This is a genomic window from Anaerosporobacter sp. (assembly GCF_031551385.1).
Classification (GTDB): domain Bacteria; phylum Bacillota; class Clostridia; order Lachnospirales; family Lachnospiraceae; genus Anaerosporobacter.
In genome coordinates this window covers 1-57,671 of the sequence record NZ_JAVBNS010000016.1, presented here as the reverse complement: position 1 = coordinate 57,671, position 57,671 = coordinate 1, and the positions used below count along the sequence as shown (strand labels likewise).

Genomic DNA, 57,671 nt, shown 5'->3' with positions numbered 1-57,671 from the left:
TGGTATGCAATGGATTCCAAAGTTGCACGTACAATGTGCTTATCATTAACACCCCTTGTAAGACCAATAATTGCACCTCTAGCATACTGATCCCAGTATGGTGCACCAAGCCCAGTAAATGCAGGCACAACATACGCTCCGTTTGTGTCTGCTACTTCCATTGCCAGTTTTTCAGACATCGCTGCATTCTCAATTAGACCTAGCTCGTCACGTAACCACTGTATCGCCGCACCAGCAACAAATACACTACCTTCTAGGGCATACTCAATACTTCCCTTTCTGCTTGCTGCTATCGTTGTTAATAACCCATTTGTCGATTTTACTGCCTTATTACCTGTATTCATAAGTAGGAAGCAACCTGTTCCATACGTATTCTTTACTTCCCCTTCCGAAAAGCAACACTGTCCAAACAATGCTGCTTGTTGGTCACCAGCCGCTCCTGCGATTGGTATGTTTCCTCCTAGAATTTTAATTCTTGTTTCTCCATATACTTCGCTTGAAGATTTCACTTCCGGCAACATGCATCTTGGTATATCCAATAATGCAAGAATCTCATCATCCCACTTGCACTCCTTAATATTATAAAGCATTGTACGTGATGCATTCGTATAATCCGTTACATATACATCCCCTTTTGTCAGATTCCAGATAAGCCATGTATCAACTGTTCCAAAAAGTAAGTCTCCATTTTCTGCACGTTCTCTAGCTCCTTCAACATGGTCAAGAATCCATTTGATTTTCGTTCCTGAGAAATATGCATCTGGAATTAAACCTGTTTTTTCTCTAATTGTCGAATCCATCTCCATTTCAATTAGCTGGTCGATAATATATGAAGTTCTCCTGCATTGCCACACAATTGCATTGTATACTGGTTTTCCTGTGTGCTTGTCCCATACAATTGTTGTTTCTCGTTGATTTGTAATTCCTATTGCTGCAATATCTTCTGCACTTGCATTTATCTTAGCCATAGCTTCTGTCATAACGCTAACTTGTGACGACCAGATATCTATGGGATTATGTTCCACCCAACCTGCTTTCGGATATATCTGCGTAAACTCCTTCTGTGCCATACTTCTGATATTACCTTGCTTATCAAACAAGATACATCTTGAACTTGTCGTTCCTTGATCTAATGCCATTATATATTGTTTCATTGTAATAACCCTACCTTTCTTGCCTAATATCTCTACATAAATCATAAACAACAATATGTGTAAAATCAAGGTTAAGTCTATTGTCAAATACAGAAATTTCTTTGCATCTTTCTGATTGACATTTTATGCCCTTGACTTCTCTTAACTTCCTGTTATACAGTATATAGTATGTCTAAATTATATCGAAAGGAAGTATCAATACACACCATTATGGCAAATTCACTTACTAAAAATAAACCTTTAATGCGGCATTACATATTTCGAATTCTAATGCTTGCAATACCAATTGCACTTCAGAATCTAATTAACGTAGGTGTCAGCGTAACAGACACTTTAATGATTGGAACAATCAGCGAGGAGCAATTATCCGGCATCTCTTATGCCAACCAACCTTATTTTGTATTCACAACGGTACTATTTGGTCTATCATCTGGCTCTATTGTTTTAACTGCTCAATATTGGGGCAAACGTGAGTTAGAACCCATTCGTGCAATTCTTGGTCTTATGCTTAGAATCGGCGTTGTTGTCGGTTTCCTAGTATCCACATTTGTACTTATCGCTCCCGAAACAGCAATGTCCATCTTCACTAATGAACCTGAAATCATTGCCTACGGTGCAAAATATTTACGTATTGTTGGCTTTTCCTATATGTTCTCTGGCTTTACAGGCATATACCTAATGAGTATGCGAAGCACTGGAAATGTATATATATCCGCCTGTATCTATGGTATTTCATTTATACTAAACGTTTTTCTAAACTGGGTACTTATCTTCGGACACTTAGGTATGCCTAGAATGGAAATTCAAGGTGCAGCAACTGCCACATTGATTAGTCGTATATTTGAAAGTCTTTTAACGATTGTCTATATGCATTGCCACGAGAAACAATTACACTTTACTTTAAAAGATCTCTTTCATAAGACCCGCAAATACTGGTCTACCCTTGTTCGTTTTAGTATCCCCGTCCTACTGAGCGAAGTTTGTTGGGGAGTTGGAATCTCTGTTCAAGCCGCAATTATTGGTCGCCTTGGCAAAAGTGCCATTACTGCTTCTAGCTATATTAATCAGGTGCAACAATTAGCTGGTATCGTACTTATTGGCTTCGGCATTGGTGCTGGTATCGTTATGGGAAATGTTATTGGAGAGGGAAAAGAAAAGGAAGCGTTACAGATATCAAAAGAATTATTAAAGGTTAGTATGGTACTTGGCGCTATTGTTTCCGCGGCAGTTCTTGCCTTTCGTCCCATTGCACCAAACTTTATTAACTGCTCAGACGAAACAGCTACCATGATACAAAGTATGCTCTTTGGCTCCGCATATCTCCTATTCTTTCAATCATTTACGCTCCTTACTATGGCTGGTATATTGCGCGGTTCTGGAGATACCATTTACTGCACAACGCTTGATATCGCAACGTTGTTTGTTCTAAAATTAGGAATTGGAATATTCGTTGCTAGTATACTGAAAGCGAGCCCTGTTATTGTATATTTTATCTTATGTAGCGACGAAATGATTAAAACAATACTTACCGTTCCACGAATTCTTAAAGGAAAATGGATTCACCATACAACTTTAGATTAGTATTATCCAAAAAAGAAGAAAAGCCTTGTGATAGATATTCTACCACAAGGCTTTTCTTTAACATAAACTCTTTATCTGTACTTCTTATTCTTCATCATCAGATGCAAATTCAAAGTCTTCATCATCATCTGCTAATAAAACTGGTTCTGAATCTTGATCCATATCCAAATCAATATTAGCTGCCATGATATCATCCTCTTCACCCAAATCATCTGATAACATTAATTCTTCTGTCATATCACTATCAAGTTTTACGGAACGATATCTCTTCATACCTGTACCTGCTGGTATTAGTTTACCGATGATAACATTCTCTTTCAGACCGATTAATGGGTCAATCTTACCTTTAATAGCTGCTTCAGTAAGAACTTTTGTTGTCTCTTGGAATGATGCTGCTGATAAGAATGAGTTTGTAGCAAGAGATGCTTTCGTAATACCAAGCATTACTTGTTTACCTTCTGCTGGTTCTTTACCTTCTGCAAGAAGTCTTTCATTTGTCTCATCGTAATCAAGAATATCAACTAATGTTCCTGGTAAGTATTCTGTATCTCCGTTTTCCTCGATACGAATCTTCTTAAGCATCTGACGCACGATAACCTCAACGTGCTTATCATTGATTTCTACACCTTGTAAACGGTATACACGTTGAACTTCTTGTAGCATGTAATCTTGAACTGCACGAACACCCTTAATTTTAAGGATATCATGAGGATTTACACTACCTTCTGTTAACTCATCACCAGCTTCAAGGATTTGACCTTCTGAAACTTTTATTCTTGAACCATAAGGAATTAAATATGCCTTAGATTCTGCTGTTTCGCTGTTTGTTACGATAACTTCACGTTTCTTCTTCGTATCACTGATTGTAACAGTTCCACCAAATTCTGCAATAATTGCAAGACCTTTTGGCTTTCTTGCTTCAAAAAGTTCCTCGACACGAGGAAGACCTTGTGTGATATCATCACCGGCAACACCACCAGTATGGAATGTACGCATTGTAAGCTGTGTACCCGGTTCACCGATTGATTGAGCTGCAATGATACCAACTGCTTCACCAACTTGTACTGGTTCACCAGTTGCCATGTTCGCTCCATAACATTTCGCACAAACTCCGACATGAGAACGACAAGTTAACATGGTACGGATTTTTAATTTTGCTTCGAATCCTGCATCAACGATTTCTTGTTTCTTTACAATTCTTGCTGCACGTTTTGGTGTAATCATATGATTTGCTTTAACGATTACTACACCACTATCATCACAAATTGTTTCACAAGAGAATCTTCCTGTGATTCTTTCTTCTAAGCCTTCGATTACTTCTCTACCATCTGTAAAGGCTGTAATCCACATACCTGGAATTTCTTTTCCTTCTTGACAGTCAATTTCACGAATAATCAAATCTTGAGATACGTCTACAAGACGACGAGTTAAGTAACCTGAATCGGCTGTACGTAACGCTGTATCCGAAAGACCTTTACGAGCACCATGTGCTGAGATAAAGTATTCCAGTACATCAAGACCTTCACGGAAGTTTGACTTGATAGGAAGTTCGATTGTTCTACCTGATGTATCCGCCATCAAACCACGCATACCTGCAAGCTGTTTAATCTGTTTATCAGAACCACGGGCACCAGAGTCAGCCATCATAAAGATGTTGTTGTATTTATCAAGTCCGGTAAGAAGCGCTTCTGTGATTTCATCATCGGCTTCCTTCCAAGTTTCAATAACTGCTTTATATCTTTCTTCTTCTGTCATAAGACCACGACGGAAGTTTTTAGCGATTACTTCTACTGTTTCTTCTGCTTCTTTTAGAATTGTTTTCTTCGCTTCTGGTACTGTCATATCCGAGATAGAAACTGTCATAGCAGCACGAGTTGAATATTTATAACCAAGAGATTTAATTGCATCAAGTGTTTCAGCAGTGTTTGTTGCACCGTGTGTATTGATACATTTCTCAAGAATTTGTTTTAATTGTTTCTTTCCAACATGGAAATTAACTTCTGGTACTAAGAAGTTTTCATCTTTTGTTCTATCTACGAAACCAAGATCTTGGCTTAATATTTCATTAAAGATGAAACGTCCTAATGTAGATTCAATCATTCTTGATTCCTCTACACCATCTTTATTGATACCTGTTCTTCTAACTTTGATTTGAGCATGAAGAGTGATTGCACCATTTTCATAGGCAAGAATTGCTTCATTAATACTCTTAAAGCAATGTCCTTCTCCCATATCACCAGGTCTTCCCTGTGTTAAGTAGTAGATACCAAGAACCATATCCTGTGAAGGAACGGCTACAGGACCACCATCAGAAGGTTTCAATAAGTTGTTAGGTGAAAGTAATAAGAAACGACACTCTGCTTGCGCTTCCACTGATAATGGTAAATGCACCGCCATCTGGTCACCATCAAAATCGGCGTTGAATGCTGTACATACAAGTGGATGAAGTTTGATTGCTTTACCTTCTACAAGAATTGGTTCAAATGCTTGGATACCAAGTCTATGAAGAGTAGGAGCACGGTTAAGCATTACTGGATGTTCTCTGATAACTTCCTCTAATACATCCCATACTTCTGTTTGAAGTCTCTCAACCATCTTCTTAGCAGATTTAATATTATGAGCAGTTCCTCTTGCAACTAACTCTTTCATTACAAATGGTTTGAATAATTCGATTGCCATCTCTTTTGGAAGACCACATTGGTAGATCTTTAACTCTGGTCCTACTACGATAACGGAACGTCCTGAGTAGTCAACACGTTTACCAAGTAAGTTTTGACGGAAACGTCCTTGCTTACCTTTTAACATGTCAGAAAGAGATTTCAGTGCACGGTTACCTGGACCTGTAACTGGACGTCCTCTTCTACCATTGTCGATAAGAGCATCAACAGCTTCTTGTAACATTCTCTTCTCATTACGAACGATAATGTCTGGTGCTCCAAGCTCTAATAATCTCTTAAGACGATTATTTCTATTGATAATTCTTCTATATAAATCATTCATATCAGAAGTCGCAAATCTACCACCATCAAGTTGAACCATTGGTCTGATATCTGGAGGGATTACTGGTACTGCATCAAGAATCATCCATTCTGGTTTGTTGCTTGATTCTCTGAAAGCTTCAACAACCTCTAATCTCTTTATAATTCTAGCTCTCTTTTGACCAGTTGAATCTTTCAAACCTTTTTTAAGTTCTTTTGATTCTTTCTCTAGATCAATTGCGCTAAGAAGCTCTTTGACTGATTCTGCACCCATACCTACGCGGAAACGGCTACCATATTTATCATAAGCTTCTTTGTATTCTTTTTCATTCAATACTTGTTTGTATTGTAAATCAGTATCACCTTTATCAAGTACGATATATGATGCAAAATATAATACTTTTTCAAGGATTCTTGGTGATAGGTCAAGAACAAGACCCATTCTACTTGGTATTCCTTTGAAGTACCAAATATGTGATACTGGCGCAGCAAGTTCAATATGTCCCATTCTTTCACGACGTACACTTGCCTTTGTTACTTCAACACCACAACGATCACATACTACACCTTTGTAACGAATCTTCTTATATTTACCACAATGACATTCCCAGTCTTTGTTTGGTCCAAATATTTTCTCGCAAAACAAACCATCTTTTTCTGGTTTTAATGTTCTATAGTTAATTGTTTCAGGTTTTTTTACTTCGCCTCGTGACCATTCAAGAATCTTTTCTGGAGAAGCTAATCCGATTTTTATCGCATCATACGTCATTTCTGAAACATTTTCATTCATTAAATCTGACATTTGTCTGGCACTCCCTTCGTTTGTCTGTGTAAGGACTCTACTTTAAACAGTAAAATTCCGTCCAATGTCGATTGACTTCATTATACATACAGCTTTATTGACACCAAAACAAGCATTCCTGCTTGTTCTGATGTTTCTATTATTTTATTTCTTAATCTTCAAACTCTTCGTCACTACCAAGGTCGATATCTTCCTCTGTATCAAAACCATCGAATATGCTTTCTTCTTCGTCTTCTGCTGAAGTCTCTGAGAATCCTGCTGCACTAAATGGTTCATCTCCAAAGCCGAAGTTTTCTTCTCCCTCAATCAGTGGAGTTAAATCTTCTTCACCATAATCGATTGTTTCTGTCATCTGAATCTCATTTCCATTTTCATCAAGAACAGTAACATCAAGAGCAAGTGATTGTAATTCTTTAAGAAGTACCTTGAACGATTCAGGAATACCAGGTTCTGATATATTCTCACCTTTAATAATTGCTTCGTAAGTTTTAACACGACCAACAACATCATCGGATTTAACAGTTAAGATTTCTTGCAATGTGTAAGCAGCACCATATGCTTCAAGTGCCCAAACTTCCATCTCTCCAAATCTCTGTCCACCGAACTGCGCTTTACCACCAAGTGGCTGTTGTGTTACTAATGAGTAAGGACCAGTTGAACGAGCATGAATCTTATCATCTACCAAGTGGTGAAGTTTCAAGTAGTGCATGAAACCAACTGTTACAGCACTATCAAAATATTCTCCTGTTCGACCGTCACGAAGTCTTACCTTACCATCTCTATTGATCGGAACACCTTCCCATTCTTTACGGTAATCCATGTTGTTTTCAAGGAAATCCATTGTATCTGGGTGAAGGGTATCTTTATATTTTTCATAGAATTCTTCCCATGAAGTATTAACATAGTCATTAGCCAATTCTAATGTATCCATGATATCAAACTCGTTTGCGCCATCGAATACTGGTGTTGAAACTTTAAATCCAAGTGCTGTAGCAGCAAGACTTAAATGGATTTCAAGTACCTGACCGATATTCATACGTGAAGGTACGCCTAGAGGGTTAAGTACGATATCAAGTGGACGACCATTTGGTAGGAATGGCATATCTTCTGCTGGTAATACGCGGGAAACAACACCCTTGTTACCATGACGACCCGCCATCTTATCTCCTACTTGAATCTTTCTCTTTTGAGCGATGTATACACGAACGGTTTCGTTTACACCTGGAGATAATTCATCTCCATTCTCTCTAGTGAATACTTTTGCATCAACGATAATACCAAATTCTCCATGAGGTACACGAAGGGAAGTATCACGAACTTCTCTTGCTTTCTCTCCGAAGATTGCACGAAGAAGTCTTTCTTCTGCTGTTAATTCTGTTTCACCCTTAGGTGTAACTTTACCAACAAGGATATCTCCTGCACGTACTTCTGCACCGATTCGGATAATACCTCTTTCATCAAGATCTTTTAATGCATCATCACCAACACCAGGAACATCTCTAGTGATTTCTTCTGGTCCTAGTTTTGTATCTCTTGATTCTGCTTCATATTCTTCAATATGGATTGATGTATAAACATCTTCTTGTACTAATCTTTCACTTAAAAGTACAGCATCTTCGTAGTTGTAACCTTCCCAAGTCATGAAACCAATAAGAGGGTTTTTACCAAGTGCTAACTCGCCTTTTGAAATAGATGGACCATCTGCAATAACTTGACCAGCATGTACTCTGTCACCTTTGAACACTACTGTTCTTTGGTTCAAACAGTTACTTTGGTTACTTCTAAGGAACTTAGAAACTTTGTATACATCTTTTGTTCCATCATCGTTCTTAACAAGAATTTCTGTTGCTGTTGCTCTTTCAACAACACCATCTTTCTTAGAAACAACACAGTTACCAGAGTCAACTGCAGCTTTACTTTCCATACCAGTACCTACAACAGGTGATTCTGTAATTAATAGTGGTACTGCCTGACGTTGCATGTTCGATCCCATTAGGGCACGGTTCGCATCATCGTTTTGAAGGAAAGGAATCATAGCTGTTGCAACAGAGAATACCATCTTAGGAGATACGTCCATTAAGTCGATTTTAGCCTTTTCAAACTCAGATGTTTCTTCTCTAAAACGACCAGAGATATTACTACGTACAAAATATCCATTGTCATCTAATTCTTCATTCGCTTGCGCTACTACATATTTATCTTCTTCATCCGCTGTTAAATAAACAACTTCATCAATTACTCTTGGATTCTTCGGATCTGTTTTATCAACTTTTCTATATGGAGCTTCTACAAAACCATACTCATTAATTCTTGCATATGATGCAAGCGAGTTGATAAGACCGATGTTTGGACCTTCGGGAGTTTCGATTGGACACATTCTACCATAATGTGTATAGTGAACGTCACGAACCTCGAATCCGGCTCTATCTCTTGATAAACCACCTGGTCCAAGTGCTGATAAACGTCTCTTATGTGTTAATTCACTAAGAGGGTTATTCTGATCCATGAACTGTGACAACTGAGAACTACCAAAGAATTCCTTGACAGCAGCTGTAACAGGTTTAATATTAATTAAGGATTGTGGAGATACTACTTCTAAGTCTTGCGTTGTCATTCTTTCACGAACAACACGCTCCATTCTTGAAAGACCAATTCTATATTGGTTTTGAAGCAACTCACCAACCGCTCTGATTCTTCTGTTTCCTAAGTGGTCAATATCATCACTTGTACCAAGTCCATGCTCTAAATGCATGTTATAGTTAATAGAAGCAAGGATATCGTCCTTTGTAATATGTTTAGGAACTAATTCATTGATATTCTTTTTAACCGCAATGATAATATCTTCATCATTAGAATTTTCTTCTAATATCGCTTTTAATACTGGATAGTAAACATCTTCTGTGATTCCTAATTCTTCTTTGTTTACATTAACATACTCTGCTAAGTCTACCATTAAGTTTGATAATACTTTTACATTTCTCTCTTCTGTTTGAACAAAGACATATGGCACACCAGTATTTTGAATTTCTACTGCAAGTTCTTCTGATACGAATGTTCCTGCCTCTGCAACTACTTCACCAGTTTCCATGTTGATAACATCTTCTGATAATGTAAATCCAGTAATTCTATTTTTAAGTGCTAATTTCTTATTGAATTTGTAACGACCAACTTTAGCAAGGTCATATCTTCTAGCATCAAAGAACATGCTATTGATTAAACTCTCCGCACTTTCTACTGATAATGGTTCACCTGGACGAAGCTTTTTATAAAGTTCTAATAAACCATCTTGGTAGTTGTCTGAAGTATCTTTTGTGATACTTGCAAGGATTTTTGGTTCTTCACCAAACAAATCTAAGATTTCTTGATTTGTACCAAATCCAAGTGCACGAATAAGTACTGTAATAGGTACTTTTCTGTTTCTATCTACACGAACATAGAAAATATCATTCGAGTCTGTTTCGTACTCTAGCCAAGCACCTCTGTTTGGAATAACTGTAGATGAGTATAACTCTTTTCCAATCTTATCGTGTCCAACTGAGTAGTAGATTCCAGGGGAACGTACTAACTGGCTAACGATAACACGTTCTGCTCCATTAATAACAAATGTACCTGTCTCTGTCATTATTGGCAAATCACCCATGAAAATATCATGTTCATTAATCTCGTCATTTTCCTTGTTATGAAGTCTGACTTTTACTTTAAGTGGCGCGGCATAAGTAGCATCTCTAACCTTACACTCCTCAATTGAATACTTAACATCATCTTCGCATAATGTAAAATCAACGAACTCTAAGCTTAAGTGTCCGCTATAATCTGCGATAGGAGAGATGTCATCAAAGACCTCATTTAGTCCTTCTTCTAAGAACCATCTATAAGAGTCTTTCTGTACTTCAATGAGATTAGGCATATCAAGTACTTCTTTTTCTTTGGAATAACTCATTCTCATGCCATTACCAACTTTAATTGGACGTATTTTGTTTTTATCCATTGACGTTTTCACCCCTTGAAATTTTTATATGAATGTGCTATAATCAACACATATCCGATTTAAAGCACAAGACACCACAATAGTGCATTTTTCATGTTAGCATAAATATCCAGACTTGTCAACACCCTTTTGGGGGTGTTTTTTTATTGTTTTTTATACTATGCAATACATATTATCTTTACTATCCGAAAGTAGTATGAATTTTATCACTACTATCTTGTATTCTTTTTTCTAATATGTTATTCTTCTTATTATATAGAAGAAACACATTCGTTACTTAATTCCTATTTTTTTATTTTGTACATACCCATATTATAGAAAAATGCATTCCATATTTAAGTATGTCCTATTTTTTACCTTTTTATAAGTAAGTTGGAAGATAAATATATTGCTAAGGCATATTTGAAAGTTCATTACCCTCTGTGCACCCTCCACTCAGCGATCTGAAAACTCAAAATTCGCAACTGCGAGGTGCTCTCTATCAATCAACATACGCAGAAACTCAATGAATTGTACCAACTTAAAGGATTCTTGTGCATTATATGCACTAGCGCAACTGCGAGACACACACGCCTAAATAACTAAGTCTCCTCAGACATCCACTACCAATAACCCGTACTTGTGTATCCATAAACGTAGATTTGCAAAACTCGATTCCCTTGACTGGCTTCTTCGCTACGGAACTATAACTAAAAAAACGATAGTGTAACGCCTAAAGCACTTCTTAGTGTGTACATCTATACCCCAGGAAGGCGAGACAAGGAGGTCGAGCCAGCCTGAGCTGAGGCAGGATGCCGAATCGAGGGCGTTTCCGTAATTTTTCAATATTTACCGTACACACTTAGAAGTTCTTAGGTGTGCAGCGTGTTTTTGTGTTATAGTCCAGCAACGAAGAAGCCCCAAAAACCTGAAGTTTTGCATCACTATCTCCCACACAAGTACGCCCTATTTCATAACAAGAAAGGAAGATTTTATGCATACAGAATTGATTGGACATTGTCCTATATGTAAGGAAAAATTAATAGCAACACGTCTTAGTTGTAAGCATTGTGGTCTTGAATTAACAAACGATTTCTCTTTAAGCAAGTTTAACTACCTTGCGTATGAAGACTTACAGTTTATTGAATATTATTTAAAATGTCGTGGAAACTTAAAAGAATTAATGCAGCAATCAGGTTTATCCTATCCTGCTGCAAAGAAACGATTAGATCAAGTGTTAGAACGTTTGGGATATTCCACTGCCTATTCTGACACATATAATATAGAAGTAATTGTCGAAACTCTTCCTATCTATAAAGATGAAAGTCTCGCAACCAAACAAATCAAAACAAAACTCAATGAGTTCAAAGGTGTAGCTGATATCAGCTTAACTAATAACAAAACCTTCACAATCTATTACGAAGAATTCGGCAATGGCATCTATGCCTCCAATCTTCCCAACGGAAATCTATTAACTTGGAAAGCCTTTGATTGTGCTATTGAATTGCTTAACAACTTAGGCGGAAAAGCAACAAAAGGAAATGCAATGAAATCAAAACTTGGCGAAGGGCAACTCGCGCTAGATACCATAGAAGGTTATGTCGCACACAAAGCATACGGCATAGCACTTGGTGATTCTGTACTACGCCGCATCTCTGCACTTTCTTCTATATTGGAATGGTGTGGTTTATGCAAAAATGGATACGGATACTTAGAACTCAAATAACTATGGTCTATGGATTAAGCATTTTATAAACACATTGTTTAATTACTTCAATACCTTCTCTCTCTGCACATTCAGGGAAGAAGGTATTCTCACGAATGTCCTTTTCAAAAAGAAAAGAATAGATTACTGCGGATAATAGATATCGTCCATAAATCATATCCATATGAAATCCATCTCTACATAAAGATTTCTCTCCCAATTCGTAACGAAATGGTTTTTTCTTTCTTACAGACTGTATTACATCTCCACTTGGTATTAAACGTAATCCCATTCGTTTTGCTGCTTCTTCATAACATTCACTTAATTGGTTATACATCTGTTGTTGATTGCAATGATATCTAGGGAACTCCTCATGATTACTATCTTGCTCATATGCCCATGTTTTTTGCAATAAACATTCTGCATTAGGAACATTAGATTTAAAATGTTCTACTAATTGTTCTAAGTAAGGAAAATAGGTTTCCTTTATTCCACTATCATGGCTTGCTTGTTGCGTTATAATATAGTCCCAATCATCTTCCACTAGCATCTCATTAATGGATACATATCGCTCTGTTGACTCACCATTCTCTTCATACATATATTCTTTTGCATCTGATTCAACGTTGTTCCAGTGACGTTCTAACGAACAACCACCAATATATAGATTAACTGCCTTTAATTCAATATCTCCCGCCTTTGCCAAGTCATGAAGATAATACAAACTATCTTGTGTGAAACTGTTTCCAACCGCAAGCATCTTCCATTCTTTCATCACTTTATCATTCCATTCTTGTTATTGATATTTTAATCTCAACTGATATATGGATTGCTACGCATTTCATGCAAGCATGAAACATATAACCTTTTGCCACTTATATCATCATCTCAATTCAAAAGCCGCATATTCCTCCGTACTACTATCTGCCCCAATATAAACATAGAATTCGCCAGGTTCACTACCAAAGCTCATATCCGCTCTACAGAACGTTAACATCTCCTCATTAATGCTAAAGGAAATCACCTGTTCTTCTCCTACTTGTAATGTAACCTTTTGATAATCCTTTAATTCTTTTCTTGGACGAACTACGCTACCAAAACAGTCTCTGACATATAATTGAACCGTTTCTGTACCAATACAATCACCTGTATTCTTCAGCGTTACACTAGCCGTGATTTGTTCATCAGCAGTCATCTCTTCCTTGCTTAGTGTAAGATTAGAGTAAGCAAATGTTGTATAGCTAAGCCCATATCCAAAAGGATATAGAGGATCATTTGGAACATCTCTATAGTTAGAACGATACATCACTTCACCTGACTTTTTATCGAAAGGTCTTCCAGTAAAATATTCATTATAATGAACAGGAACTTGTCCCACACAGTAAGGGAAACTCATAGGAAGTTTTCCACTTGGATTGAAATCACCAGTAAGTACATTTGCAATCGCGTTACCACCTTCTGTTCCAGGCATCCATACGGTTAAGATTGCTTTTGATTTTTCTGAAACTTCACGTAAATCCAAAGGTCTTCCCGTGAATAAAACAACAGCAATATTAGGATTCACTTCATAAACAGCTCGAAGCAATCTTTGTTGAACTTCAGGAAGTAATAAATCCGTTCTACTAGCTGCTTCACCTGACATCAATCTATGTTCACCAATAGCAAGAATAACTTTATCTGCGCCTTTTGCAGCTTCAATAGCTTCTGCAAGCATTTGGTCTTCTTCTGCCTTTGAAACTTCCTTAACACAATTCTTAGGAATCAGCTTATACTCTTCCGCTCCAAGAATCGGAGCACCTTGCACAAACGTCATAGTATAGCAATCTTTATATTTTGCAAATGCATCAACGATAGAAACCGAATCTTCCTCTCTACCCATCATTGACCATGCACCATAAATTTCCTTCTCAGACACAAAAGGCCCTATGAATGCTATCTTCTCACCCTCTTTTAGTGGCAAGATACCGTCGTTCTCAAGCAATACAAAGGATTTTACTGCAGCTTCTAACGCTACTTTTCTATGTTCTTCACATAAGATAACTTCTTTTTCTTTAATAGGATCTGCATCCTTATATGGATTTTCAAACAAACCCAATTTATTCTTAAGTGTTAAAATACGAAGCACTGATTCATCTACCAAGCTTTCATCCACTTTACCACTCTCAATCAGAGCAAGAAGCTCTTTACTATAGATACCCGTCATCATATCAATATCTACACCAGCTTTGATTGCAAGTTCTCCAGCCTGCTCACGATTCTTTGCATAACCATGGTAGATCAACTCTTCAATAGCTGCCCAGTCAGAAATTAATACGCCATCAAATCCCATCTCATCGCGCAATACATCTCCCATTAGCCATTCATTTCCTGTTGACGGAACTCCATTCAATGTATTGAAAGAGGTCATAACCATCTCTACACCTGCATCGATTGCTGCTTTATACGCTGGAAGATAGTAGCAACGTAATGTATTCTCTGACAACTCAACCGTATTGTATTCTCTACCTGCCGTAGGTGCTCCATATGCTGCAAAATGCTTCACACAAGCTCCAATACTATACTGTTTTCCTACATCATCACCTTGAAAACCTTCCACCATAGCTTTTGCAAAATCACTATTAAGTTTTCCATCTTCTCCAGTAGACTCCATAACACGTCCCCATCTTGCATCTCTTACAAGATCCACCATCGGGGCAAATGTTACATGAATACCAGAAACTGCTGATTCCTTTGCTGCGATTTGAGCTAGACGTTTTGAAAGTTCTGGCTCAAATGTTGCTCCTTGTCCTAATGGAATAGGAAAAATTGTACGGAATCCATTGATCACGTCTAGCATAAACAATAATGGTATCTTATGTGGGTGTTTCTCTATATAGGCATCTTGGACTTCCCTATATTTCTCCGCACCTAAAAGACCAATTACCGTTCCAGCCGTCGCAACACTTTCCTCTGTAATACCGTTCTCTCTAATCGGCCCCGTAAGTATTGCTTCCTCTGTATAAAAACCGCTTGTCACTTGTAACAATTGGTTGACTTTTTCTGACAGACTCATCTCTTTTACTAAATTAATTAGTTCTTGTTGCTTCATTTTGTTGCCCTTTCTATGTTGTCACATAACATAAACAGGCGATTTACGTATCTTGTATCTTCTTAACGGACCCTCTCTTCATGATAACCGATTCGTATACCTTGTGTTGGCTCTTTTCTCCATTCATCATACCATGTAGTAATGAAACTGCAGATAATGCCATCTCCGTAGCTGGTTGATATACCGTATCCAATGCAGGATTATAAAATTCCGTCATTTCAATACCATCAAAACCTATAACGGATATATCATCTGGTATTTTCTTGCCCATTGCAATTGCTGCTTTGGCCGCTCCAATTGCTAATACATCAGAAAACGCAAATACTGCCGTCATCTCTGGGTTTTTTAGCATAAGTTGCTTCATAGTTTGAAATCCAACTCGGAATCCAGCTCCACTTACCGGTACACTTAGCGAAACCAAATTCTCATCAAGAGGAATTCCATTATCCTCTAGCGCTTTTTTATAGCCTCGAAATCTCAATATATTAGGAGTAATCACATTTCCAACATCTTTGTATAAGAATCCGATTTTTCTATGACCCATATCAATTAGATATTGCGTTGCTTTATAGGCTTCCTTCTCATCATCAACGGTTACACTTGAATACAACGAAGGTTCAACATCACCTTCTGTACTTACTGTAAGAAGAACACACGGAATCCCTAATTGTTTAAATTTCGCCTCTGTATACGACGAATAGGAACCACCCATAATCATAACACCGCATAGATTTCTTTGCATAGATTCACTAATGGCTACATCAAGCTCATCTGTCATGTCATCAACGTTTTGTATTAAAAGAGGAAATCCTCTTGAAGCCATCTCGATCTCTATCACATCAATCATCTTAGAAAAGAACGGATTGGAAATATATTTTACAAAAAGCGCAATATTATCCGATTGTGTCATCTTAAGATTTCGTGCATTATTGTTAGGAATGTAATTATATTCATTAATTGCATCCATCACTTTCTTACGTGTTTTTTCGCTTACCGATCCTGTTTGATTGATAACACGCGAAACCGTAGCAATACCCACGCCCGATAATCTTGCTATGTCTGTAATTGTAATATTTGCCATTTTGCATCTCCTAATCTTTTGATTTATAAGTAACTATGAAGGGCTTACGCCCAAACAGTTATATTTATAATTATAAATAACAGACACCCACTATGTGGTGTCCGTTTTTCAGAAAAAGGCTGCCACAAAAACAAACAGCAGCCTTTATATTAATCTTTATTACCTATTTCCCAGCTGATGTAAAGGATTGTAACTGAGATTTCAATTCATCTATAACAACGTCAACTCCTGCTTTCTTTAATTGACTTCTATATTCTTCAATTGCAGAAGCAACATCATTTGTCTTACCTAGCATTAATTGAATACCAAGTGTAGAGTTTACATTCGAGATTGCAGATAATTCACCTGCTACCGCTGAAGAAGAGAAGATGAATCCATTGTATGGATTGCTAATAAAATTCTTACTCCACTCTGCTAACTTCTCATAACGACTAGGATGTTCTGATTTAGAAGGGATTTGGAATGCACTATTACTAAATGCCCAACCAGCAAATCCGCCACCGTCTACTGTATCATCAAAGGAAGCTGGTTTTTCAAGATAACCATCAACGATATCATATTGTCTTCCCTCAATACCATATTGGAATAATCTGTAGTACGATTCATCTGTCATTAATTTTTCAATTACTAATAAACATCTCTCTGGATATTTTGAATTCGTATTAATAACTGTCATATCTTGAGCTGGTGAACTTTGCATAACTTTGTTGTTATCTTCAGCAAAATACCATGCATCAATATCCTGATTTTCTAATTGACCATGAACAGCTGTATAATTGCCTGTCCAGTCTGCCATATGTGTAATATATGCGCTACTTTGAAGGTTCTTGTACATCTCTTTATCATCTGTTTGAGCTGATAAAATATCTGTTGACCAGTATCCTTTTGCTTCCCATTCATCAAGCATAGTTACAAAGTTTGCAAACTCGTCTGTAAATGCTGGATGGATAATATCTTGCACATTGTTGTAATCTTTTGCTACAAGGTACATTTCTGTTTCTGCAACACCAGGTGCTGGTACCCAGTTACCAGTTGAATCAACTAACATTTTGTAAAAGTCCATTGCTACTTCTGCGTTACCATTGAAAGGATAGATATCATGCGCTACAGATGCGTCACAATATGCAATTAAAGATTTCAAATCTGTAACAGGCTCAATTCCCCATGCAGTACAGTTTGCTTTGTTGTACACAAAACCATTCACTGTATATCCTGCGCCCAATGTTGGAACTCCATAGATTCCTTCTCCTGATTCCGCTGCCGCCCAACTTGTCTCAGGAATTGCAGCTTTTAATGTAGGTGCTTTATCTAATATTTTAGAAATGTCATATAAAGAACCTTGTTTTGCTAATGTGTAATATGGAACAGGTGCTGTTACAGAAGAATATGCCATATCAAAACTTTCTCCTGCTGCCCATAATAGAGGGTATTTTGTAGCAATATCGCCCCAATCAATATACTTTATTTCAATTGAAGTATTGATATCCTCTTTAAGCTTACGGTTAATCTCAGCTAGAATATCAGCATTTGCCACTCCTGGTGAACCATATAGATACAATGAAAGAGTTACATGTTTTGATAAATCTACTCCTTCATCTACAACTTCACTAGAATTCGTTTTTTCTTCTGAAACATTTTCAGAAGCATTCCCAATAGCATTTTCAGAACCATTTGATGATGTGCTATTCTTTCCCCCGTTTGCACATCCTGCTAGTAATACAGTTGCCATAGCAACACATAATGCACTACTAATTACCTTTTTTAATTTCATAACTTTACCTCCTTTTATTTTATAGGCCTTATCATCAAATGTAAAGCCTATAATGTCACTTGTAATAAATAAAACTACCCTTTTACCGAACCTACCGTTAGTCCACTTACAAAATACTTCTGAACAAATGGATATAGCATAATAATAGGCCCTGTTGCAAGTACTGCCGTTGCCATCTTAACCGATTGTGTTGGCGCTGCTGCTGCATCAATTACATGCCCCGAACTTGTTAGTGCAGCAATACTTGTTTGATTAATCATCTTCTGCAGATAATACTGCAATGGATATTTTGTCGCTGTATCAATATATAAACTTGCATTATACCACTCATTCCAGTAACCCAATGCAAGAAACAGCCCTATTGTTGCAAGGGAAGGGAGTGCCAAAGGCATAAACACCCTTAAATAAATCTTAAATGGTCCTGCTCCATCCATCGTTGCAGATTCGTACAGTTCATCTGGGATAGACTTCATGAAATTTCTCATAAGAAAGATAGACCATGCACTGACAAGCCCTGGAAGAATAAGTGCCCAGATGTTGTCTTTTAAGTTTAGGTGTCTAACATAAAGGATATAAGTAGGCACCAATCCGCCACTAAAAAGCGTAGTGAAGTATATAAAAAACGAGAAGAAATTGCGGTATTTAAAATCTTTACGATTCAATACATAACCTGCCATAGACATAATAAACAATCCAATAACCGTACCAACAACAGTAATTGTTATAGTTACTCGGTAAGCATTCAGCAGATTAGTAGGGTTCTTTAGCAGATAGGTATAAGCCGATAAACTCCAAGTTTTCGGAAAGAGTTTATATCCTTCTGTCACAATTTCTTTTTCCGTCATAAATGACGATGTTATCATTAATGCGAAAGGAAACAAGCAAATGATTGCAAAAAATGCTACTAGCAAATAGCAAACCAACATTAACGTTTTATTACTCTTTCCCATTTTGATATTTGAATTATTATCTTCTTTTTGTTTACTTTTCATTTTTACACCCATGCATATCACAAGCTTGCTTGTGATACTGCTCAAATAAATATGGTTGAAAGAATCTATGAGCCCCATGATTCCTTTACTTTTATTTTCTTTCAACCTTTACCACCTTTACTAGAATAACGCACTATCCGGTTCAATCTTACGAACAATCCAGTTAATGGCAAGCACAAGTATCAGACCAAACACCGACTGGTAAAGACCAACAGCAGCACTCGACGAGAAATTAAACGATCCAACTAAGCTTCGGTAGACATAAGTATCAATTACATCAGTAGAATGATACAAAACAGAATTGGTACCGATCAGATTGTAGAACAAATCGAAGGAACCTCTCAAAATTCCACCTAGACCAAATAACATCAGCAAGATAAATGTTGGCTTCATAAGCGGCAATGTTATAAACTTAATTCTTTGAAAACGACTAGCTCCATCGATATATGACGCTTCATATATTTCACTGCTAATACCAGTAATCGTTGCCGCATAAACAATCATTCCATAACCTGTAGTTTTCCATATGTAGAAAAATACAATTATGAACTTCCAAACTCCAGGTGTAGAATAAAATGCAAATCTCTCCGCTCCAAGGTTAACAAGAATAGAATTAATAAATCCATTATCATAGTTAAAGAAGTTATATGCGAATACACCAATTACTACATAAGAAATAAAATGTGGTAACAATATAACCGATTGCGAAACTTTCTTAAATATTTTTCTTGTTATCTCAGAAATCATAATCGCAAGCACAATTTGAATCGTGTGACTTAAGACTAAAAATACTACATTATATAGTAGTGTGTTTTTAGTGATTCTTAGCAAGTCACCATTCTTAACTAAAAACTCAAAATTTTTAAAACCTACAAAATCACTACCAAAGATACCTTTGTTCGGATTATAGTTTACAAATGCTACATATGCACCTGGCATCGTAACATAGGAAAAAATAATGAAATAAACAATTGCGGGTAAAAGCATTAAGAACAATACCCAATTTTTACGTACTTCTTTTCCCAAAGCACAAAAACCTTGTTTTATCTTCAATATATCCCTCCGTTCCTTTCTTTGTAAAAATCGTTTTTTCGAAATTGGAAACGTTTTTATTCGTTTTGATACATTTATCATAATTTAAACTTTCAATTTTGTCAATATGTTATTTATATTAATTTAAAAGTTGTTTTTTTATACACTTTGCACAACTTTCTCTGCTTCACTCTATTTTGCATCTTAATTTCTATTATATTATTTTCAAATATTTTTGTGGTTTTCATTAATCCCATTGACTTATTTCTGTTTTTCTTGTATACTTTGAATGAAATTGGAAATGTTTCCACTCGTTTTTCATCAAGGAGGAAATAATATGACACTTAAAAACACACTTACTCCAATTACGCTAAAAAGCGAAAACAGCACGTTCTCTTTCTTAGCTAGTGGAGATGCTTTTGAATGGATTCACGACTCAGTAATGATAAATGATTTCCACGGAACCAACGCCGAAGGTTCTTCCAACAACATATATCTTCGTATATATAACGATAACACCATTAATTCTTACCCACTAATCGGCGTCAATTCTAACTGTAGTATAGAAAAAAGCAATACAGCCCTTCGATTCACAGGTTCTGTACAAAGCGTCAACTATACCGTTACATTCCGCCTCACTCCATATGGTATTTGGTATTGGGATATTTCCCTTACAGGAGAATGCCAGAAAGCAGACGTTATATACTCACAAGATATCGGCGTTGCTTCCGCAGGAAGCGTTGCATCAAACGAGCTATACACTGCACAATACCTAGGACACAGCGTTTTCGAGAGCGACAATGGATATGTTATCTGTTCCAGACAAAACATGAGCCAAGGTGGTACAAATCCATACTTACAACAAGGTAGTTTAGGCATTCGTGCAAATGCCTACTCAACAGACGGAACTCAATTCTTCGGATTATCTTACAAAAAGACCAATGTTCCCGAAGCACTAAGCAGCAATCTACCTAGCACAAACAAGCAGTACGAGCTTTCACACATCGCACTGCAAACCGAAACATTTTCCATTAATGGAAATAAAGCATTTTCATTCTACGGTATATGCAAAGCAGACCATCCAGAAGCAATAAAGGAAATCGAATACGCACAAGAAATAAATGATGCATATTCCTACAACTCATTAGAGGAGTTTGTAACTTCCCCTATCCCCGCTTCTATCATTGGCGCTCCTTTCGCCTCTCCCGAATGGAACATGCAACAAATTAACGAACAATTCCCCAATCGTCACTTAGAAGAGATAGATAACGATACATTATATTCATTTTTCACCCCATCAAACGGACATGTCGTATTACAGTCCAAAGAATTAGTTTCCGAACGCCCTCATGGACACATTCTTATGACTAACTTCGATATGACAAAAGTCCCTACTGGCGTTGTTAGTTCTACCAACTACATGTATGGCGTATTCAACTGTCAGTTCGTAGTTGGTAACACAACATACAACAAGCTTCTTTCCAACCACAGAGGTCTTTTAAATGTTCAAAAGAACAGTGGTCAACGTATCTTTGTTAAAATTGATAATTTGTATCGTCAACTTACATTACCTGCAGCTTATGAGATGGAGGTATCTAGCAGCACTTGGTATTATCAATTAGAAGATGATGTATTAGTAGTTTCATCCTTCGTTACATTTGACCGTCCTGAAGTTGTTTTACAGATACGTTCTACTGCAGGCAAAGCCTATGACTTTATTGTTTCCAACCAAATCACGGCTGGAGCAGATGAAGTAGGACAAATCTTTGAATTAGAACAAGAAGATTCTACATTAATTATAAAACCTTCAAAGGATTGCTATACAAGATCATATTATCCAGATTTGAACTTCCGTATTCACATTCCCGAAGGCAGCCAAGTATCTGATGATAGAGTTTTCTACGATAACCATACTATGGATTCATCGATTGTAACGATAAGCATTGACCAAAAATCTAATTTCGAAATCATTTTACAAGGTTCCGAAAGCAACGATACTCCAGCTTTTGAAGAAGCTTATGATTTCAACACGCACAAAGCAGCTTACGAAGCATACTACAACGAACTAGTTAGTAATTTCAACCTAAGTACTACTAACCCCAATAACAATATAACAACCGATAAACTAAACGCTACAATTCGTTGGTACTCCCACGACACACTTATACATTTTGCCTCTCCACACGGCTTAGAGCAATCAGGAGGAGCTGCTTGGGGTACACGAGATGTATGCCAAGGACCTGTAGAATTCTTCCTAACAACAGGACACAATTCTATGGTTCGCGACATTTTACTTCTTTTATTTGACCACCAAATCGAAGATGTATTCGAATGGCCACAATGGTTTATGTTCGATCAATATCCACTTCATCAAGAAGACTGCCACGGAGATGTCGTATTCTGGCCTTTAAAAGCAGTTAGTGACTACATCCACGCAACTGGTGATACTACAATCCTAGACGAGGTCGTAGATTACCGCAACGGATTAAAGGGTACACCAGTAGGAAAGCCAGAAACTATACTAGAACACATCAAACGCGCTATAACTACCATTCGCGAACGCTTCCTACCAGGTACCTCATTAATCTCTTATGCCGGCGGCGACTGGGACGACACATTACAACCTGCTAACAAGCAACTGAAAGACAACCTAGTAAGCGCTTGGACACAAGCACTCGCGCAACAGACACTCACTTTGCTAAGCGATTCTGTTATTGCAAAAGACGAAGCTTTCTCAATCGAACTCAGCCAGATGGCAACAGATATCAGAGATTCCTTCTATCGCTACTTGATTAAGGATGGCGTAATAGCTGGTTTCTTATATCGCGAAGCAGATGGCACTTCAAAGGTTATGTTACATCCAGATGACACGGAAACTTCTATCAACTACAGACTCATACCACTAACAAGAAGTATCATTGCAGAGTTAGCCGATTCCAGATTAGCCGCTACCAACGTCAGCATCATTGACAAAGAACTTGCTTGTCCTGATGGCATTCGACTAATGAATCATCCCGCTAGTTACGAAGGCGGTATCAGTAAGATATTCTTACGCGCCGAACAGGCAGCCAACATCGGACGAGAAATCAGTTTACAATACGTTCACGCTCATATTCGCTACATCGAAGCAATGGCAACACTAGGTGAGGCAGACAAGGCCTGGAAGGCTCTTATGCAAATCAATCCAATTCTCCTTACAGAATGCGTACCAAACGCCCTAACTCGCCAAAGCAATGTATACTTCAGTAGTTCAGAAGGCTGTTATAATGATCGTTATGAATACGCAGCCAACTTTGATAAATTAAAAGACGGTTCTATCCCCGTCAAAGGCGGTTGGAGACTATATTCAAGCGGTCCAGGAATCTACATTCGTAGAGTTATTGCCGATTTACTTGGCATTCGCTTCACCAAAGATTCGCTTATTATTGATCCCGTCATCAATACCGAATTAGATGGTCTAACATTCGCTTACACATGCTTTGGAAAGACTGTTACCTTTGTGTATCACGCAAGCAACCAAACAGATTCTACATGCCTAAAGATCAATGATGAGGTTATATCCTCAACGCAATATAATAACGTCTATCGCAATGGCGGTATCATAATTGCAAAAGATGTTTTCCTAAGAGCCACAGAATCAAATAACGAACTTCATCTTTATCTTTAATTCATCGTTCAAACAACTTAATTTTGGATATGCAATGTTGCAAAATATTTTCAACCACAAGGCATCATTGCATATCCAAAAATGTTTTATAAAATCAAAAGGAGATAACTTCCATGAAACAGGTTTTAGAATATTATGATATTTTCCCAAAAGTACTTCTTATAAATCACGAAACCACAATCACCATCATACCTTTAGGCAGTCATGCAGCATTTACCGATTCAGAAGAATATAGCATTATGCCTGTTCCCATGTACGAACGAATCGACTATTACGACGGGGAATACCCTCGCTTTAAAGTCAAACCAGAAAACGGATTACTACAATTTAATGTTTGTTTTTCTATGGAACAACCCGTGCAATTAGTAATTTTCAATTCCAGCGGCGAACGAGTTGAGGTTTTTAAAATTTATACTCTAGAATCCGATTTATACGAACTAACTCCCTACATGGGCGATTTGCACGTACATACGAATCGTTCTGACGGAAAGGAATCTCCCGCTTTTGTCGCTGCTTATTATAGGAAAGCAGGGTTTGACTTTATGACCATTACAGATCACGCTCAGTACGCCCCTTCCCTAGAAGCAATCGAATGCTATAAGGATGCTCCTATTGATCTCAAAATATTTCCCGGAGAGGAAATCCATATGCCAGGAAGCGTTCCTCACATTGTAAACTTTGGTGGAGAAGCAAGTGTAAATGATTACTTTAACAAAGACCTTGATAATTTTTACAAAGAAATAGAGGAATTAAAACAGCAGCTCGAAATACCAGAAGGCATTCCCATCAATGAATATGTTCGTTCTGTATGGGCATTTCAAAAAATCAAGGAATATCACGGGCTTGCTATTTATCCTCATCCTCACTGGATTGATCAATATGCCTATCATAATAATTACCGTCTCCTTTGTCATTTGTTTGAAACAAAACCTTTTGATGCTTTTGAGTTAATTGGAGGACAAACATTAGAAGAAAATCAAATGCAGACAGCTTTTTACAGCGAAATGAAAGAGAAAGGACATACAGTTCCTGTAGTAGGAAACAGTGATTCCCATGGAGTTATTGAATCAGAATGGTTTGAAATCGGAAAGACAGTAGTACTTTCCAAAAGTAATGAAAAAGCAGATATTATCAATGCAATTAAAGAATTTAAGAGTGTTGCGTTAGAAAAATATAACCACGAAAAGAAAGTTCGGATTTATGGACCTTATCGGTTAGTGAATTATGTTGATTTCTTGCTTCAGGAGTATTTTCCTATCCACGACGACCTTTGTTACGAAGAGGGTCGATTAATGAAGGAATATGTAAACCAAAAACCAGAGACCGCAAAAGCTCTTGCTTCCCATCAAGGAGCAACAGCAAAGCTGATTGATAAATATTTTGGCAGAGGGTAAATTTATGATTGAAGAGCTACAAAAACAGACAGCTCATTGGAGATGATATGACAAAGAAAACTTCAAAAAAGATTATCTTGATTTTATGCTTAACTTTATATACATTGGTTTATTTTTGCAGATCGAACCTGTCTGCAGTACTAGACAAGATGATGTTTCAGTTTCACATAGGACCTGCAAAAGCCGGACTGATTGGCTCTGTCTTCTTTTGGACTTATGCCATGGGGCAGATTATAAGTGGGTATCTCGCTGACAAGGCGAATCCCAAAAAACTGATTTTTTACGGCATGACTGCCGCAATGCTTTCCAACCTTGTCGTTGGCACAGCAAATAGTTATATACTTGTTTTAGTTATGTGGGGGGTGAACGGACTTTGCTTGTCTCTAATTTGGCCTTCTACCTTCCGTATCTTAATGAATTGGTTTTCTACAGAGGAGTATGGTATGATATCCGTTTATATTTCTCTACCTACCACTTTAGGTTACATGGTTGCCGTTTGCGGACTGCGAATTATAGGTAATGTGTTTCACTGGCGGCTTGCCTTTTATATTCCAGCAGCACTCGTATTTTGCTTTTTATTTATTTGGAAAAAGTTCTTAGTTGTTGCACCGGATGAAGAAGAAAAAGTGGAACTAGCAAGAGACTCTACAGCGTCTACAGATTTTGCGAAAGCAACTCCCATCTCTCGCTTAATCGTAACATATGGTCTTATCTTCATAGGAATTGCAGCTATTGTGCAAGGCTTAATCAAAGAAAGCATCAGTCTTTTCGGTCCTAGCATTCTTAGCGAAACCAGCAAGGCAATGGGCGAAAACGTAGTTTCTTTACTCTTTGTCCTCATTCCTCTTCTCGGAACAGTAGGAATCATGTTTACCGGATGGTTAATCAAAAAATTCAAGAACGATGTATTCGCTCCCCTCTTCTTGATTTTCGCTCTTGCTTTTCTATTTTCCTTAGGACTTTCTAAAACAGGTGAAATGTTTTGGCCAACTATAGTTTTATTAAGTTTACTTATGGCAGTAATCTGCGGAGCAAACGCCATCCTCACTGTGTATATCCCAACTACATTTGTGAAATTCCAAAAATCCGCACAGATTTCCGGACTACTGAACTTTCTTGTGTATATGGGTGCCGTTGCAGGAGGGCTCTCAACCGGATATGCAAAAGAACATTTCGGATTCTCAGGAATATATTTGTTTTTTGCTATTCTATCTATTCTAGGTCTTTTCGCAATTCTCATTTGGAAACGACGTTACCAAAAGTTATAACCATTTTAACAACCCTTTTCCCATTGAACTTTTTTATTTATTCGTCTCCATTATTACACAAAAAGAGCCATGTTTACACATGACTCTTTTTTCATCTCTATAATTTGATACGCTAAATTATTTAAGAGTAACTTTAGCGCCTTCAGCTTCAAGTTTAGCTTTGATATCATCAGCTTCTTCTTTAGTTGCGCCTTCTTTAACCATTTTAGGAGCTCCGTCAACTACTTCTTTAGCTTCTTTTAAGCCTAAGCCAGTTAATTCACGAACTACTTTGATAACTTTAACTTTGTTTGGTCCACATTCAGTTAATTCTACGTTGAATTCTGTTTGTTCTTCAGCTGCGTCTCCACCTGCTGCTGGTCCTGCTACTACAACACCTGCTGCTGCTGATACACCAAATTCTTCTTCACATGCTTTTACTAAATCGTTTAATTCTAATACTGATAAGCTTTTGATAGCTTCGATAAATTCTTGAGTTGTCATTTTATTTACCTCCGATAATTAATTGTTTATTATAATTTTTTCTTGGCTTTATGCCACTAGCTTGTCTTGTACCTTAGTGTACAGATTAAGCAACTTCTCCGTTCTTTTCAGCAATTTGCTTGATAACACGAGCGAAGTTTGTAATTGGTGATTGTAAGCTTCCAAGTAATTTGGAAATAAGAACTTCTTTCGATGGAATGTTTGCGATAAGCTTAACACCTTCAGCATCATAGTAAGTTCCGTCAACTACACCACCTTTGAATTCAAGAGCTGGAGCTGTTTTAGCTACATTGTTAAGAATTCTAGCTGGAGCTGTTGCATCTTCAAGTCCGAATGCAATTGCTGTAGGTCCTTCTAAATGTGGAGCTAATTGAGCGAAGTCTGTTCCTTCAAAAGCTCTGCTTAACATAGTGTTTTTGTATACTTTGTATACTACACCAGCTTCTCTTAATTGTTTACGAAGAGCTGTGTCTTCATCAACAGTTAATCCACGATAATCAACTAATACTACTGATTTCGCATCAGCTACATATCCTTTGATTTCGTCAACGATAGGTTGTTTAATTTCTACCTTTGCCATTGTTTGCGTACCTCCTTATAGATTTGATGAAGGATTAGAAATCTAACTCTTCAAGGCACCGCCGTAAAGACAAACAAACATACAAGTATGTCTATATTGTCAAGAAACCTCTCTATCAAAGACAGAGAGGTTTTATAAGTCATCATATGATTTTCTTATATTCCTCGGTAGGCGTTTTCTCCTTATGCCTTACGGCACCTACTGTCTTCGGCAGTTCTAATTCGTTTCACGAACCTTATTCATAGTAACAAATTTTCTGTGCTATGTCAACATTTTTCTTTATTTTTATTTAAAAAACCGTTACAGTTCAGCTTAAATGCCATGCCAGCTCGATTTCGCTACGCTACATCTCGCTGCGGTTAAACGCCGTATGGATATGCAACAACATATTCCTCCGCAAGCAAGCTTTCTACGGAATATGTCGTTGCATATCCGCATGGCTGAATAGTAACAAAAAACCACTACACTACGACAAATCGCAATGTAATGGTTCTTTCTCTATGGCAATTATTATACTAACTTAGCAGTATTTAATTTAACACCAGGTCCCATAGTTGAAGTAAGTGTAACACTCTTCAAGTATTGTCCTTTTGCAGCTGCTGGTTTAGCTTTGATAATTGCACCCATAAGCGTTTGGAAGTTGTCCGCTAATTGTTCTTCTGTAAAAGAAGCTTTTCCCACTGGCACGTGGATAATGTTTGTCTTATCAAGTCTGTATTCAATCTTACCTGCTTTAATATCGGCAACAGCTTTTGCAACATCCATTGTAACAGTTCCAGCTTTAGGGTTAGGCATTAAACCTTTTGGTCCAAGTACACGGCCAAGACGACCAACTACACCCATCATATCAGGAGTAGCAACAACAACGTCGAAATCTAACCAACCTTCGTTTTGGATTTTTGGTACTAATTCATCTCCACCAACGAAATCTGCTCCTGCTGCTTCTGCTTCGTTCACTTTATCGCCTTTAGCAAATACAAGAACTTTAACTGTTTTTCCAGTTCCGTGAGGTAATACAACCGCACCACGAACTTGTTGGTCAGCGTGACGTCCGTCAACACCAAGTCTGATATGAGCTTCTACTGTTTCATCAAATTTAGCAACAGCTGTTTTCTTTACTAAATCAATTGCTTCTGCTGTTTCATATACTGTAGCTCTGTCGATGAGCTTTGCAGCTTCTGCATATTTCTTACCTTTTTTCATTCTATTAACCTCCTAGTGGTAGTATCGGGAGTTAACCCTCCCACGTTATAAATCTTTGCCGTATGAAATCTTTTTATTGCTTAAAAACATCGGTTAATGGTTTCTTAAAAGTAGTTGTTGACATACAAACTTGTACGACATTATATAACAACTATCATGACGCAATGTCATAATATTTATAATCTATAATTAGTCAACTACAGTAATACCCATACTCTTTGCAGTTCCTGTAATCATGCTGATTGCTGCATCTAAAGTAGCTGCTGTTAAGTCAGGCATTTTAAGTTCTGCAATTTTTTGTACTTCTGCTTTTGTAATTGTAGCAACTTTAGTTTTATTAGGAACTCCTGAACCTGATTTAAGGTTACAAGCTTTCTTTAATAATACTGCTGCTGGAGGAGTCTTAGTGATGAAGCTAAAACTTCTATCTGCATATACTGTAATTACTACTGGAATAATCATTCCATCTTGATTTGCAGTTTTTGCATTGAACTCTTTCGTAAACTGTACGATATTTACTCCGTGCTGACCAAGAGCTGGACCAACTGGTGGAGCTGGCGTAGCCTTTCCAGCAGGGATTTGTAATTTAATATATCCTGAAACTTTCTTTGCCATTATAGCATACCTCCTGAATAATGTGGTGTTCGCGGGAATACCCCTCCCACTATCTGGCAATAATTGCAATCCAATTATTGCTTCATTTACATTTTCTTAATTTCTGTAAAGCTAATCTCAACAGGTGTCTCTCTACCAAACATATCAACATTAATTGTGATAATTTGCTTATGACTATTAATTGACTTAATAATTCCTGTCGTTCCTTCCCATACGCCTGATGTTACTTCTACAGCATCACCAAGTTCAAGGTCGATCATAATTTCGTCAGAATTCTTAATTCCCATAGTAAGCATTTCTGCTTCCGTTAAAGGAACTGGTTTCGATCCTGGTCCAACAAATCCTGTTACCCCTCTAGTATTACGAACTACATACCAAGTGTCATCATTCATCTCCATATTAAGAAGAACATAACCAGGGAACATTTTCTTTTGAACTTGTTTCTTCACACCATTCTTAACTTCTGTTACTTCTTGCATAGGAACGGAAACTTCAAGTATTTGGTCTTCAAGATTTCTGTTTTCGATTGTTTTTTCAATGTTGGCTTTTACCTTGTTCTCATACCCTGAATAAGTATGAACAACATACCAATTCGTTTCTGACATACACTCACCCTTTATCCTATTTTAAGAATCTGCTCGATGCCATATACAACTCCTATGTCTACTATAGCGATAACTACTCCTAGTGCTACTGAAATAGCCACTACTGCTGCAGATTGTTTTGCAAGTGTTTGTTTGTCTGGCCATATAATCTTATTGAATTCAGATTTTACGCCTTTAAAGAAACTTTTCTTTGGAGCATTTTCTGTATTGTTTGCAGTATCTCCCATGTGTTCACTTTCCTTTCTGCAATACAAAGTACATTACTTTGCATGTAACGGATAATTAGACATAATTATTTTGTTTCTTTGTGTAATGTGTGTGATTTACAGAATCTACAATATTTCTTTGTTTCCATTCTGTCAGGATGTGTTTTCTTATCCTTTGTCATGTTATAGTTACGTTGTTTACATTCTGTACATGCCAATGTGATTTTTACGCGCACGACTTCCACCTCCGCTAAATTTCGTTTTCTTGTGATTGGTTCGTATTATAATCTGATATAGATTACTACGAATATCAGTTTTTAGGCATAAAAAAAAGACCTCTTCCATCGCTAGTATAATATATCATAAACGAATCATTCCGTCAACATTTTTTTCAATATAGGTATAATTTCTTATTGTTAACACTGCTTTTATTCCAATTTTCTACCATTATGCTATCGACATTTCGAGAACTTCATATTATAATGGAGCTATATACTCAAATATAAATTTTATTTTAAAAGGAGGTGACTGTTCATGATAACATCTACATACAACTATTTAGCCACAAATTACGAATCTCAAAGACCTATACGTTATACATCTCATAAGACGAGTGAATTAAAAAAGATTTACAATAATATTGTACGTATTAGTAAGCAGTCCCCCTTATATTTATTAGATATATCCCTTGAGCGTCAAACTTACGCTTTGAATGTAAAAGATGCTGCTATGTCTTTACATACGTTACTAGATAACTTCTCTAATAACGATGATAATTCTATATTTAATGAAAAGAAAGCTGTCTCTTCTAATGAAAAAGCTGTTTCCTCAACTATTGTTAGTAGTAATGAACCTACACTACCAACAGATTTTGATATTCAAGTTCTTCGTTTAGCTACTCCACAGCAAAATGTATCCAATGAGTTTCGTCCTAATACACAGCAGTTACAATCAGGGACTTATCAGTTCTCTATTGATGTTGAAGATAGTACTTATGACTTTCGTCATACAATTGCTTCTGGATCAACACATAAAGATACCATCGAGCAGTTGTGCAAGCAGATTAACAATTCTCAAATTGGTATTCATGCTTTCAAATATACTAACCCTGATTCCAAACAACTTAGAATGGTTCTTGAATCAGAATCTACTGGTAATTCTGGATCACCTATATTCACGCTTCAAGACGATGTCTATGTCGGCGGACGTGGTATTGTTGAATACTTTAATTTAAATCAGATTAATAGCCCTTCAACAAGTGCCAAATTCCAAATCAACGGAAAAACAAAGGAATCTCTATCGAATCAATTTACGTTTAACAAATCTTTAACCGTTTCCTTGCATGCGACTACCGATTCCCCTGTACATATTTCTTATGCTCCTAATTCAGATAAGATTGTTAAAGAGTTAGAAACGATAACTGATAGCTATAACCATTTGCTTTCATTGGCTAGTAATCATTCTTCTGACCAACGCCGCGCGAACAAATTAATCTACGAATTAGATTCCATTGCATATCACTATGCAAACGATTTAGAATCTTGTGGCATTACGCGCGAAGAATCTGGCGAGTTGTCCTTAGATTCCTTCATTGCTTTACAAGCGGCGACAGATGGCACCATTAAAGATTTATTCACTAACCCAGATAAGATAACCGCTGATTTGCTTGATCAGACGAACCAAGTTACAATTAACCCTATGGATTATCTTGACCAAAAGATATGTACTTATCCTAATTATGGTTCGCAACATTATCCAAATCCATATATCACTTCTATATACAGCGGAATGCTCTTTAATTATTATTGTTAACAACAGCATATATTTCTCAATAAAAAATCGTAACTTAACTGTTACGATTTTTTATTGATATACTTAACCGATTCTTTACTTCATCTCTAAATTCCGAAGGTGATACCCCTACTACATTTCGGAAAATTCTACTAAAATAATTAGGGTCTTTATATCCAACCATAATACCCACCTGCTTAATCGGTTGATCCGATGTTTGAATCAGCTCTCTTGCTCGATTAATTCGCAAGCTCGTTAGATATTCGACCAACGTTTGGCCTGTCTCTTCCTTAAATATCTTACTTAGATACTGTGAGCTTACTCCAACTCTTCTAGCAATCTCATCTAGCGTTATATTTTTCATATATTCGGCATCTATTATGTTAACAGAGTCACTAACAGATTTTGTATATAAGCGGTTTTGGTCTACCTGACTATATTGAATACACTCAAATATCTGGTATGCCCATTCTTTCAGCTCCTGCATTGGCATTTTGCCTATTGACATTAAATACTCTCTAAAGCTATCTTGTGCATATGTCCCCCAATCAAAATCTGGTACGGTATGTCGCACAAGCACTAACAACTCTATAACTTTATCTCTTCTTTCTTCCTCACTGAAATAATCCATACTATCAAGAAGATGATTTAGATAATTTGAACTTTCTCCATTTTTTAAACGTAATGATTTTAGATAATTTTTCTCTAAATCCTTATATAGACTACGATGAAATGCGTCCACGTCCTCTATCTCATCGTCATTATCAGATGACCTCTTTTTATTTCTTAAATCTCGGATAGAGTCTTGGTAAGAAGTATAGATATTCGTTATCTCTTCCGTCTTGCCCACTCCCAAGTATACTTTAACTTGTAATCGCTTCTCAATGTCACTCTTTATTATGTTCAACAGCTCTTCATGCGCCGCATTATTTTCCTCTGTTTTTTCATGACGATACGAAGCATATAATATAATACGTCTACTAATCCTCGGCCCTACCACAAACTGAAACATTTCTCCATCATATTCATGTACGCACTCATATACTTGTTGAGTAATATTTTGCTTGTTTATCTGCTTCCCGTCTTCCGCCTCTATTTCCATGTTGACTATGCAACCATGTGTTCCAATCTTTAATATTTCTATATACTTCTTGATCTCTCTAGCTGTCAACTTACTCATAGCTACAGTATATATAAAACTATATTCAACATACTGCTCTGCTTCGTGATTCGTTGTCATAACACTAGATAAATTTTGTTTGTAACAATTCATATTTACTATCGTCTTTAAACAAAGCCCAATTGATTCACTTAATCTACTTTCCTCTGCCGGCATTATAATATAATCATCTACCTTCAAACGCAACGCTTCCTGTATAAACTCAATATAATTAAACTCGGATAATACTATTATTCGGGTTTCTATATTCTTCTTCTTTATCCTTCTAATTGTTTGCAGACCATCTGTACCAACAAGCTTTATATTAATAATCGCAATATCTATCCAAGAATCTTCCTTTGCCAATAGTTCTATTGTGGCTTCCGAAGAATCTACAATATGAGTAATTTCGCAATTTCGATATTCCCTATCAATAATTCCTTTTATCTGTTCTATATAGTTGCTATCTCTTTCTGCAATAACTATTTTGTACATGAATAAGACAATCCTCCTATTTTGCATTAACCGATTTGCTCTGATTCATTATCCGCAACATAATCAAATTCGTCCTCCGCAATAACAATATTCAATTCATCAATCAAGTTAATATCATATATCTCTTTCTTTGTACCATCTGCTTCATTCAAAATTCTTACGATTGGTCTCAGTGGCATTCCGATATTTTGCTCTTTCACAATTCCTGCTCTTCCATCTGTTAACTTTACTTGCGTTCCGTTCGGGTACACGGCAATCAACTGCAAAAATTTACCTACTAATTCTGTATCAAATTTTGTTCCACAGAATTGCATTAACAAGTCCATCGCCTGCTTGTTCGACCACTTCGTTCGATAGCAACGTGTTGAAGTCAATGCATCATATACATCTGCAATCGTTACTATTTTAGAAAATTGATGCAATTCCTTCCCCTTTAATCCTCTGGGGTATCCTGTTCCATCAATATGTTCATGATGTGTCAACGCAATAATTCTTGATAATTCCGATAATGTTCGACAACTCTTTAATGCATTATATCCTAGTAAAGTATGTCTCTTTACATACTCATATTCCTTGTCTGTCAACCTGCCTTCTTTAAATATAACATCACGATCAATGTAGACTTTCCCTATATCATGCAAAATTGTTCCCATTGCAAGTTTTTTCATCATACGTTTTGAATATCCCACACGCTGCGCAAGCATCAACGCATACACAGTTGTACTTACCGAATGGGTATACGTGTATTCATCTGCCACTCCGATATCATTCAAGCTGATAAGCACATCTTCATTCTGCATAATTTCTTCAATTATTAAATCTACAGTGTTCTCTACATTTTCTATCTCTAGCTTTCCCTCTTTTGCAAATGACGAAAATGTTTTTCTAACCGTATCTTTACATATGCGACGCGTCTTAGCAGTTATCACATCTTGAACATCTATTCCCTCACTAATTTCATCTTCTATGTAAATCTCTCTTATTCCTAAACGACCAAGACTTTCTACATATCGTTCTAAGTCTGTCGTTCCGTCCGCCAAAATCAAACAACCACTACTATATATTGGCCTTGCTAACACCATATCCGACTGTATCTGTGTTATTGATATTAATCTCATGTATTCTCCTATATATTCAGTCACCAAGCATATATTTGCTGGTGACTGAATGTAAAGCGCTACAACATTTCCTGCAGCTCCCCATCTTTAAATAATCGCCTTTACTGGACATTTCTCTACACATTTACCACAATTTGTACATTTATTATAATCAATATGCGCAATATTTTCAACTACACTTATCGCATTTGCTTCACAATTTTTTACGCAAAGCATACAACCAATACAACCTGTATCACATGCAAGTTTTACTTCTTTCCCTTTATCTTTCGAACTACACCTTACAAAATGTTCTGCTTTATAAGGCACAATCTCAATCAAATTGTTTGGACATTCCTTGACACACGCTCCACATGCAACACATTTTTCTTTATCCACTACTGCAATACCGTTCTCGATTTTCATTGCATCAAACATACAAGCTTTTACACAACTTCCATATCCCATGCAACCAAAAGAACATACTTTATCCCCTCGACCAGGAATTAACGCCATCTTCTTACAATCTGAGATTCCGTAATAATTATATTTTACTCTTGTTTTGTCACAAGTACCTGCGCATTTAACAAATGCTACTTGCTTTTCTTTCGTTTCATTTTCAACACCCATAACTGCACTAATTAGTTCTGCTTTCTCAGAACCAGCTACAGGACAGGCATTCACAGGCGCTTCCCCTGCTGCTATTGCTTTCGCTAATGCATCACATCCTGCAAATCCACAACCACCACAGTTATTACCTGGCAATAATTCTCGTACCTGTAACTCCTTCTCATCCACCTCTACTTCAAACTTCTCTCCAGCAAGGCCAAGAAGCAAACCAATTACTAAGCCTGTTACACTAACAACAAGCGCTGCTATGATAATTCCTCCGATACTCATATCTTTGCCCTCCTATAATAATCCAGAAAATCCAAAGAAGGCAATTGCCATAAGGCCTGCTGTAATTAATACAATCGGCGAGCCTTTGAAGGATTTTGATATGTCGTTATGTTCGATACGTTCACGGATTCCTGCCATAATTATAATTGCTATTGTAAATCCAACCGCTGTACCAAAACCATTCACAACACTTGTTAATAAGTTATATTCTTTTTGAACATTTATTAAGGCAACACCAAGAACTGCACAGTTTGTTGTAATTAATGGAAGATATACTCCAAGAGAATTATATAGACTTGGGCTAATCTTTTTCAGTACCATCTCTACAAATTGTACTAATGCTGCAATTACTATGATAAATACAATCGTTTGCATATAGGTTAAGTTCGTTGGCACTAAGATGAAATCATAAATCAAACTGGTACATGCGGATGCAATCGTAATTACGAAAATTACTGCCGCTCCCATACCTGCTGCTGTTTCAACTTTCTTTGATACTCCTAGGAACGGACATAGTCCCAAGAACTGACTTAAGACAACATTGTTAACCAAAGCAGCTCCAATTAATATAATAATTAGTTCTTTCATCTATTCTGTTCCCCCTTTTTTCCCTCTTTATCCTTTACTAATACTTCACGATTCGCAACGCAATCTGCTCCATGGCAACTACTACAATTACCACCACAAGCAATCACATCTTCTGCTCCTTCTATGTTTGTTGCTGAAGGTGCTTTGAATTTACTCTGAAGTGCTGTTAACATCGCAAGCACAAAGAATGCACCTGGTGCTAAGATAAAGATTGTTGCTGGTTCATAAGAGCTAGGCATAATATTTGCATTGAAGATAGAACCATTTCCAATAAATTCACGGAATGCTCCGATTAATGTTAGTCCTAATGTAAATCCTAACCCCATTCCCATACCATCAAAAATTGATAATCCAACAGGATTCTTTGAAGCATAGGATTCCGCTCTACCTAGTATGATACAGTTAACAACGATTAATGGAATATAGATTCCTAGTGTATCGTATAACGATGGAATATACGCTTGTAATACAAACTGTACAATTGTAACAAAGGAAGCAACCACTACAATAAATGCTGGCATTCTTACTCGATCAGGTATCATCTTACGCAACATAGAAATCAACATATTCGACATAATCAATACCACTGTTGTTGTTAAACCCATTCCCACACCATTCATAGCCGATGTTGTTACTGCTAGTGTTGGACACATTCCAAGCATCAACACGAAGGTAGGGTTTTCCTTAATAATACCATTAAATAAACGTTCCACATACTTATTCATCCCTACACCCCCTATTGAAATAAGCTATTCTTAGCAAAACAGATTCCTGCATTCACCGCCTCTGTTACTGCTTTTGTTGTAATTGTTGCACCACTCAGTGCATCTATCTCATTTTCCGCAGTTGCACCTACTTTACTATATGCGAATCCTTCTACGTTCTTATTTTTAAACTGATTCTTGAATTTATCTTCTGTTGCCTTCATTCCAAGACCCGCAGTCTCACTAATCGATAGAATCTCCACACCCGTTACCGTTCCATCAATACGAATTCCAAGTGATATCTTAATATCTCCTCCATAGCCATTCGCTGATGTCACATTCATTACATAACCTATTAGCGCCTTCGAGGAATCATATACTTCTAACGCCTCATCAATTGTAACACCTGAGAATGATGTTCCATTCGTAAGCGCTGTATCAGATAGCACTTCCTGTGATTTCTCTACTGCCGCTGTTACAATATCACTATCTTCAAAGGAAGCCGCATCTGTGAAAACCACTTGATATGCCTTCTGCTTTGCTTCCTGTTCCTTCTTCTTAATTGGATCTTTTGTTATCTCATATACAAATCCGAGTAATACTCCTGCAACCAATGTGATGCAAAACAATGCCAATGCGTCTTTTATAATCGTGTTCTTCTTTGTCTTACTCATGCTTTGCACGCTCCTTTCCAAATGGGGTTGGTAGCGTAACTTTCTCAATCAACGGAACTAGCAGATTGCAGAAAATAATTGCATAAGAAACACCTTCCGCAGAGCCACCGAATAGACGGAATATTCCTGTTAATACACCAAGTAATACACCAAACACAATCTGTCCCATTGGCGTAATTGGACTAGTTACATAATCCGTTGCCATAAAGAATGCACCAAGGATTAATCCTCCACCAAAAAGATGTGTTAATAAAAATGTTGGTTCAAATCCTTTTCCACCAAATATTAAGATGAACAGCATAAAGCTTCCTATATAAGTTAACGGAATACGAAGTGATATTACTTTTCTTAATAGAAGATAGATTGCTCCAATTAGTAACGCGATAGCTGATGTCTCACCTATCGTACCGGCTATATTTCCCAAGAACATTCTTGTAACAGATACTGTCTCCTCACCATTTTTTAATAGCGCAAGTGGTGTTGGGCCTGTGATTCCATCGTATGTAAATGTTGTCATTCTTCCTGTAAATGATATTAATAAAAAACATCTTGCCGCCAATGCCGGATTCATAAAGTTTTGTCCTAATCCACCATACAACTGTTTTACAATCAGAATTGCAAATACTCCACCAATAATCGGAATCCAAAGCGGAACACTAGAAGGTAAGTTCAGAGCCAATAGTAATCCCGTTACAAGTGCAGTAAAATCCGATGTTGTAACTCTCTTGTGCATACATTTTTGGTAGGTATATTCCGTTAACACACATGTTGCTATTGTTACTATAATAATCAATAATGCCTTCAAGCCAAAATTAACAACACCCGCCACACTTGCTGGAACTAATGCAAGTGCTACATCTCGCATAATCGTGTTTGTAGAAGCGTTACTTCTCACATGTGGCGATGCCGATACATTCAATAAATCGTTCACTATTTTGCACCTCTTCTCTCTATTTCTTTCTATTATCTAATATACTTCTTCTTGTCTGTTTAAATGCTTGTGTTAATCTTCGTTTTGCTGGACAAACGAATGTACAACAACCACATTCATAGCATTCCATACCATTCATCTTCACAAAGCCTTCATCGTTGAAGTTTTCTGCTTGTTCAAGCAACTTTTGTGGTACTAACTTACTTGGACAGGCTTGTACGCAACGTCCACATCGAATGCACGCTGTCGGTTCCTGCTTCGCCACTTCATCTTTTGTTATACATAGAAGTGCAGATGAAGTTTTTGTTACTGGTATATCTAACGAGAATAACGCAATACCCATCATTGGCCCACCAGATACAATCTTTTCTGGTTTCGTAACAAATCCGCCTGCTTCCTCTACCAATTCTCTATAATTTGTACCCGTCTTAACATTCATATTACATGGATTCTTTATCGCATCTCCTGTAACTGTTACAATTCTTCTTATAAGTGGTGTCGATTCACATACCGCCATATAGATTGATATAACCGTATCAACATTACTCACAATACAACCAGCATCCGAAGGTAACATAGATGAATTAATCTTTCTTCCTGTAGATGCATAGATTAACTGACGCTCTGCACCTTGTGGATATTTTGTTTTAAGAATCTTCACCTGCATTCTATCTTCCGTTGAAACAAGATCTTGCAACTTCTTAATTGCCTCTGGTTTATTATCCTCTATCGCTATAATTCCTTCTGCATTCTCAAACAACGCTAATTCTACTTTTAACCCTTTCACAATCTTCTCTGGCTCTTCCATCATCATTCGATAATCCGAAGTAAGATATGGCTCACACTCCGCACCATTTACAATGATATATTCAATCTTACTATCATCCTTTGGTGTGATTTTTACATGAGTAGGAAATCCTGCGCCACCCATACCAACGATACCAGCTTCCTTTACAATACTACGGATTTCTTCTTTGGATAATTTGGTATAATCACGTTTTTGCCCAAATGTAGGAATTGTTTCATAGTTATTATCATTCTCAACAACTATAACCACCTCTTTATTCCCAGATACAACAAGTCTCTTCTCAATCGCCTTTACTGTACCCGAAACAGACGCAACAATATTCGCAGATACAAAGCCTTGCGCTTCTCCTATAATTTCTCCTGCAAGAACTCTGTCCCCAACTGCTACCACAGGTTTTGCTGGCGCTCCAATATGCTGAGACATTGGATATACGAGTTCCCCTTTTGGTAAAACCACTTTAACAGGCTTGTCTTTAGATAACTCTTTACCTTCATAAGGATGAACCCCACCTATAAATGTTGCCAATCGCATTTTCATTCCCTCTTTTCCTTATTATTTTCAAATAGATCGTTACAATCTATTCACTTGTTTTAATAAAAATTCACAATTCGGCATATTAATTCATGATATACATTTCTTCCCTAACCGATATACGAATTGCTACGTATTTCACGCTCTCGTAATCCCAAAACATGAAACGCATGACCTTTTGCCCTTGTATCATTATATAAAAAAAATCACCCTTATTCAAGATTTGATATTTTTTTGGCAATCTTTCAATAAATTTATCATATCGTGTTCTTTTTAATGAAAGTAGCTTACAAAAAGAGCCCTGCCTATTAAATACGACGATATCTAATAAACAAGGCTCTTATTCTGTTAAAATGTACTTTTTATTATGGATTTTTATACATTATTCTCTTTCAGCAATACAAATATGTCTTTATGCAATGTGGCGATTGCAATTATACTTCATAAAACTTTGCTATCTTTTTCACGAACACAACGTTGAACAGTAGCAAGTGATACACGTGTCCCACAATTGGATATTAAAAAAGCTCTTCTTAGAGCTAATTCAATCTGCATTCACTTGTATAAAGTAATTCTATCATACTCCTATAGAAGTGTCAAACGATATTCTTTAGTGGTTTCAACAGTATATTTAACGATTCTTCAAAGTACTCTGTACTGTTTTTACTGTGTTCCTGCACATAATGATGTTCCCTTGGTATCACTCGTTGCGCCAACCCAAACAACAAAGTCAAAATAACTTCCATCTTATCGGAAGATTCCTCTTCCTTTCTTATACTTCCATCTCGTATCCCCTCATTATAATATCTTAAAGCGGGATTCTTATAGGTATAATTAAAAGAAACATACTCCTCTGCCTCGTCACTATCTGGATATACACCTGAAAATATCTGATCAAATTCATCTAAGAAACGTATCTTATTCGGATTTCTAATCATTGCTTTTGTCATAACATTAAGATACAATGCGAGTTTATCATACCCTTTCATATCCTCTGTTATTTGATTCTCAACCGATATTTCTTGTAACTCAACCAGTATGTCTTTCGCTATATAAAATGATATCGCTTCCTTACTAACAAAATGTCTATATAATGTACTTCTTCCTATACCTACTTGCTTCGCTATATCCTTCATCTCTGTCTTTTGCAATCCTTGTTGCATAAACATCTCTCTAGTCACTTCTATTATTCGTCTATCGACTTCATCTAATGTTCTCATACCCTTCTCACCTCTATACATGGCTTTCGTGCATCTTCAAAAACTTTTTACATGTTCCTCTTTAGCATTCTATTATTATAAAAACATATTGCTTGTCTTGTCAAGATTGTCATTGGTTAATGGATATTTCTAAAAAAAGAGCTACCATACCAAAATTCTTCAGCACGACAGCTCTCCATGATTATCTTTCTCCTACCTTATGCAGATATTTCTCTCTTGTTGCAAGACCACCCCGAATGTGCCTTTCCGACTTATTCAAATCAAGTACGACACGTGCTCGTTCAGCAAGGGCGCGATTAATATATGGAAGTCGCTCTGTCACATCCTTATGTACTGTTGATTTGGATATCCCAAATTTTTTTGCGGTCTGCCTTACTGTTGCATTGTAATCGATAATATAATTCGCTATATCGACTGCTCGCTCTTCTATGTACCCTTTCAAGAGGAGTCCCCCTAATAACCTTGTTTTTACAATCTATGCTTAGGGTAGGGATTTTATGCAGGGCGAATTGTACAATCGAGACTTTGGTAAATATCCAAAAACTATATCACCAAATATTTCTATCCCATTGTTTTCTATTTGATTTTCGTGTATAATATAATCGATAACAACAGAAAGGATGTGAGCTTATGAGATACTTAAGATCTAGTTTACCTGTAACAGCTGTTCAATTTGAATTGGACAAGGGTCTTGAAGATGGATTTGAGTTATGGAGTAAGATTGTAGTTAACGGTTGGATCAAAACTGACAAGCTAATTAAAGTCACTCGCGCAGATGGGACTGTTGTGTGCCCCTATATTGATACCCGACGCGGTCGTTCCTTTATTAAGAATGGCGATTATATTATTACAGAAGATACTGGGGACAAAATTGTATGCGGAGAAGATAAATTCTCTGAACGTTATAAACTTATTGAAGAATAGTAATTGCAAAAGAGGTTATTACAAAACTTATACACGCTTTGTAATAACCTCTTCTTTATAATTCTATGACAATCGTCCCCTAAAGTCTTCATATCCAAACGTTCGGATTACTTTTAACTCTTTTTCCTTACTATACAATACAATCGAAGGCAAGTTAATTCCATTAAACGTATTATTCTTAACCATAGAGTAATGAGACATATCACAAAACAGTAATCTATCTCCCTTTTGTAATGGCTCGTCAAAGGAATAATCTCCAATCACATCACCTGCCAAACAGGTTGCACTAGACAGACGATATGTGTATGCCAGTTCCGAATGTTCACCTGCACCTATAACCTGTGGTCGGTATGGCATCTCAAGTACATCCGGCATATGACATGCTGCCGAAGTATCTAACAGCGCAATATCCATTCCATTCTGCACAAAATCAAGCACCTTTGTCACTAACACGCCTGTATCAATACCAACTGCTTCACCAGGTTCAAGATATACCTCTACATCATATTGCTCCTTCACATGAGCAATTATCTTCTCTAACAAGGCAATATCGTAATCTGGTTTCGTAATATGATGTCCTCCACCAAAATTAATCCATTTCATCTGCTTCATATAAGGAGCAAATTTCTCTTCCACTGCTTTAAGAACACGTTCTAACACCTCAGAACCCTGTTCACACATCGCATGAAAATGAAATCCTTCTATCCCTTCCAATGCATTTGGGTTCTTCGCAAGCTCTTCCTCTAATCTAGCGATGGTGACTCCAAACCTCGAATATTGAAAACACGGATTATATAAATCAACATCCACTTCCGAATATTCTGGATTAATACGAAGCCCGCATGAGATATGTTTATCCACAGACATCGCCTTATTCTTAAAAGTTGTCCACTGTTCGAACGAGTTAAACACAATATGGTCACTAATACGTAAAATTTCATCAAACTCTTCCTCCCTATAAGCAGGAGAATAGATATGAACTTCCTTACCAAACTCTTCTCTACCAAGCTTCGCTTCAAACAAACCACTTGCAGTTGTACCACTTAGATATTTTGCTAGTAACGGATACACCGAAAACATAGAAAATGCCTTCTGCGCCAACAAAATCTTGCAACCAGTTTTCTTGATAACGCTTTCTAATATCTGTGCATTACGCTCCACAAGCTCTTCAATTACTAGATAGGATGGTGTAGGAACTTGGTTTATGATATCTATAGGAATCTCGATTCCTTCATATATTATAACATTTTTATCTTTATCAAATTGATTCATACAAACCCTCTTCTTATAAGTCTATCCTTATACATATCTCTTTATATATCTATATTCATATAGCCCAATGACTATTTTTAATATAACTATTCCAAACAGCACATAAAACCAAAGGCTGTCGCATAATACGTCTTAACCACAATATACAGTGATATATTTCAATTGATATCTCTGTATATTATAGAAAAATTTTATTTTGCAACAGCCCTTGTTAAATCACTCTATTCACTGTGTTCTACCTAAACAACCAGCAAAACCCTCTACTTGCTGTGACACTACTTGAAGTAACCAGCAAAACTCTCTACAACCTTCCCCGTACACACTTAGAAGTCCTTAGATGCGCAGTGTGTTTGTGCCATAGTATGACAGCTTAGAAGCCTTGGAAAGCCTAACAGAGTTTTGCGTGCCTTACTCTACAAGTGTAGGATTAAAGTCCTCAATCCATGGAAGACCATATTCATTCAATGCTTCCATGAATGGGTCTGGATCAAATTCTTCTACATTATACACACCTGGTTTTTTCCATTTACCAGTCATAACCATAGCCGCACCAATCATTGCTGGAACACCTGTTGTATAGGAAATCGCTTGTGAACCAACTTCTTTGTAGCATTCTTGGTGGTCACATACATTATATACATAGTATGTCTTCTCTTGTCCATCTTTTACACCTTTGAAGATACAACCGATATTTGTCTTTCCAACTGTTCTTGGACCTAATGAAGCTGGGTCAGGTAAGACTGCTTTTAAGAATTGTAATGGTACAATCTTCTTTCCTTCAAATTCAATTGGCTCAATAGAAGTCATTCCAACATTTTCAAGACATTTTAGATGTGTTAAATAACTTTGTCCAAATGTCATAAAGAAACGGATTCTCTTAATTCCTTTTATATTAATTCCTAAAGATTCTAACTCTTCATGATGAAGAAGGTACATATCTTTCTCTCCAACTTGGTCAAAATTATACACTCTCTTGATTTCCATTGGTTCTGTTTCTATCCATTCTCCATTTTCCCAGTAGCTGCCCTTTGCTGATACTTCACGAATGTTAATTTCAGGATTGAAGTTTGTAGCAAATGGATACCCATGGTCTCCACCATTACAATCAAGAATATCAATTTCATGAATCTCATCAAAATAATGTTTCATTGCATATGCAGAGAATACACCTGTTACACCTGGGTCAAATCCACATCCAAGTAGAGCTGTAATACCAGCTTTTTCAAAACGTTCCCTATAATCCCATTGCCATTTGTACTCAAATTTTGCAGTATCAAGTGGCTCATAGTTTGCCGTATCCATATAGTCTACTTTTGTTTCTAAGCAGGCATCCATAATCGTAAGGTCTTGATATGGAAGTGCTACGTTGATTACAAGGTCTGGTTTCACTTCATTAATTAACGCAACTAATTCTTCAACGCTATCTGCATCAACTTGAGCAGTTGTAATTTTTGTTTTTCCACCATCTAATTTTTCTTTTAATGCATCACATTTTGATTTCGTTCTACTTGCGATGCAAATTTCTTCGAATACCTCTGAGTTTTGACAACATTTATGAACAACAACGCTAGCAACTCCGCCAGCTCCAATTATTAACGCTTTTCCCATATCTTCATTCGAAACTACTCCTATATATGATTATCCCTCTTCCATAATCATCTGAGTAATTTCTTCCTCCTTTTCTCAACTAACTATTCTTCCTCTAACAACTCCATTACATAGTTCGGTAATGCAAATGCTCCAAGGTGCAAGTTTGTATTATAATACTTCGTTTTAAGTCCAAGTTTATTCCACGCATCTGCGTCCAAATCCTTAACTGGAGATAATCCTTTTGACGCAAAACCAAACAACCAATGACCTGATGGATATGTTGGTATATGCATTTGATACACAGTACTCACCGGGAATACCCCTTTGATATTCCTGTGTGCACGTTGCATTGCCTTCAAATCATTTTCATAGTATGGACTTTCATGCTGATTAATCAAAATTCCATTCTCTGTTAGTGCTTTATAACAGTTACCATAGAATTCTTTCGTAAACAATCCTTCTCCTGGACCAAATGGGTCTGTTGAATCTACAATAATTAAATCATATTCATCCACTGGCGTTCTTACAAACTTCAAGCCATCCTCGTAATGGATATGAACTCTTTTATCATCTAATTTACATGCCGTTTGTGGCAAATATTCTTTACATACGTTAACAACTTCACTATCAATCTCAACCATATCGATATGTTCGATTGTTTCGTATCTCGTTAATTCTCGTATCGTTCCGCCATCACCAGCCCCAATTACTAAAACTTTCTTAATAGCTGGATTTACCGCCATTGGCACGTGGGTAATCATCTCATGGTAGATAAATTCATCTTTCTCTGTAACCATAAGAAAACCATCTAATGTTAGTATTTTCCCGAATTCCTTCGTCTCAAATACATCAATTCTTTGAAAATCACCTTGTCTACTAACAAGTTGCTTATCTACTTTAATAGAAAAGCGGACATTCTTTGTATGTTCTTCCGTAAACCATAATTCCACAGACGTCATTCCTTCCGATTCTAAATCTCACAATCTATTACTACGTTAATATTTTCGATTTTCATATCTTCCGTACCTGTCATAAAGCAGCCTTTTTCCTTTGCGTACATGATATAATTAACAATATCATCTGTAATTCTTTCCCCAGGAGCTAAAATTGGAATCCCCGGTGGGTAACACATTACAAATTCTCCACAAATCATACCCGCACTCTCAGTAATAGGAACGGATTTCTTCTCTCCATAGAATGCTTTCTGCGGTGCCATAACAACATCTGGATTTATATATTCATGGCCAAACAGACCTGTTTTATCCTTCTCATACAAACGTTTAATCTCAGACAATGCAGAAATCAGACGTTCAATTTCAAGATTTCGATCACCAACCGAAATTATCGCTAGGATATTTCCGATATCACCAAACTCGATTTGAATATCATATTCATCACGAAGTAAGTCATACACTTCAATTCCCGCTAGTCCAACTGCTCTTGTATGAATGGATAATTTTGTTTTATCAAAAGCGCAAACTGCGTCATTATCTATTAATTCTTCCGAAAATGCATAGTATCCGCCTAATTTATTAATCTCTTCTCTCGCATAATCTGCAAATTCTACCGTCTTACGGAACATTTCTTTGCCATTTAGCCTAAGATTCTTTCTCGCAATATCAAGAGAAGCCATCAGCAAATACGAACCACTTGTTGTCTGTGTAAGGTTAATAACTTGTCTTACATAGTCTGCATTTACACTCTTATTACATAACAAAATAGAACTCTGTGTAAGAGATCCTCCTGTTTTATGCATACTAACGGACGCCATGTCAGCCCCTGCCGCCATAGCCGTTATTGGCATGTCCTCACCAAAGTAAAAATGTGCCCCATGCGCTTCATCCACTAGTACAAGCATACCGTGTTCATGAGCCAAGGTAACAATCCGTTGCAAATCTGAACAGATTCCATAATACGTTGGATTATTAACCAGTATCGCTTTCGCATCTGGATTATTCTTAATTGCCTCTTCTACATCTTTTACCGACATACCAAGAGGTATTCCAAGTTCTTTATTAATGCCCGGATTAATATAGATTGGCAATGCTCCACATACAACGAGTGCATTAATCGCACTACGATGTACATTTCTAGGCATAATAACCTTGTCGCCTGCTTTACAAGTAGACATTACCATCGCTTGTACCGCAGCTGTTGTTCCATTCACGATAAAAAATGCCTCATCCGCACCAAACGCATCCGCCGCCAATTCCTGTGCCTCCCGTATTACAGATACAGGATGGCACAGATTATCAAGCGGTTTCATGGAATTGACATCAAGTCTAAGACAAGTCTCTCCAAGGAAATGTTTCAACTCCTTGTTTCCTCGTCCTCCCTTATGTCCTGGTACATCAAAACGGGCAATTCGTTTGGAATCATGTTGTTTTAGAGCCTCATATAAAGGCATTCGTTCCTGTGATAGTTTTGCCATGATTTCCTCCTAATAGATATTCATACCACTAAAAATCTCAATCATTTCCTTACGAAGACTATCCGTTATGGCAAGTCTTTGTTTCGGTGGAAGCTCATAAGCATCTTGATTGAATAGGTAATTCTGTAATTCAATCTCCTTGATTAACATTTTCGTATGAAAAATATTGGACTGGTACACATTTACATCGATTGCGTCATAACGTTCTAGTGTCTTTTCATCAATGTAATTTTGTATCGATGTGATATCATGGTCAATAAAAAACTTCTTACCTTCAACATCTCGCGTAAAACCACGTACTCGATAATCAATCGTTATGATATCCGAGTCAAAGCTTGAAATCAGGTAATCTAAAGCGTTTAGTGGTGATACTTCACCACACGTAGATACATCAATATCTACACGAAAAGTGGAAATTGCATTATCCGGATGATATTCAGGAAATGTATGTACCGTTACATGACTCTTATCGAGATGAGCATGTACCATGTCACGTTTTTCCGTTACATATTTGCCTAAATTACAGGATTCATCAATACGTTCCGTTGCAAGGGAATCTTCTGCTATAAGAATATTCACGCTTGCTCCTTGTGGTTCATAATCCTGTTTTGAGATATTAAGGATATGTGCACCAATCATATCGGTTACATCACATAATATCTTCGTTAATCTGTCCGAGTTATATTGCTCGTCAATATATCTGATATAATCTTTTTGCTCTCGCTCACTTTTTGCATAGCAAACATCATAGATGTTGAAGCTAAGTGTTTTTGTGAGGTTGTTAAAGCCATACAGTGTCAGCTTTTTTTCCAACCCTAACATCACAACCTTTCTATACGATTTTGCAGTATCATAGTGCGCAACTACTTCCTATCTCTGCAATTATGCTCTAACCAACATGCCCTTATTCTGTATACAAAACATACGATATAAAATACTAGTATATGCACAATAAATATATCTATTATATTTTATTTCACGCAAAATTAGTCAACGCTAACATTGCAGATTTTTGTATTATTATCACGTTATTAGTAGCTCTCAATAGCTTACCATGTTTTTGATTAAATAGCAATTATAGAAATGATGATTTCATGTTAATTATGTTTAAATTTTTGTTACAGTTCAGCCTAAATGCCATGCCAGCTCGATTACGCTACGCTACATCTCGCTGCGGCTAAGCGCCGTATGGATATGCAACAAGTTTTAATAGATTCGTTCATAATGTATAGCCTATTATCGGAAAGTGTGATACACTAATTTCCGACAGGATTTTTGGCTATTATATCCTTTTGTTATACCCAAATAAGGATAATATAAAGCCCAATTATCAATATTATATATAAGAGTAAAACTACATTACTGAATTAGGAGGCACCAAATGAAAAAAACGTATTTATTTTTAAACATTTTAACACTACTTATCTGCGTATGTTTAATACCGATTAATCTTTTTCTTGCATTTTTCCCAGAATGGCTTGTTGGAATCTTTGTATTACTCTCTGCCTTAACACTTGTTATCTTTTACATAAAAGGAAAAGGAAAAAAACTATCAAAGATTCTACTTACGACCGTTACAACTATTACTGTCGTTTTTTCAGCATTTGCTTCCTACTGCAACCCATACTGGAACAGCTTACTGTTTAAGGATTATCCTAATTCCAATGACTATAATCAAGTATTAACTTTTAATCAAGCCAAAGAAGATATTGACTGCATGATGAAATATCTAAAGAAAGACCATCCGTTGTTTTTGAATTCCACTCCAGCCCCTCTTCAGCAGGCGTATGACAAATCGATTGCCAATCTTAAAAACTCACAACAGATCACTGTTAATAGCCTTCTTCGTGAAATGCATCGAATCTTAGCCGTTCTTCACGATGGGCATACTACTGTCTACGATTGTTATAGTAATACACATCACATGAAATATATGTATCAATTATCAAACGGCGGTTATTCTCTATCGAAAGTAAACGGCAAGACAATTCCACAATTGTTTGAAGATACTTCTGATTTATTCAGTTATGAAATGGAAAGCTGGGGAATACAGCAATTAAAAAGTGATTTAACTACCCTAGAAGGTCTTGACTTACTTGGTATCGACACCAAAGAAGGGATTACCTATACCTACGAAAGCGAAAACGGTTCAGCCGAATCCGTTACGTGCTATGCTTCGGATTTCCTAATTCGTGATGAATACTATCTATATAACGAGATAGATCCTACACAAACAGAACCGGATAACTTTGTATCTTATGCAATTGACGAGGATAAAAGTCTTGCAATTCTCACGCTTAACCGTTGTTGGTTTAATGATGAATACTGCAAGTGCCTAAACGATATGTTCACTGAGGTAAAAGAAAAGAAGATAAGAAATGTTGCAGTTGATTTACGTGCTAATGGTGGTGGTGCTTCTGCTGTTGCATTTGAATTGATACGTTATCTAGACGTGGACTCCTATAATGTAGGTACTATAAAATGGCGTTTTGGTTTTTTCAATTTCTGCGACAATGATGACAACATGGTTAACCAAAAATACCATGCTCTTACTTTTGATGGCGAACTCTATCTATTAACCTCTAACAATTCTTTTAGTTCAGCAATGCAGTTTGCTGAATATATTAAGGATAATAAACTTGGTATCATTATTGGAGAAGCACCTGGAAATACACCAGAAGGATATGGGGAAACAGCCACTTTTCTGTTGCCGAATTCAAAACTATTTTTTCAAGTTTCAACCAAGCAGTTTTTCCGTGCTGATAAAACAGTGCAAGAGAATGTAGTATCTCCTGATATTGCATGTAGCAGGGAGAAAGCGGTTGAGGAGCTTTTGAAGGCAATTGAATAGGTAAGCACTGTTAGATTATAATATCAGATTATAAAAGGGCTGTTGCAAAATAAAATTTTTCTACAATATTCAAGGATATCTATTAAGAATATCACTATATATTGTTGTTAAAGTTTATTTCTGCGACAGCCCCTTATTAATACGGTTCTCTTCGTTATTTCTTGCGAATATAAAAGGTTCTTGTATACGGATTTTCATCTCCGCCCACCTCGCCTATAACTTTTTCAAAATCATCTACATTGAAATCAGGAAAAAAAACATCGCCGTTCTCAACCTCAAGATCTATCTCTGTGATATACATTTTACTCACAAGTGGTATTGCTTCCTTAAACAATCCATAACCACCGCATATGAATATCTTGCTATCTCCCGCCATTTCAATTGCTTGCTGTAATGTCTTAGCCGTCACCAAATTTTCTCCTGTATAATTCGCAGTACTCGAAACCACGATATTCCTTCTGTTCGGCAAAGGATGTCCTATCTCATCATAAGATTTTCTTCCCATAATCACAGCATTTCCAATAGTCAATTCTTTGAACTGCTTCTGTTCCCCTTTAATTTTCCACGGAATCTGCCCTTCTTTTCCAATCACATTGTTCTTGGAACGTGCTACAATTAAACTTATATCGCTTTTCTCCATAAGTCCCCCTCTATCTTCTCGAATCCAAATTCCCCATCGCTGTGTACATCTCAGGTCTTCTGTCACGGAATACTCCCCAGCCAATTCGTAAATCCCAGATTTCATCTAAATCAAATTCTGCAACAAGTACCCCTTCTGACTCACGGTCTGCACTTGCAACGATTGCACCTGTCTCATCAGCAATAAAGGAAGATCCATAGAACTTCATACTACTATCACCTTCTGTCTCTATTCCAATGCGATTCGATGCGATAACAGGCATAATATTGGCTGCTGCATGTCCTTGCATACAACGTCTCCAGTGCTCCATGCTATCTACTGTCATAACTGGTTCTGAACCGATTGCGGTTGGATATAACAAAATCTCTGCACCCATAAGTGCCATACATCTTGCGCTTTCTGGAAACCATTGATCCCAGCAGATTCCCACGCCAACTTTACCGTATCTTGTATCCCACACTTTAAATCCTGTATCGCCAGGCGAGAAATAGAATTTCTCTTCATAACATTCTCCACATGGAATATGTGTCTTACGATATGTTCCAAGAACTGTTCCATCTGCATCAATCATTGCTACCGTATTGAACGTCGTATTGCCTGCTGCCTCATAAAAACTAACAGGTATCACTACCCCTAGTTCCTTTGCAATGTTTTTAAAATGATTTACGGCAGGATTTTCTTCCAACGATGTTGCTAGACGATAATATTCATAAACTTCCTTCTGGCAAAAGTAAGGCATCTCGAACAACTCTTGTAGTAATATAATATTTGCTCCTTGCTCTGCTGCTTGTCTTACAAGCGATTCTGCCTTTTGTAATGTTTCTTCTTTATTCCAAGAACACGCCATTTGTGTAGCTGCTACTTTAACTTTTCTCATAATTTCTCCTTTACTTCTCTACTGGTACTTGTTGCGTAATACAATGAATATTGCCTCCACCAATAAGAATATTTCTCGTTGGCAACTGAATTACCTCTCTATCAGGAAATAATCTTACAAGCACCTCTTTTGCTTTCTCATCCATCGGATCATCAAATCCCGGCATAACAATACCTTTATTAGCAATATAGAAATTCACATAGGAAGCCGCCAATCGTTCTCCCTCTTCCCTTGTCGGTTCATCTTCACACCATGCGATTCCTTCACAATCGTCTTTTGTCATATGAATCGGACTTGGAAGCGGCAGTTTATGTATCACCATCTTTCGTCCTTTTGCATCCACTTCGTTACTTAGTATGTCATAGCAACTCTTTGACATTGCATATTGTGGGTCTTCCTCATTATCCGTCCATGCAAGAACTACTTCTCCCGGTTTAACAAATACACAAACATTATCTATATGCTCATTTGTCTCATCTAGATAAATTCCGTTCTTCAACCAGATAACCTTGTCCACATTCAGATATCTTTTAAGCATTTCTTCAATCTCAGACTTGCTCATATCTGGATTACGACCTTCACTAAGCAAACAAGCTTCCGTAACCATCGCAGTTCCTTCTCCGTCTACATGAATTGCTCCACCTTCTAATACAAAATGTCTTGCATTATACACATCTCTCTGCTCTAAGTCACAAACTTTTCTTGCCACTTTGTTATCCTTATCCCATGGAAAATACAGACCATCTTCTAGTCCTCCCCAAGCATTAAAGTACCAATCAATTCCTCTTACTTCACCTTTATCATCAACAACAAATGTAGGCCCACAATCTCTAGCCCATGCATCATCTGTTGACATCTCTACTACTCGAATTTCCTCTGGTAACATACGTCTAGCTGTATCGTATTCCTTTTCACTAACAAGCATAGTAACCTGTTCAGAACGCTGAATTGCTCTTGCTACTTCTACAAATTCTTTCTTTGCTGCAATCCCACCAAATTGCCAAGAGTCTGCTCGTTCTGGCCAAATCATATAGCACCCTTGATGCTTCTCATATTCTGCTGGCATACGAAAGCCATCTTCTCTAGGTGTTGATTTGAGTATTCTCATTCCATTTAACCCTTTCATAACTATATAAGTGACTATCACTTATAGATATCATCTTGCGATAATACCTTGTAAAAAAATATTTATACAGTTACGTCCTTTCTTGTATTATATCTATTTATATCAGTTACTTAAATTTTTCATTTTTATAATACCATATATATATCACCTTTAAAATGTATCCAGATATTAAAATTTATAAATACCTTTTTCAAAACCCGATAATATTAGGCATCTTCACAATTGACGTTCATTTTCAACTGTGCTAATATTCAAGAAAACATCACTTTAGGACAGCAACACCATCGCCCTAACATCGGGAGGCTTATAATGAAATTACTAAAGCAACTTTGTATTATCTTTGGACTATGTCTAGCTGGAATTGGCATTTCCGCCATACTTCCCTTCACATTTCCTTCTAGCTTAATAAGCATGTTACTGCTTCTTTTTCTATTAATAACAAAAATTATTAAACCAGAATCCATTAAAGAAACCGCCGAATTTCTATTAGAAACCATGGCATTCCTATTCATCCCTGTCGGTGTTGCAATTATAGAACAATACTCTTTCCTAAAAGGTAAGATTCTTATCATTGCATTAATTTGTATTGTTACTACCATTCTTACATTTTTGGTGACTGTTTACACCATTAGTGCTGTAATGAAACTTATGAGTAAAGGAGAAAACAAGGATGAACACATTTCTAAATAGCCCGTTTTTTGGTTTAACACTTAGCTTTGGCGTCTATATACTATGCAAATTTTTAAACACAAAGATAAACCTTGCCCTATTAAATCCACTATTACTAACAACTATCATTATTATTGCGATCCTTACTGTGTTTCATATTCCTCTTGAATCCTACAATGTTGGTGGCAATATTATTTCTGCTTTCCTTGCTCCTGCAACAACAGTCCTTGCCTATTCTATTTATCGACAAATCGCTTTGCTTAAAAAGAATTTTGTTCCGATTGCAATTGGCTGTCTTGCCGGTAGTATAACTTCCATGAGTAGTACATTTCTATTATGCAAAGCATTTGGCATCGACTCTACCCTTACTGCTTCCATGATTCCTAAATCTGTTACTACTCCAATCGCAATGGAAGTAAGCTCTAGTTTATCTGGCATCCCTTCTATCACGGTTGCAGTTGTTGTTGTAACTGGAATACTAGGCTCTATGGTATGCCCTATCTTAATTAAGTTACTACGAATCAAGAACAAGGTTGCCACTGGTGTCGCGATTGGCACTTGCAGTCATGCTGTTGGCACTTCAAAAGCTATCGAACTTGGCGAAATTGAAGGCGCAATGAGCGGTATCGCCATTGGTGTATCTGGCATCATTACTGTTATCATTGCCTTGTTTCTATAAGTACTACATAACTCTACAACACAATACTTTTTAAATAATGCCCATCTCTTTTGCCGCCTCGTTCCAATAGCGAGGCGGTATATGATTCCAGTCCACTTCCTCCATATCCTTAGCAGCAATATCGTAGGCTCTCTTTACACAAGGTGGTGCATAATTCACTCCATCCTCTATCGAACGCAAGATACAACGCATCCACAGATAGGCTTTCTCTTTCATTTCACTTGCTTCAAATTCTCGTTCTAATTCCCGAAAATCATACGGAATCGTTTGAAACTCAAATTTCCACTTATCTTCAACCCATTCCATCACAGCCATATGTGCACTTTTCTTGCAACCAATTGGCACACCTACAGAACCTGGATTTATAATCAACTTCCCTTCATACTCATAAGCAAATTGTCTATGCGTATGTCCACATAACATATATTTATAAGGTATACCTTCTAGTACGCCCTTTGTATTTTCTGCACCTTCATACAAAAGTTCTCTTGAATTCTCTAAAGAACCATGCGCAAGTATAATTGGTTCTCGCCCTTCCATCTCAACAATTCCTGTATTTGACAAACTTTCAAACCAACGAATATCCTCGCTCTTCAAATTCTCATACGTATATAATAAATTCCCTGTATTCGCTTCGTATACCCAGTTATCAGGATATCCCTCATCATGTCTAATAAAATACTCTTCTCGATTACCTCTTATACACCAAACCTCATACGACTGCCTAATCCTACTTAATAATTCCAAAGTAACCTGCGGATTCGGACAATCACTAACATAATCCCCAAGCAAAATTATCTTCTTGATACCCTGCTCATCAATATAACGCAAACAAGCCTCTAACGCCAAATGATTACTGTGTATATCACTTAAAACTGCAATCCTCATAACGAAATACCCCCTTTCTATCATGTCCTGCCATTACTATTCCAAATAAAGCCTATAACATATTACCTATTTCATTCCACCAAACAGATTTCTAAATTGATACCTTGAAAATTCTCTCGACAATTTACATTATAATCGTTTTCTTCTCTATACGCAATTTCAAGAATTATGTTTTCTATTTGTGCGTCACTTTATAAGGCTATTACTATTCATACATAGTATTCATATTAGTAAAATCCAAGCATTTTAAAGTTTTCCTATAATTAAGAAACGATAACGAAATACCTATCGTACTTCTTAGTGTGTAGTGTGTTTCAAAGGAATGTATAACTTGTATCTTTGAATAAAAGAGCATCCTAAATTTAGGAACAAAAAAACCGATGGCTCTGACTATGATTAGTCTACACCATCAGTTTTATAAAGTTTCAGCAACTTATTTACAAAAGAATACTTCTCTATATTCTGTTCCATCAAAATATTTGATACAACCAACTTGCGGATTTTGTTCATCTAGATCTTCAAATTTAATTTGATTGTGTATAGAGGCATTTTTATAATTATTTTTTGTGAAGACAAATTCATCACCATCATCAGAATCACTGTCAAAAAAATCATTACGACCAAAGCCAATGATACCAGTACTATTGTAATACCGACCAGTAACATAATCGTTTATATGAATAGGTGTGTTTTTACATCCAGAAATAAAGGTTATGTTTCCGCGCATTAACCAGCCTATTTTGGTTTTACTCAAATACATATTTGAAAATTCTAAAACGATCTCGGATTCCTTTCCATAATCAGGAATTTGGCAAGTGATTTGAAAGTATTCATTTAATCCATCATAAGGATTCGTAATAGAGCCTTTTTCAGTTGTTGTATCAATGGACATAGGAGATTCTAGATTTGATATTGGTTTAGTGTTGCTGTTGGTAGCATCTTTGTTTTTGCAAGCTGTTAAAGATGCAACACAAAATAGTATAAGTAAAAGTTTTTTCTTCATAAGTAACCTTTCTGTTAAATTGGTTGTTTTGAGACTAGATATTTATGTAATAAGTTGTGCTACTAACATATCTACCAAAATTAGTTTTATGCTTCAATATTAATCAATTGTATAGGAGGTAGTATTATAAATTAAGTCCACTCTATTAAGAGCGGAATTGCTAGCCTTAATTTTACTTGCATATAAATTCATATTGTTAAGATAAAAAGTAGCATTATAATAAGTTGCGCTAAGTGAAAAGTCTTCTACTGTGCCAGACGTATTGGTAAAAAAGTGTGCCATTGAATTTTTTACAACTTGTTTGGCTGCTTCATATCTAGAAGGAGCAATATTGATATCATCGGCATCAACGGTAGGTGATTTGAAGTAATCGGTATGTTTAATGCGAATATATTTTTTACTCTTAGTATCGAATTTATATGCACTATGAGCAAAAATATCACTTGCTTGATGTAATGCCATACCCCAAATAAATAGTTTCCTGCTTTTAGCATCACTTATTAGTGATGAAATACTAGTATAACTAATGTTTTTAACTTTAAAAGTGGAGAATATATCCATATCAGAAGACTTATAGGAATATGTAGTAGTACCACCAGAGTTGTTTGCAACCATAGTTAAATAAATATAAGAAGCTAAGTAGTTTTTGGTGTAGTATCCGTGAAATTGTGGATACTCTGTTATACCTGCTAGTTCACTATTAAGAGGTTTAAGTTCTTTGCTTCCATCTTGATCTTGCCATATAGCACCTAGTTTAAGTAATTTTAACTGAGTACTAGTTAAAACGTAGCTACTTGTAGTATTATCAACTATTGTTTCGTGAGTTTTTTGAGTCCATGTCCCTGTAACATAATCCACATCCTCAAAGATAGGAATAATAGTTTCATTGTCTTCTAATTCGTCAGTTGGAATAATAGTTTCGGTAGTCTCTATTTCTGTATATAATTCTTTAAATGCGTCATATTGCTCAAGAGCAAAGTTTAAATCTACAAGACCATTTCCATATTCGTTTTTGTCGCCATATAAGTTTGCGGAATAGTTTATTAACTGTCTAATAAAGTCATTCGTACAACTTAAATCTTTTTGCCAAAGAACAGATGCAACACCTGTAACGTGATGGGCAGCCATACTTGTACCATCATGAATTGCAACACCATCGAAAGCACCAGAAGACATAACCTGTTCACCTGGGGCTACAATTTCTAGTGTATCTCCTTGTGCACTTGCATCACTAACTTCTCCAAGACTATTTACTGAACCTACTGCCATTACTTCATCGTATGCTGCGGGATATTCAACGATACCATTATTTCCTGCGGCTGCAATAACTAGAATATTAGCATCTTTAGCATCTTTGATAGCTTTATGTAATATTTCTGAATTCGTAGTTGTTCCAAAACTGATATTAATGATGTTCACTCCTTCATCAATTGCCCAGTATATGGCATCGACTACACGACTAATTGGAGAAGATAGATTCACATCAAGTACTCTTGCAGAGTACAATTGCACATTTGGATTTATACCAGTAATACCTTCGTTATTATCTTTGGCAGCAATGATACCAGCAACGCTCGTTCCGTGTCCCGATAAATCTTCGAATAGTACAAACATATCGTCATTCGTATCACAGATAAAATCTTTTCTTTGA

The 57,671-nt window shown here is 36.7% G+C and carries 47 protein-coding genes and 1 other annotated feature (1 of these 48 running past the window's edge); of the genes, 10 read left to right on the top strand and 37 right to left on the bottom strand.

Annotated elements, in window-relative coordinates; genetic code table 11:
* A protein-coding gene (gene glpK, locus RMR19_RS02555) for a glycerol kinase GlpK (protein ID WP_310601925.1) crosses the window boundary here: on the bottom strand, positions 1–1,154 show its 5' portion. 331 nt of this gene lie to the left of the window's left edge; 1,154 of the gene's 1,485 nt are visible here — the first part of the coding sequence; the start codon lies at positions 1,152–1,154; its stop codon lies off the left edge, out of view.
* 210 nt (positions 1,155–1,364) lie between these two features.
* Here glpK and RMR19_RS02550 point away from each other — a divergent pair, with 210 nt between their 5' ends.
* Complete coding sequence (locus RMR19_RS02550) at positions 1,365–2,735, top strand: MATE family efflux transporter (protein ID WP_310601924.1); 1,371 nt, start codon at positions 1,365–1,367, stop codon at positions 2,733–2,735.
* 84 nt (positions 2,736–2,819) lie between these two features.
* Here RMR19_RS02550 and rpoC read toward each other — a convergent pair whose 3' ends face one another.
* Entirely contained in the window at positions 2,820–6,515 is a 3,696-nt protein-coding gene (gene rpoC / locus RMR19_RS02545) for a DNA-directed RNA polymerase subunit beta' (protein ID WP_310601923.1), read from the bottom strand.
* A gap of 151 nt (positions 6,516–6,666) precedes the next feature.
* Positions 6,667–10,503: a DNA-directed RNA polymerase subunit beta gene (gene rpoB, locus RMR19_RS02540; RefSeq protein ID WP_310601922.1), complete on the bottom strand. Its 3,837-nt coding sequence runs from the start codon at positions 10,501–10,503 to the stop codon at positions 6,667–6,669.
* Positions 10,504–11,476: 973 nt separating this feature from the next.
* On the opposite strand from rpoB, the gene RMR19_RS02535 reads away from it, so the two are divergent.
* On the top strand, positions 11,477–12,208 hold the full coding sequence (locus RMR19_RS02535; protein WP_310601921.1) for a DUF2089 domain-containing protein: 732 nt from the start codon (positions 11,477–11,479) through the stop codon (positions 12,206–12,208).
* Positions 12,209–12,215: 7 nt separating this feature from the next.
* Here RMR19_RS02535 and RMR19_RS02530 read toward each other — a convergent pair whose 3' ends face one another.
* From RMR19_RS02530 to RMR19_RS02505, 6 genes are all read right to left on the bottom strand, one after another.
* Positions 12,216–12,962, bottom strand: coding sequence for a DUF4886 domain-containing protein (locus tag RMR19_RS02530; protein ID WP_310601920.1), 747 nt, complete (start codon positions 12,960–12,962; stop codon positions 12,216–12,218).
* Positions 12,963–13,070: 108 nt separating this feature from the next.
* Positions 13,071–15,275 carry a beta-glucosidase BglX gene (gene bglX, locus RMR19_RS02525; protein ID WP_310601919.1) on the bottom strand — a complete coding sequence of 735 codons (2,205 nt, stop codon included), beginning with the start codon at positions 15,273–15,275 and terminating at the stop codon, positions 13,071–13,073.
* Positions 15,276–15,318: 43 nt separating this feature from the next.
* Positions 15,319–16,356, bottom strand: coding sequence for a LacI family DNA-binding transcriptional regulator (locus tag RMR19_RS02520; protein ID WP_310601918.1), 1,038 nt, complete (start codon positions 16,354–16,356; stop codon positions 15,319–15,321).
* Between the two features lie 163 nt (positions 16,357–16,519).
* Positions 16,520–18,127: an ABC transporter substrate-binding protein gene (locus tag RMR19_RS02515; protein ID WP_310601917.1), complete on the bottom strand. Its 1,608-nt coding sequence runs from the start codon at positions 18,125–18,127 to the stop codon at positions 16,520–16,522.
* A 74-nt stretch (positions 18,128–18,201) separates the two neighbouring features.
* A complete protein-coding gene (locus tag RMR19_RS02510) occupies positions 18,202–19,119 on the bottom strand; it encodes a carbohydrate ABC transporter permease (RefSeq protein WP_310601916.1) in 918 nt (305 codons plus the stop codon).
* A 120-nt stretch (positions 19,120–19,239) separates the two neighbouring features.
* Positions 19,240–20,172: an ABC transporter permease gene (locus tag RMR19_RS02505; RefSeq protein WP_310601915.1), complete on the bottom strand. Its 933-nt coding sequence runs from the start codon at positions 20,170–20,172 to the stop codon at positions 19,240–19,242.
* Between the two features lie 316 nt (positions 20,173–20,488).
* On the opposite strand from RMR19_RS02505, the gene RMR19_RS02500 reads away from it, so the two are divergent.
* The 3 genes from RMR19_RS02500 (at position 20,489) to RMR19_RS02490 (ending at position 26,480) form a co-directional block, all read left to right on the top strand.
* Positions 20,489–23,818, top strand: a complete 3,330-nt coding sequence (locus RMR19_RS02500; protein ID WP_310601914.1) for a GH36-type glycosyl hydrolase domain-containing protein — start codon at positions 20,489–20,491, stop codon at positions 23,816–23,818.
* Between the two features lie 113 nt (positions 23,819–23,931).
* Positions 23,932–25,212, top strand: a complete 1,281-nt coding sequence (locus RMR19_RS02495; protein WP_310601913.1) for a PHP domain-containing protein — start codon at positions 23,932–23,934, stop codon at positions 25,210–25,212.
* A gap of 47 nt (positions 25,213–25,259) precedes the next feature.
* Entirely contained in the window at positions 25,260–26,480 is a 1,221-nt protein-coding gene (locus RMR19_RS02490) for an MFS transporter (RefSeq protein ID WP_310601912.1), read from the top strand.
* A gap of 117 nt (positions 26,481–26,597) precedes the next feature.
* Here RMR19_RS02490 and rplL read toward each other — a convergent pair whose 3' ends face one another.
* The 7 genes from rplL to rpmG all read right to left on the bottom strand — a co-directional run bounded on the left by rplL (position 26,598) and on the right by rpmG (position 30,408).
* The gene (gene rplL / locus RMR19_RS02485) at positions 26,598–26,963 is read right to left on the bottom strand and encodes a 50S ribosomal protein L7/L12 (RefSeq protein ID WP_310601911.1); all 366 of its coding nucleotides are present in this window, start codon (positions 26,961–26,963) and stop codon (positions 26,598–26,600) included.
* A gap of 85 nt (positions 26,964–27,048) precedes the next feature.
* Positions 27,049–27,543: a 50S ribosomal protein L10 gene (rplJ, locus tag RMR19_RS02480; RefSeq protein ID WP_310601910.1), complete on the bottom strand. Its 495-nt coding sequence runs from the start codon at positions 27,541–27,543 to the stop codon at positions 27,049–27,051.
* 92 nt (positions 27,544–27,635) lie between these two features.
* Positions 27,636–27,772 (bottom strand) — a sequence feature (ribosomal protein L10 leader region).
* Between the two features lie 281 nt (positions 27,773–28,053).
* Positions 28,054–28,746 carry a 50S ribosomal protein L1 gene (gene rplA / locus RMR19_RS02475; RefSeq protein WP_310601909.1) on the bottom strand — a complete coding sequence of 231 codons (693 nt, stop codon included), beginning with the start codon at positions 28,744–28,746 and terminating at the stop codon, positions 28,054–28,056.
* Positions 28,747–28,935: 189 nt separating this feature from the next.
* Positions 28,936–29,361 (bottom strand): 50S ribosomal protein L11, encoded by a 426-nt coding sequence (gene rplK, locus RMR19_RS02470; protein WP_310601908.1) that lies wholly within the window; start codon positions 29,359–29,361, stop codon positions 28,936–28,938.
* Between the two features lie 86 nt (positions 29,362–29,447).
* Entirely contained in the window at positions 29,448–29,966 is a 519-nt protein-coding gene (nusG, locus tag RMR19_RS02465) for a transcription termination/antitermination protein NusG (protein WP_310601907.1), read from the bottom strand.
* A gap of 11 nt (positions 29,967–29,977) precedes the next feature.
* Complete coding sequence (gene secE, locus RMR19_RS02460) at positions 29,978–30,193, bottom strand: preprotein translocase subunit SecE (protein ID WP_310601906.1); 216 nt, start codon at positions 30,191–30,193, stop codon at positions 29,978–29,980.
* 65 nt (positions 30,194–30,258) lie between these two features.
* Positions 30,259–30,408, bottom strand: coding sequence for a 50S ribosomal protein L33 (gene rpmG / locus RMR19_RS02455; protein WP_040893796.1), 150 nt, complete (start codon positions 30,406–30,408; stop codon positions 30,259–30,261).
* 298 nt (positions 30,409–30,706) lie between these two features.
* Between rpmG and RMR19_RS02450 the strand changes: the two genes are divergently transcribed.
* Positions 30,707–31,984, top strand: coding sequence for a hypothetical protein (locus RMR19_RS02450; protein WP_310601905.1), 1,278 nt, complete (start codon positions 30,707–30,709; stop codon positions 31,982–31,984).
* Between the two features lie 34 nt (positions 31,985–32,018).
* Here the strand turns inward: RMR19_RS02450 and RMR19_RS02445 are convergent, their stop codons facing one another.
* The 10 genes from RMR19_RS02445 to spoIIID all read right to left on the bottom strand — a co-directional run bounded on the left by RMR19_RS02445 (position 32,019) and on the right by spoIIID (position 41,512).
* Entirely contained in the window at positions 32,019–33,617 is a 1,599-nt protein-coding gene (locus tag RMR19_RS02445; RefSeq protein ID WP_310601904.1) for a response regulator transcription factor, read from the bottom strand.
* Positions 33,618–33,643: 26 nt separating this feature from the next.
* Positions 33,644–34,735 (bottom strand): HD-GYP domain-containing protein, encoded by a 1,092-nt coding sequence (locus tag RMR19_RS02440; protein ID WP_310601903.1) that lies wholly within the window; start codon positions 34,733–34,735, stop codon positions 33,644–33,646.
* A gap of 87 nt (positions 34,736–34,822) precedes the next feature.
* Positions 34,823–35,614, bottom strand: coding sequence for an RnfABCDGE type electron transport complex subunit B (locus RMR19_RS02435; RefSeq protein ID WP_310601902.1), 792 nt, complete (start codon positions 35,612–35,614; stop codon positions 34,823–34,825).
* A gap of 12 nt (positions 35,615–35,626) precedes the next feature.
* Complete coding sequence (rsxA, locus tag RMR19_RS02430) at positions 35,627–36,202, bottom strand: electron transport complex subunit RsxA (protein ID WP_310601901.1); 576 nt, start codon at positions 36,200–36,202, stop codon at positions 35,627–35,629.
* On the bottom strand, positions 36,199–36,927 hold the full coding sequence (locus tag RMR19_RS02425; RefSeq protein ID WP_310601900.1) for an electron transport complex subunit E: 729 nt from the start codon (positions 36,925–36,927) through the stop codon (positions 36,199–36,201). The genes rsxA and RMR19_RS02425 overlap by 4 nt, the downstream gene beginning before the upstream one ends.
* Before the next feature lie 11 nt (positions 36,928–36,938).
* Positions 36,939–37,580 (bottom strand): RnfABCDGE type electron transport complex subunit G, encoded by a 642-nt coding sequence (locus RMR19_RS02420; protein WP_310601899.1) that lies wholly within the window; start codon positions 37,578–37,580, stop codon positions 36,939–36,941.
* Positions 37,573–38,511: an RnfABCDGE type electron transport complex subunit D gene (locus RMR19_RS02415; protein ID WP_310601898.1), complete on the bottom strand. Its 939-nt coding sequence runs from the start codon at positions 38,509–38,511 to the stop codon at positions 37,573–37,575. Before RMR19_RS02415 ends, RMR19_RS02420 begins: the two co-directional genes overlap by 8 nt.
* A 19-nt stretch (positions 38,512–38,530) precedes the next feature.
* A complete protein-coding gene (gene rsxC, locus RMR19_RS02410) occupies positions 38,531–39,850 on the bottom strand; it encodes an electron transport complex subunit RsxC (protein ID WP_310601979.1) in 1,320 nt (439 codons plus the stop codon).
* Positions 39,851–40,446: 596 nt separating this feature from the next.
* Positions 40,447–41,070 carry a TetR/AcrR family transcriptional regulator gene (locus RMR19_RS02405; protein WP_310601897.1) on the bottom strand — a complete coding sequence of 208 codons (624 nt, stop codon included), beginning with the start codon at positions 41,068–41,070 and terminating at the stop codon, positions 40,447–40,449.
* Positions 41,071–41,251: 181 nt separating this feature from the next.
* On the bottom strand, positions 41,252–41,512 hold the full coding sequence (spoIIID, locus tag RMR19_RS02400; RefSeq protein WP_310601896.1) for a sporulation transcriptional regulator SpoIIID: 261 nt from the start codon (positions 41,510–41,512) through the stop codon (positions 41,252–41,254).
* Positions 41,513–41,700: 188 nt separating this feature from the next.
* Here spoIIID and RMR19_RS02395 point away from each other — a divergent pair, with 188 nt between their 5' ends.
* Positions 41,701–41,994: a hypothetical protein gene (locus tag RMR19_RS02395; protein WP_310601895.1), complete on the top strand. Its 294-nt coding sequence runs from the start codon at positions 41,701–41,703 to the stop codon at positions 41,992–41,994.
* Between the two features lie 63 nt (positions 41,995–42,057).
* Here the strand turns inward: RMR19_RS02395 and nspC are convergent, their stop codons facing one another.
* The 5 genes from nspC to speD form a co-directional block, all read right to left on the bottom strand.
* Complete coding sequence (gene nspC / locus RMR19_RS02390; protein WP_310601894.1) at positions 42,058–43,266, bottom strand: carboxynorspermidine decarboxylase; 1,209 nt, start codon at positions 43,264–43,266, stop codon at positions 42,058–42,060.
* Between the two features lie 408 nt (positions 43,267–43,674).
* Complete coding sequence (locus tag RMR19_RS02385) at positions 43,675–44,874, bottom strand: saccharopine dehydrogenase family protein (RefSeq protein WP_310601893.1); 1,200 nt, start codon at positions 44,872–44,874, stop codon at positions 43,675–43,677.
* 83 nt (positions 44,875–44,957) lie between these two features.
* Positions 44,958–45,806, bottom strand: coding sequence for a polyamine aminopropyltransferase (gene speE / locus RMR19_RS02380; RefSeq protein WP_310601892.1), 849 nt, complete (start codon positions 45,804–45,806; stop codon positions 44,958–44,960).
* 20 nt (positions 45,807–45,826) lie between these two features.
* A complete protein-coding gene (locus tag RMR19_RS02375) occupies positions 45,827–47,287 on the bottom strand; it encodes an aminotransferase class I/II-fold pyridoxal phosphate-dependent enzyme (RefSeq protein ID WP_310601891.1) in 1,461 nt (486 codons plus the stop codon).
* A gap of 9 nt (positions 47,288–47,296) precedes the next feature.
* Positions 47,297–48,100 carry an adenosylmethionine decarboxylase gene (gene speD, locus RMR19_RS02370; protein WP_334308189.1) on the bottom strand — a complete coding sequence of 268 codons (804 nt, stop codon included), beginning with the start codon at positions 48,098–48,100 and terminating at the stop codon, positions 47,297–47,299.
* A 568-nt stretch (positions 48,101–48,668) separates the two neighbouring features.
* Here speD and RMR19_RS02365 point away from each other — a divergent pair.
* A complete protein-coding gene (locus tag RMR19_RS02365) occupies positions 48,669–50,138 on the top strand; it encodes a S41 family peptidase (protein WP_310601889.1) in 1,470 nt (489 codons plus the stop codon).
* A 154-nt stretch (positions 50,139–50,292) separates the two neighbouring features.
* On the opposite strand, the gene RMR19_RS02360 is transcribed toward RMR19_RS02365, so the two are convergent.
* The 3 genes from RMR19_RS02360 to aguA are packed head-to-tail and all read right to left on the bottom strand — an operon-like array spanning position 50,293 to position 52,763.
* The gene (locus RMR19_RS02360) at positions 50,293–50,778 is read right to left on the bottom strand and encodes a dihydrofolate reductase (protein ID WP_310601888.1); all 486 of its coding nucleotides are present in this window, start codon (positions 50,776–50,778) and stop codon (positions 50,293–50,295) included.
* A gap of 10 nt (positions 50,779–50,788) precedes the next feature.
* Complete coding sequence (aguB, locus tag RMR19_RS02355) at positions 50,789–51,655, bottom strand: N-carbamoylputrescine amidase (protein ID WP_310601887.1); 867 nt, start codon at positions 51,653–51,655, stop codon at positions 50,789–50,791.
* Between the two features lie 10 nt (positions 51,656–51,665).
* Positions 51,666–52,763 carry an agmatine deiminase gene (aguA, locus tag RMR19_RS02350; protein ID WP_334308188.1) on the bottom strand — a complete coding sequence of 366 codons (1,098 nt, stop codon included), beginning with the start codon at positions 52,761–52,763 and terminating at the stop codon, positions 51,666–51,668.
* A gap of 327 nt (positions 52,764–53,090) precedes the next feature.
* Here aguA and RMR19_RS02345 point away from each other — a divergent pair, with 327 nt between their 5' ends.
* Entirely contained in the window at positions 53,091–53,471 is a 381-nt protein-coding gene (locus tag RMR19_RS02345; protein ID WP_310601885.1) for a CidA/LrgA family protein, read from the top strand.
* A complete protein-coding gene (locus RMR19_RS02340) occupies positions 53,452–54,129 on the top strand; it encodes an LrgB family protein (RefSeq protein WP_310601884.1) in 678 nt (225 codons plus the stop codon). Before RMR19_RS02345 ends, RMR19_RS02340 begins: the two co-directional genes overlap by 20 nt.
* Before the next feature lie 30 nt (positions 54,130–54,159).
* On the opposite strand, the gene RMR19_RS02335 is transcribed toward RMR19_RS02340, so the two are convergent.
* The 3 genes from RMR19_RS02335 to RMR19_RS02325 form a co-directional block, all read right to left on the bottom strand.
* On the bottom strand, positions 54,160–55,017 hold the full coding sequence (locus tag RMR19_RS02335; RefSeq protein WP_310601883.1) for a metallophosphoesterase family protein: 858 nt from the start codon (positions 55,015–55,017) through the stop codon (positions 54,160–54,162).
* Positions 55,018–55,450: 433 nt separating this feature from the next.
* Positions 55,451–56,020, bottom strand: coding sequence for a hypothetical protein (locus tag RMR19_RS02330; protein WP_310601882.1), 570 nt, complete (start codon positions 56,018–56,020; stop codon positions 55,451–55,453).
* 99 nt (positions 56,021–56,119) lie between these two features.
* Positions 56,120–57,671: S8 family peptidase (locus RMR19_RS02325; RefSeq protein ID WP_310601881.1), on the bottom strand; the 1,552-nt coding region annotated here is incomplete at its 5' end.

Bases quoted from the DNA above. Each gene is read 5' to 3' on its own strand.
- RMR19_RS02550 (WP_310601924.1), top strand. From the start codon at position 1,365: ATGGCAAATTCACTTACTAAAAATAAACCTTTAATGCGGCATTACATA.
- rpoC (WP_310601923.1), bottom strand. From the start codon at position 6,515: ATGTCAGATTTAATGAATGAAAATGTTTCAGAAATGACGTATGATGCG.
- rpoB (WP_310601922.1), bottom strand. From the start codon at position 10,503: ATGGATAAAAACAAAATACGTCCAATTAAAGTTGGTAATGGCATGAGA.
- RMR19_RS02535 (WP_310601921.1), top strand. From the start codon at position 11,477: ATGCATACAGAATTGATTGGACATTGTCCTATATGTAAGGAAAAATTA.
- RMR19_RS02530 (WP_310601920.1), bottom strand. From the start codon at position 12,962: ATGAAAGAATGGAAGATGCTTGCGGTTGGAAACAGTTTCACACAAGAT.
- bglX (WP_310601919.1), bottom strand. From the start codon at position 15,275: ATGAAGCAACAAGAACTAATTAATTTAGTAAAAGAGATGAGTCTGTCA.
- RMR19_RS02520 (WP_310601918.1), bottom strand. From the start codon at position 16,356: ATGGCAAATATTACAATTACAGACATAGCAAGATTATCGGGCGTGGGT.
- RMR19_RS02515 (WP_310601917.1), bottom strand. From the start codon at position 18,127: ATGAAATTAAAAAAGGTAATTAGTAGTGCATTATGTGTTGCTATGGCA.
- RMR19_RS02510 (WP_310601916.1), bottom strand. From the start codon at position 19,119: ATGAAAAGTAAACAAAAAGAAGATAATAATTCAAATATCAAAATGGGA.
- RMR19_RS02500 (WP_310601914.1), top strand. From the start codon at position 20,489: ATGACACTTAAAAACACACTTACTCCAATTACGCTAAAAAGCGAAAAC.
- RMR19_RS02495 (WP_310601913.1), top strand. From the start codon at position 23,932: ATGAAACAGGTTTTAGAATATTATGATATTTTCCCAAAAGTACTTCTT.
- RMR19_RS02490 (WP_310601912.1), top strand. From the start codon at position 25,260: ATGACAAAGAAAACTTCAAAAAAGATTATCTTGATTTTATGCTTAACT.
- rplL (WP_310601911.1), bottom strand. From the start codon at position 26,963: ATGACAACTCAAGAATTTATCGAAGCTATCAAAAGCTTATCAGTATTA.
- rplJ (WP_310601910.1), bottom strand. From the start codon at position 27,543: ATGGCAAAGGTAGAAATTAAACAACCTATCGTTGACGAAATCAAAGGA.
- rplA (WP_310601909.1), bottom strand. From the start codon at position 28,746: ATGAAAAAAGGTAAGAAATATGCAGAAGCTGCAAAGCTCATCGACAGA.
- rplK (WP_310601908.1), bottom strand. From the start codon at position 29,361: ATGGCAAAGAAAGTTTCAGGATATATTAAATTACAAATCCCTGCTGGA.
- nusG (WP_310601907.1), bottom strand. From the start codon at position 29,966: ATGTCAGAAACGAATTGGTATGTTGTTCATACTTATTCAGGGTATGAG.
- secE (WP_310601906.1), bottom strand. From the start codon at position 30,193: ATGGGAGATACTGCAAACAATACAGAAAATGCTCCAAAGAAAAGTTTC.
- RMR19_RS02450 (WP_310601905.1), top strand. From the start codon at position 30,707: ATGATAACATCTACATACAACTATTTAGCCACAAATTACGAATCTCAA.
- RMR19_RS02445 (WP_310601904.1), bottom strand. From the start codon at position 33,617: ATGTACAAAATAGTTATTGCAGAAAGAGATAGCAACTATATAGAACAG.
- RMR19_RS02440 (WP_310601903.1), bottom strand. From the start codon at position 34,735: ATGAGATTAATATCAATAACACAGATACAGTCGGATATGGTGTTAGCA.
- RMR19_RS02435 (WP_310601902.1), bottom strand. From the start codon at position 35,614: ATGAGTATCGGAGGAATTATCATAGCAGCGCTTGTTGTTAGTGTAACA.
- rsxA (WP_310601901.1), bottom strand. From the start codon at position 36,202: ATGAAAGAACTAATTATTATATTAATTGGAGCTGCTTTGGTTAACAAT.
- RMR19_RS02425 (WP_310601900.1), bottom strand. From the start codon at position 36,927: ATGAATAAGTATGTGGAACGTTTATTTAATGGTATTATTAAGGAAAAC.
- RMR19_RS02420 (WP_310601899.1), bottom strand. From the start codon at position 37,580: ATGAGTAAGACAAAGAAGAACACGATTATAAAAGACGCATTGGCATTG.
- rsxC (WP_310601979.1), bottom strand. From the start codon at position 39,850: ATGCGATTGGCAACATTTATAGGTGGGGTTCATCCTTATGAAGGTAAA.
- RMR19_RS02405 (WP_310601897.1), bottom strand. From the start codon at position 41,070: ATGAGAACATTAGATGAAGTCGATAGACGAATAATAGAAGTGACTAGA.
- RMR19_RS02395 (WP_310601895.1), top strand. From the start codon at position 41,701: ATGAGATACTTAAGATCTAGTTTACCTGTAACAGCTGTTCAATTTGAA.
- nspC (WP_310601894.1), bottom strand. From the start codon at position 43,266: ATGAATCAATTTGATAAAGATAAAAATGTTATAATATATGAAGGAATC.
- RMR19_RS02385 (WP_310601893.1), bottom strand. From the start codon at position 44,874: ATGGGAAAAGCGTTAATAATTGGAGCTGGCGGAGTTGCTAGCGTTGTT.
- RMR19_RS02375 (WP_310601891.1), bottom strand. From the start codon at position 47,287: ATGGCAAAACTATCACAGGAACGAATGCCTTTATATGAGGCTCTAAAA.
- RMR19_RS02365 (WP_310601889.1), top strand. From the start codon at position 48,669: ATGAAAAAAACGTATTTATTTTTAAACATTTTAACACTACTTATCTGC.
- RMR19_RS02360 (WP_310601888.1), bottom strand. From the start codon at position 50,778: ATGGAGAAAAGCGATATAAGTTTAATTGTAGCACGTTCCAAGAACAAT.
- aguB (WP_310601887.1), bottom strand. From the start codon at position 51,655: ATGAGAAAAGTTAAAGTAGCAGCTACACAAATGGCGTGTTCTTGGAAT.
- aguA (WP_334308188.1), bottom strand. From the start codon at position 52,763: ATGAGAATACTCAAATCAACACCTAGAGAAGATGGCTTTCGTATGCCA.
- RMR19_RS02345 (WP_310601885.1), top strand. From the start codon at position 53,091: ATGAAATTACTAAAGCAACTTTGTATTATCTTTGGACTATGTCTAGCT.
- RMR19_RS02340 (WP_310601884.1), top strand. From the start codon at position 53,452: ATGAACACATTTCTAAATAGCCCGTTTTTTGGTTTAACACTTAGCTTT.
- RMR19_RS02335 (WP_310601883.1), bottom strand. From the start codon at position 55,017: ATGAGGATTGCAGTTTTAAGTGATATACACAGTAATCATTTGGCGTTA.
- RMR19_RS02330 (WP_310601882.1), bottom strand. From the start codon at position 56,020: ATGAAGAAAAAACTTTTACTTATACTATTTTGTGTTGCATCTTTAACA.